Annotated in this window: 45 protein-coding genes and 2 pseudogenes (1 of these 47 running past the window's edge); 8 read left to right on the top strand and 39 right to left on the bottom strand. The window is 47.9% G+C overall.

The genetic code is table 11. The annotated features are described in order from the left end of the window. The 8 genes from ABEW73_RS10575 to ABEW73_RS10540 all read right to left on the bottom strand — a co-directional run. Positions 1 to 290, bottom strand: the start of a protein-coding gene (locus ABEW73_RS10575) for a response regulator transcription factor (RefSeq protein WP_430167387.1). It extends 406 nt beyond the left edge of the window; 290 of the gene's 696 nt are visible here — the first part of the coding sequence; its start codon is at positions 288 to 290; the stop codon falls past the left edge of the window. A gap of 171 nt (positions 291 to 461) precedes the next feature. Next, entirely contained in the window at positions 462 to 3,386 is a 2,925-nt protein-coding gene (locus tag ABEW73_RS10570) for a hypothetical protein (RefSeq protein ID WP_430167384.1), read from the bottom strand. Between the two features lie 89 nt (positions 3,387 to 3,475). Next, entirely contained in the window at positions 3,476 to 4,783 is a 1,308-nt protein-coding gene (locus ABEW73_RS10565) for an ABC transporter substrate-binding protein (protein WP_430167382.1), read from the bottom strand. Between the two features lie 41 nt (positions 4,784 to 4,824). Beyond that, positions 4,825 to 5,982 (bottom strand): efflux RND transporter periplasmic adaptor subunit, encoded by a 1,158-nt coding sequence (locus ABEW73_RS10560; RefSeq protein ID WP_430167379.1) that lies wholly within the window; start codon positions 5,980 to 5,982, stop codon positions 4,825 to 4,827. Positions 5,983 to 6,018: 36 nt separating this feature from the next. Beyond that, positions 6,019 to 6,879 (bottom strand): carbohydrate ABC transporter permease, encoded by an 861-nt coding sequence (locus tag ABEW73_RS10555; protein WP_430167377.1) that lies wholly within the window; start codon positions 6,877 to 6,879, stop codon positions 6,019 to 6,021. Positions 6,880 to 6,914: 35 nt separating this feature from the next. Beyond that, positions 6,915 to 7,781 carry a carbohydrate ABC transporter permease gene (locus ABEW73_RS10550; protein WP_430167375.1) on the bottom strand — a complete coding sequence of 289 codons (867 nt, stop codon included), beginning with the start codon at positions 7,779 to 7,781 and terminating at the stop codon, positions 6,915 to 6,917. 488 nt (positions 7,782 to 8,269) lie between these two features. Continuing rightward, entirely contained in the window at positions 8,270 to 8,614 is a 345-nt protein-coding gene (locus ABEW73_RS10545) for a hypothetical protein (protein WP_430167373.1), read from the bottom strand. A 194-nt stretch (positions 8,615 to 8,808) separates the two neighbouring features. Beyond that, positions 8,809 to 10,173 carry a PLP-dependent aminotransferase family protein gene (locus ABEW73_RS10540; RefSeq protein WP_430167371.1) on the bottom strand — a complete coding sequence of 455 codons (1,365 nt, stop codon included), beginning with the start codon at positions 10,171 to 10,173 and terminating at the stop codon, positions 8,809 to 8,811. 190 nt (positions 10,174 to 10,363) lie between these two features. Here ABEW73_RS10540 and blaOXA point away from each other — a divergent pair, with 190 nt between their 5' ends. Further along, entirely contained in the window at positions 10,364 to 11,164 is an 801-nt protein-coding gene (blaOXA, locus tag ABEW73_RS10535) for a class D beta-lactamase (RefSeq protein ID WP_430167554.1), read from the top strand. A 516-nt stretch (positions 11,165 to 11,680) separates the two neighbouring features. Here the strand turns inward: blaOXA and ABEW73_RS10530 are convergent. Genes ABEW73_RS10530 through ABEW73_RS10520 form a run of 3 tightly spaced genes read right to left on the bottom strand, consistent with a single transcriptional unit; the run spans position 11,681 to position 14,292 of the window. After that, positions 11,681 to 12,466, bottom strand: a complete 786-nt coding sequence (locus tag ABEW73_RS10530; protein WP_430167369.1) for an ABC transporter permease subunit — start codon at positions 12,464 to 12,466, stop codon at positions 11,681 to 11,683. Beyond that, a complete protein-coding gene (locus tag ABEW73_RS10525; RefSeq protein ID WP_430167367.1) occupies positions 12,459 to 13,361 on the bottom strand; it encodes an ABC transporter ATP-binding protein in 903 nt (300 codons plus the stop codon). Before ABEW73_RS10525 ends, ABEW73_RS10530 begins: the two co-directional genes overlap by 8 nt. 4 nt (positions 13,362 to 13,365) lie before the next feature. After that, the gene (locus ABEW73_RS10520; protein ID WP_430167365.1) at positions 13,366 to 14,292 is read right to left on the bottom strand and encodes an ABC transporter ATP-binding protein; all 927 of its coding nucleotides are present in this window, start codon (positions 14,290 to 14,292) and stop codon (positions 13,366 to 13,368) included. 416 nt (positions 14,293 to 14,708) lie between these two features. Here ABEW73_RS10520 and ABEW73_RS10515 point away from each other — a divergent pair, with 416 nt between their 5' ends. Continuing rightward, a complete protein-coding gene (locus tag ABEW73_RS10515; protein ID WP_430167363.1) occupies positions 14,709 to 15,353 on the top strand; it encodes a TetR/AcrR family transcriptional regulator in 645 nt (214 codons plus the stop codon). A gap of 12 nt (positions 15,354 to 15,365) precedes the next feature. Then, positions 15,366 to 16,556, top strand: coding sequence for a YhgE/Pip domain-containing protein (locus ABEW73_RS10510; RefSeq protein ID WP_430167360.1), 1,191 nt, complete (start codon positions 15,366 to 15,368; stop codon positions 16,554 to 16,556). A gap of 224 nt (positions 16,557 to 16,780) precedes the next feature. Here the strand turns inward: ABEW73_RS10510 and ABEW73_RS10505 are convergent, their stop codons facing one another. The 6 genes from ABEW73_RS10505 to ABEW73_RS10480 all read right to left on the bottom strand — a co-directional run bounded on the left by ABEW73_RS10505 (position 16,781) and on the right by ABEW73_RS10480 (position 21,219). Further along, positions 16,781 to 17,302 carry a redoxin domain-containing protein gene (locus ABEW73_RS10505; RefSeq protein WP_430167357.1) on the bottom strand — a complete coding sequence of 174 codons (522 nt, stop codon included), beginning with the start codon at positions 17,300 to 17,302 and terminating at the stop codon, positions 16,781 to 16,783. 82 nt (positions 17,303 to 17,384) lie between these two features. After that, entirely contained in the window at positions 17,385 to 18,131 is a 747-nt protein-coding gene (locus tag ABEW73_RS10500) for an ABC transporter ATP-binding protein (RefSeq protein WP_430167355.1), read from the bottom strand. After that, entirely contained in the window at positions 18,124 to 18,945 is an 822-nt protein-coding gene (locus ABEW73_RS10495) for an ABC transporter permease (RefSeq protein WP_430167352.1), read from the bottom strand. Before ABEW73_RS10495 ends, ABEW73_RS10500 begins: the two co-directional genes overlap by 8 nt. Further along, the gene (locus tag ABEW73_RS10490) at positions 18,942 to 19,526 is read right to left on the bottom strand and encodes a nitrous oxide reductase accessory protein NosL (protein WP_430167351.1); all 585 of its coding nucleotides are present in this window, start codon (positions 19,524 to 19,526) and stop codon (positions 18,942 to 18,944) included. The genes ABEW73_RS10495 and ABEW73_RS10490 overlap by 4 nt, the downstream gene beginning before the upstream one ends. Further along, entirely contained in the window at positions 19,523 to 20,707 is a 1,185-nt protein-coding gene (locus ABEW73_RS10485) for a right-handed parallel beta-helix repeat-containing protein (protein ID WP_430167350.1), read from the bottom strand. The genes ABEW73_RS10490 and ABEW73_RS10485 overlap by 4 nt, the downstream gene beginning before the upstream one ends. A 140-nt stretch (positions 20,708 to 20,847) precedes the next feature. Next, on the bottom strand, positions 20,848 to 21,219 hold the full coding sequence (locus ABEW73_RS10480) for a hypothetical protein (protein WP_430167348.1): 372 nt from the start codon (positions 21,217 to 21,219) through the stop codon (positions 20,848 to 20,850). Positions 21,220 to 21,514: 295 nt separating this feature from the next. On the opposite strand from ABEW73_RS10480, the gene ABEW73_RS10475 reads away from it, so the two are divergent. Continuing rightward, positions 21,515 to 22,144 carry an SCO family protein gene (locus ABEW73_RS10475; protein WP_430167347.1) on the top strand — a complete coding sequence of 210 codons (630 nt, stop codon included), beginning with the start codon at positions 21,515 to 21,517 and terminating at the stop codon, positions 22,142 to 22,144. 271 nt (positions 22,145 to 22,415) lie between these two features. Here ABEW73_RS10475 and ABEW73_RS10470 read toward each other — a convergent pair whose 3' ends face one another. Further along, complete coding sequence (locus ABEW73_RS10470) at positions 22,416 to 22,844, bottom strand: MarR family winged helix-turn-helix transcriptional regulator (protein ID WP_430167345.1); 429 nt, start codon at positions 22,842 to 22,844, stop codon at positions 22,416 to 22,418. A 160-nt stretch (positions 22,845 to 23,004) separates the two neighbouring features. Between ABEW73_RS10470 and ABEW73_RS10465 the strand changes: the two genes are divergently transcribed. Further along, positions 23,005 to 24,315 (top strand): amidohydrolase family protein, encoded by a 1,311-nt coding sequence (locus ABEW73_RS10465; RefSeq protein ID WP_430167344.1) that lies wholly within the window; start codon positions 23,005 to 23,007, stop codon positions 24,313 to 24,315. Between the two features lie 161 nt (positions 24,316 to 24,476). On the opposite strand, the gene ABEW73_RS10460 is transcribed toward ABEW73_RS10465, so the two are convergent. The 17 genes from ABEW73_RS10460 to ABEW73_RS10380 form a co-directional block, all read right to left on the bottom strand. Further along, positions 24,477 to 24,692 carry a hypothetical protein gene (locus ABEW73_RS10460; RefSeq protein WP_430167343.1) on the bottom strand — a complete coding sequence of 72 codons (216 nt, stop codon included), beginning with the start codon at positions 24,690 to 24,692 and terminating at the stop codon, positions 24,477 to 24,479. 538 nt (positions 24,693 to 25,230) lie between these two features. Continuing rightward, entirely contained in the window at positions 25,231 to 26,802 is a 1,572-nt protein-coding gene (locus ABEW73_RS10455) for a response regulator transcription factor (protein ID WP_430167342.1), read from the bottom strand. Positions 26,803 to 26,878: 76 nt separating this feature from the next. Beyond that, a complete protein-coding gene (locus tag ABEW73_RS10450) occupies positions 26,879 to 28,636 on the bottom strand; it encodes a histidine kinase (protein ID WP_430167340.1) in 1,758 nt (585 codons plus the stop codon). Positions 28,637 to 28,802: 166 nt separating this feature from the next. Beyond that, positions 28,803 to 30,437, bottom strand: coding sequence for an extracellular solute-binding protein (locus tag ABEW73_RS10445; RefSeq protein ID WP_430167338.1), 1,635 nt, complete (start codon positions 30,435 to 30,437; stop codon positions 28,803 to 28,805). Positions 30,438 to 30,486: 49 nt separating this feature from the next. Beyond that, on the bottom strand, positions 30,487 to 31,359 hold the full coding sequence (locus tag ABEW73_RS10440; protein ID WP_430167336.1) for a carbohydrate ABC transporter permease: 873 nt from the start codon (positions 31,357 to 31,359) through the stop codon (positions 30,487 to 30,489). 79 nt (positions 31,360 to 31,438) lie between these two features. Then, positions 31,439 to 32,395, bottom strand: a complete 957-nt coding sequence (locus ABEW73_RS10435; RefSeq protein WP_430112132.1) for an ABC transporter permease — start codon at positions 32,393 to 32,395, stop codon at positions 31,439 to 31,441. A gap of 224 nt (positions 32,396 to 32,619) precedes the next feature. Beyond that, positions 32,620 to 36,465, bottom strand: a complete 3,846-nt coding sequence (locus tag ABEW73_RS10430; RefSeq protein WP_430167333.1) for a family 43 glycosylhydrolase — start codon at positions 36,463 to 36,465, stop codon at positions 32,620 to 32,622. A 261-nt stretch (positions 36,466 to 36,726) separates the two neighbouring features. Continuing rightward, positions 36,727 to 38,556, bottom strand: coding sequence for a sensor histidine kinase (locus ABEW73_RS10425; protein WP_430167331.1), 1,830 nt, complete (start codon positions 38,554 to 38,556; stop codon positions 36,727 to 36,729). A gap of 20 nt (positions 38,557 to 38,576) precedes the next feature. Beyond that, the gene (locus tag ABEW73_RS10420; RefSeq protein ID WP_430167329.1) at positions 38,577 to 40,019 is read right to left on the bottom strand and encodes a response regulator transcription factor; all 1,443 of its coding nucleotides are present in this window, start codon (positions 40,017 to 40,019) and stop codon (positions 38,577 to 38,579) included. Between the two features lie 106 nt (positions 40,020 to 40,125). Further along, a complete protein-coding gene (locus ABEW73_RS10415; protein ID WP_430167327.1) occupies positions 40,126 to 41,727 on the bottom strand; it encodes an extracellular solute-binding protein in 1,602 nt (533 codons plus the stop codon). An 86-nt stretch (positions 41,728 to 41,813) separates the two neighbouring features. Continuing rightward, positions 41,814 to 42,710, bottom strand: coding sequence for a carbohydrate ABC transporter permease (locus ABEW73_RS10410; protein WP_145018965.1), 897 nt, complete (start codon positions 42,708 to 42,710; stop codon positions 41,814 to 41,816). Further along, complete coding sequence (locus ABEW73_RS10405; RefSeq protein WP_430167325.1) at positions 42,704 to 43,654, bottom strand: ABC transporter permease; 951 nt, start codon at positions 43,652 to 43,654, stop codon at positions 42,704 to 42,706. The genes ABEW73_RS10410 and ABEW73_RS10405 overlap by 7 nt, the downstream gene beginning before the upstream one ends. A gap of 404 nt (positions 43,655 to 44,058) precedes the next feature. Continuing rightward, the gene (locus ABEW73_RS10400; protein WP_430167323.1) at positions 44,059 to 45,300 is read right to left on the bottom strand and encodes a Gfo/Idh/MocA family protein; all 1,242 of its coding nucleotides are present in this window, start codon (positions 45,298 to 45,300) and stop codon (positions 44,059 to 44,061) included. Between the two features lie 76 nt (positions 45,301 to 45,376). Then, entirely contained in the window at positions 45,377 to 46,198 is an 822-nt protein-coding gene (locus ABEW73_RS10395; protein WP_430167322.1) for a sugar phosphate isomerase/epimerase family protein, read from the bottom strand. A 38-nt stretch (positions 46,199 to 46,236) separates the two neighbouring features. Further along, positions 46,237 to 47,406 (bottom strand): dihydrodipicolinate synthase family protein, encoded by a 1,170-nt coding sequence (locus ABEW73_RS10390; RefSeq protein ID WP_430167320.1) that lies wholly within the window; start codon positions 47,404 to 47,406, stop codon positions 46,237 to 46,239. A gap of 199 nt (positions 47,407 to 47,605) precedes the next feature. Further along, a complete protein-coding gene (locus ABEW73_RS10385) occupies positions 47,606 to 48,757 on the bottom strand; it encodes a Gfo/Idh/MocA family protein (protein WP_430167318.1) in 1,152 nt (383 codons plus the stop codon). A 241-nt stretch (positions 48,758 to 48,998) separates the two neighbouring features. Next, complete coding sequence (locus ABEW73_RS10380; RefSeq protein WP_430167316.1) at positions 48,999 to 49,835, bottom strand: helix-turn-helix domain-containing protein; 837 nt, start codon at positions 49,833 to 49,835, stop codon at positions 48,999 to 49,001. 538 nt (positions 49,836 to 50,373) lie between these two features. Here ABEW73_RS10380 and ABEW73_RS10375 point away from each other — a divergent pair. Then, a pseudogene (locus ABEW73_RS10375) lies at positions 50,374 to 50,549 on the top strand (amidohydrolase family protein); the annotation flags it as partial. 355 nt (positions 50,550 to 50,904) lie between these two features. Beyond that, positions 50,905 to 51,267, top strand: a complete 363-nt coding sequence (locus ABEW73_RS10370; protein WP_430167314.1) for a winged helix-turn-helix transcriptional regulator — start codon at positions 50,905 to 50,907, stop codon at positions 51,265 to 51,267. A gap of 218 nt (positions 51,268 to 51,485) precedes the next feature. Here ABEW73_RS10370 and ABEW73_RS10365 read toward each other — a convergent pair whose 3' ends face one another. The 3 genes from ABEW73_RS10365 to ABEW73_RS10355 form a co-directional block, all read right to left on the bottom strand. Further along, a complete protein-coding gene (locus ABEW73_RS10365; protein ID WP_430167312.1) occupies positions 51,486 to 52,910 on the bottom strand; it encodes a hypothetical protein in 1,425 nt (474 codons plus the stop codon). 456 nt (positions 52,911 to 53,366) lie between these two features. Beyond that, positions 53,367 to 54,713 carry a DJ-1/PfpI family protein gene (locus tag ABEW73_RS10360; RefSeq protein ID WP_430167310.1) on the bottom strand — a complete coding sequence of 449 codons (1,347 nt, stop codon included), beginning with the start codon at positions 54,711 to 54,713 and terminating at the stop codon, positions 53,367 to 53,369. 911 nt (positions 54,714 to 55,624) lie between these two features. Continuing rightward, on the bottom strand, positions 55,625 to 56,311 hold the full coding sequence (locus ABEW73_RS10355; protein WP_430167308.1) for an NAD(P)-dependent oxidoreductase: 687 nt from the start codon (positions 56,309 to 56,311) through the stop codon (positions 55,625 to 55,627). Between the two features lie 207 nt (positions 56,312 to 56,518). Here ABEW73_RS10355 and ABEW73_RS10350 point away from each other — a divergent pair, with 207 nt between their 5' ends. After that, the gene (locus tag ABEW73_RS10350; protein WP_430167306.1) at positions 56,519 to 57,088 is read left to right on the top strand and encodes a TetR/AcrR family transcriptional regulator; all 570 of its coding nucleotides are present in this window, start codon (positions 56,519 to 56,521) and stop codon (positions 57,086 to 57,088) included. Positions 57,089 to 57,386: 298 nt separating this feature from the next. Here the strand turns inward: ABEW73_RS10350 and ABEW73_RS10345 are convergent. Next, a pseudogene (locus ABEW73_RS10345) lies at positions 57,387 to 57,671 on the bottom strand (helicase-related protein); the annotation flags it as partial.

The raw sequence follows: 57,671 nt of genomic DNA, 5'->3' as shown, positions 1-57,671 counted from the left end.
GCGCCTCTCACCAGCCCAGCAATTTTATCAAGATCTGACGTTTTGGCGCTCAAAAAAATGATCGGCATGTGATTTTGTTCCCGAATTTGCCGGATGACTTCATAACCATCCAGCTTGGGCATCATAATATCCAGGATCGCCAGATCGACGGAATGCGCCTGAGCTGCTTGTACCGCCTCCTGCCCGTCCGCCGCTTTAAGGACATCATAGCCTTCTTTTTTTAAGTGCAGCTCAATCAGGTCCGCAATTTCTGCCTCATCGTCTGCAACGAGAATTGTAATCCGCTTCATGGTATCCATCCTCTTCGTTCGCTTTGCAACATTATTGAAACTTGAGACTACAGGCAGGAGGGTTCAGTCATTCAATCCAACAGCCTGTAAGCACCTCCCGACTATACCAGTCTAAGCGGAATATCTCAAGAATCCTTTTAGAGTTCTTAAAGAGTTATGTCTAGATCGTATTTAATCGCTATCCGACTTGTTCGCCTGATTCTCTTCATAAATAATCAGAAATGACTGGCTTCCAAGCAGCATTCTCCGCCCTTGGAACTCATCATACAGATTGATGCGAACTCCCCCTCCACTTACGTTTTTGCTGAAGTTGTTATTCAATGTAATGGTGTATGATTTATTGCTGCCGATGGTCAAATCGGTGCCGAGTGTTAAAGTCTTCTCCGTGGATTGTCCGGTCGGGTCAATCATCTCCATAATGAGTTTATGTTCATATTCACCTGTCTCGTAATCGCCATTCCTGGAGAGGTTATAATGAATAGCGGTATTGAGCGTGTCTTTCCCCTCACTAAGCGCAGCTTCTCCTCTCGTAATGGAGAGTTTATAAGGAAATAATTCCACATTTCCTAGATTCGTTGCTGGTTGGAAAGCTCTAGGGCTAAGTGCTAATCCCACAGTATTGATCGATCCAATAACTTCCGTTGATTCCTCCCGCTGATCTGTCAACTTTTCGCCTGCTATACCTTCGCCGATATACAATACAAGCTGCGAAGTATTCACATTCAGCGGAAGCTTGCTCCAAACGGTAACTAGATTTTTTCCGTTCGGGCCTGTCTTGACGGACGATTGATTGACCTCTGCCTCAAAATACTCGTTGTCCGGTGTTTTGTAATTAGCCACCAGCTGCGCCTGCCTGGATTGACGTGTTTCCTGACTGGTCATCTCCAGTTCCGTGTAGATCAAATTGGAGCTGCTGTCTTGGTAGACGGTACTCATTCGTTCACGGACCTCCGCTTTCTTGCCTGGAGTATCGATACGATAGGATTCGCCTGCAGCAACCTGGTTCACCACATTGTTGACCGCCCGGGTATTTAGTGACAGAAACCTCGTGACGTCCTCTCCTGAAACTTCCTGCAGCTCAATTCGTAATTGATTGAAATTGTAGGAATACGGTACATTGGCAAGTACATACATCTCTACGGTTTCATTAGGCGCCAGAGTCGTCTGATCATTCGGAATCACGATTTGAGCTGTACTGCTGAGGTCTCGCATATCAGCATTAACTTGAGCTTTGAGTTCCGGCAGCTGTACGGTTAACGCTTTGGTGTTACGAATGCTGATACGGGCTGCAATTTGATCCCCATCTCCCCATGGCAGCCGCTGATATGAGTTCAGCTTTACGCCGAATGTCCCATGGTCGTTCTCGATGACATTCTCTGAGCCCAGATGGCTTTTACCTTCCTGAGCATAAGGAATTTTATAGTGGGCAGCCGGGAAGCTGATCTTCCCTTCCACCACAGGCTCCGTTAATTGCAGCTGCAGCATATTTTGTTTCATGTGCAATGGCACATCTGCACGGAGATCAATCAGCTTTTCTTCTAACGGCTTCAGCGTAACATTGGCAAGTGCCTTCGCATTCACCGGGATGCTGTAGCCTTCATTCGTGAGGATGGAAAGCTCATACGCCGGCAGCTTCAATGATTTTTCACCAAGATTTTTAACTCGGAATTGTAGGCTCCATTTCCCGGTTTCGTTCTCAGCATATACGGAAGCACTTTTCAACTGCGTTTCAATCATAAGGTGATTAACGGATATTTTTTTGACGGCATAATCCGCCGCAGGCACATCAGCCGTAACGGAAGGCAGCTTGAAGGTTTTTACTGGCAGCGTCATTTTTAAAGCTTCATCTTCCTGCATGAATTGCATCGTCATATTATCGGTTTTGAGTTTGGACGGAACCTCTGCCAGATAATAAATCGTTCGCTTCTGCCCTGGCTGAATCTTAAAGCTGCCTCCTGTTTCGTCCTCAGGTACTAGGTCGAATACCGAGCTGCCAGCCGACTTTAGTTGTACTTTATATCCAGGGTCACTTAGCACCTTCTTACCTCCGTTTGCAACATTGACCCCGACTCTCAAATACACTTTCCCGTTATGTTTCATACGCTGCATTCTTTCTGCCTTCACCGTAACAGGCTGCTGTTTCATCATAAGCTTTCCGCTTTTACCTTTAGCCACGGCGATATCCGAAGCTGCCGCAGGAAGTTTGAACGATTGCACCGGAAGATGTATTTTCAATGCTTCGTCTTCCTGCGCCAGCTGCAATGTCATACCATTCGTCTTCATCGTGGAAGGAATCTCCGCCCAATAGTAAATGACTCTGCTCTCCTGAGGCTGGAGCTTGTAGCCAGTGCTAACCGATTCGGGCAAGAGTTCAAATATCGAGCCGCCGGCCGATTTTAGATAGGCTTTATATCCGGGATCGCTAAGCATCTTGGTTCCTTCATTCGAGAGCTGCATGCCCAGTTTTATATATACTTTTCCATTGATTTTATACCTCTGTACCGTATCTGCCTTGGCCGTAACTGAAAGATTATTCATCTTTATCTTCTTGCTCTTGCCTACAGGAACTACAGATGAGTACTGGGCCGGAATCGTGAAACCTCCCAGCTTCTTCTCATAAGTGGCGCTGCTAAAATCCCATCCGAATATGGAAACCTTCATTCCGTTTACCTGTGCCGATCGTCCAATGTTCACATAGTACGTCACGGATTGACTGCTGTTCGCAGGCACCGTTCTTTTATCAGCATCACTCGTCACAACTTTTCCTTTTACGATGGCACCACTCGGCGTGGAAACCTTGGAAAAATAATCGATAAGATCTACTCTGCTGCCACTGTTATTACTGTAACGAAGTGTGTACGTGAGGATATTCCCGTCAGGTTGAGCAAAAATATTCATATCCGTCAGCTTCACACTGACGCTCTGCTTCAATGTAACCGAGCCGAGTTTATCCAGTGTGAACATCGACGCGGCTGCAGCAGATTTGGAAACAGACGAATCAGCTGCGGATGCCCCGTATGTGTCAAAGGCAAACGATTGACTCAACACCGCAGCGCATAGCATCACTGCCATGCATGTCTTTTTTGGCCTGTGCATAAATGTACCTCCCGATAAAAAAATCTATATTTCCCTCTTCTGTGAAATAGGAAGCAGCACACGTATGTGGGCTGCTTCCTGCCATCTTCCTATTCGTTTAAATAGGTGGTTACCCGGTTCTGGATCAGCTTAGCCACTTCTTCCGCAGTCTTCTGTCCGCTGAAGAACGCATAGGACTCTTCACGGGCAATGTTTAACACTTTAACATCCAGTTCCACGTATTGATCGGCGGATTGAACCATTTGTTTAAACACGGTGAATTGTTCATCAGATACTTTTGCCTTCTCCCCATTCGCAAGCGTATAATCGCCGCTTTTCACTTTTTCCTGAAGGTCATTGATCATCTTTTCATTCACGGATTTAAGCATCGAGAACCCTGTTCTTTCTTGTATCGATTGTGCTTCTTCCGACAATAAGAAAGTGATGAACTTCCAGGCTTCATCTCTTACCGGCGTTTTGGCATTGATTGCGAACTGAGACAAAGGAACAACTCTCGCGCCTGTACGATCTCCGGCTTCTCCCGCTCGCGGTATTTGCAATAGCTTGGGATTATCAAAAATCGAATAAGGGCCTTCGATAAAATCAGTCGGGGATACGATCCGGCTGGAGTAGAACAATTGATTGCCCGCCTTTGCCACTTCTGATGTGATGATTTTATCGTCCGACATTTTCTTGACTTGCTGGAGAAGAGCCACAAATTCGGGCGAGTCGAACTTTGCCTTTTTGGCGGAAGCCTCAACAAACGCAGAGTAGTTCGTAAATAACATCTCCTGAAAGAGGAATTCCGGCGGATAGTCTGCCAACGCATAAAGTTCATCGGCACCACTATTCTTTTGGATAACTTCCTTCGAAACTTTCTCGAACTCCTTCAAGTTCCAGGTCTGATCATCGAACTTTACATTGGCGTTGCCCAGCATGTCCCCGTCACCTACAAACACACTGAAGGAATAGCCCGAAGGGATCGCGTAAACCCCCTCATTCACCTTCAAACCGTCCAAAATAGTGGTTTGTAAATCGTCTTTGTTCAATGTCTGTTCTTTCTCCAGTAAATCATTCATATCGAGAACAAAACCTTTGCTCACATATTCATTAAGAGGCAAGACGTCAACTTCAATGATATCCATACCTTTTCCCGATAACATGGCTGTATTCGTTGTGTTTGTATAATTCTTGTAGTCTTTTGATTCATGGATCTGCAGATCAATATCCGGATGTTTCTCTTCAAACTTTTTTTCCAGCGTCTTATAGAACGGACTCGACTCCAACAGCGACAGGGTGAGCACCGTTTTTCCCTCTTTCGTTGTGGACTGATCCACCTTTCCACTTTCTCCAGAGCCGCATGCGGTTAAACTTGCGATAATAACACCTATTGAAATGATCGATAGCCATTTTTTCATGATACAAATTCCTCCTGATCTTTTCTTATTGAAACGCCATACTATTCCAATCGAATACGGTTTCCATCTTGCAGAGGCTCACTGCTTTTCAGAATGATCTTATCCTCTTCATAGATGCGATCGGATTGGATCATCGTTTCTTTGTCATTCTTTTCACCGAATTCAATGTTCACTTTACGGGCAACAAATACATTACCGAGTGCACCTGGCTGCTCTTCAACCACAAAAACATACTTCCCTTCCCGGTCCTGATGAACAGCGCCGCTTGAAACAAGCAGCCCTTTTTCGAGTGAGCTTTTCTCGATTTTGATTCGAGCCTGCTCACCTCCCTTCAGTTTGGCATCTATGATCTTAATGCGAATGATCTTTTGAGGGACGGTTGCAGTCACCGCTCCTTCATCCGATCCCCCCTCTATAAGCGGCTCCGCATTGGTTATTTCTTCAATGATGCCGTCCATGATGCTGGCTTGCTGCTCTTTACCCGTATCTACCTCAACCTCGATCCGCTCTCCGATGGATACCCCTATGCTGGACAAGCGCTTGGCATCCGCACCCACTTCAAACCGGTACCCTTGACTGCTGTTTGAGACAATCACATCCGGCTCGCCCGCAGATGCCAGTCCTTCTACTGCATTCAGCTTGGTTACAATCCCGTCGAACGGAGCCGTCAGTACCTGATCTTTTGACAGGCGTTCTCTCATCTGGTTGATCTTGCGTTCCTGCGCAACCATATCAAGTTTACCTTTTTCAATTTCACGTTTTGCGCTGCGCAGCTTAAGTTCATCTTCATCGATGGACGACTGAATAAACTGGTCCTGAAGATTCTGATGCTCGATTCTCTGCTTTTCCAGATTCGTTACTTCAACTTCTATTTCTTGTCTTGCCGATTGACTATCATAGTTGATGAGCTTCTGCCCCTTCTTAACACGTTCCCCTTCTTTCACGAGAATCTGCTGAACCTTCCAGTCCGTTGAACTGGATAGTTTAGCATCAGCAATCGACTGAATGATTCCGCTTCCTTCAATTGCTAACTCGATGCCTCCCATTTTCGGCTGTTCTGTAGTCACCTTCGGCAAGGTGAGTGATTGCAATGTGTTACTGAACAATGTGAAGAACAGCAGCAATCCCATAAAACCCATGAACACGATTTGAATGATTCGCTTTCGTCTATGGTCAGCAACCCCTTTTCCTAACTCCATATCCTTTTTTCTCCTCCTAAAAACCGCCCTGAAAAGTTAACCCTTAACTCCTGACAATTGAATGCCCTCAATAAAATACGACTCCGCGTACAGAAATAACATCACCATCGGGGCCATATAGAGGAAGGATGCAGCAAAGGCAATCCCCCGCTCGCTATCATGGATACTGGATAAAAAAACGGACAGCGGCTGCTTGAATGGGTCGTCCAGAAAAACAAGCGGTTGTTCCACCATGTTCCAATAATCAACGAATAGCAAAATCACGAGAGCGGCCAGTCCTGGCTTAATCATCGGAACGATCATTGTCATAAATATCCGCAAGTGTCCGGCGCCATCCATTTTGGCAGCTTCAATGTAGGCATAGGGAATGTCCAGCATGAACTGTCTGAGCATAAACACGCCAAATGCTGCGAAAATGCCGGGATAGATGATGGCACCTGTAGTATTCAGCATGCCAAGCCTATCGACCATAATATAGTTGGGAACCAGCGTTACTTGGAATGGCATGAGCATCGTCATGACGTATACAAGAAACATAGGATCCCGGCCGCGGAATTTCAGCTTGGAGAATGCATAGGCAGCTAGGGCTGCTACGAGGGTCTGGCCCGCAATGATTGGCACCACCATGAACACGGAATTCCAAAACATGGTCAAATATTTCGGATTGTCGATGAACACCTTCCCATATTGTGCAAAAGACACCTTATCCGGAATCAGTTTCAGGTTTGCAAAGGAGCCGTCTCTACCTGGAGTCGCTTCATTCATTTTCCCGATGATGCCATAATTGATCTCAATTTCCAGTTCTGTCATCAATGAATTTGTGAATGTAATCACAATAGGTGATATTAAGATCACAGCAATAACGCCCATAAGAAACGTTAAAGCACTTTTTTTCATTATGTAGACTACTCGCACAGACTTCGCTCCACCTCCTATTCCATGTACTGTCGATGCCGTCGTTCAATCGCAAACAGCACCAGGACGATCAGCATAATACAGACAAACATCAAGGATGCCGCTGCGGTCAGCTTCTGAATGTCGAGTGATGCAAACATATTGTTCATATAGTGCTGCATCATGTAAATGCTGTCATGAGGATAATCGCCTGCGATCAGATACGTTTCCCGGAACACTTTGAATGAATTGATAATGGACATAATGACAACAAAAAACATGGTGGAAGTCAGATAGACCAGCGTCACGCTTCGGAATTGTCGTAAACGACCAGCCCCTTCAATCCGGGCCGTTTCGTAGTAATCCTTCGGAATTTGCTGCAGCCCCGCCAGGAATAAAATGACGTTGTAACCGATGTTCTTCCATAAATACACAATGATTACGACCCCGCGAGCCGATTCCGTCTTCATCCAGTCCACCCGTTCATATCCGAAGCTGTTCAGCCAGGCGTTCAGGGAGCCGTTCCAATCAAACAGCAGCTGCCAGATCATGATGATGGAGGCGACGGGCACAACAAGCGGCATGACATAAGCTGTTCGAAGCCATTTTTGAATATATATATTTTTATTCAATAGCATCGCTAATCCCAGGGACAGCATGACCATAAGCGGAACACTGACCGCGCTGAAGTAAAACGTGTTGGAGGCCGCCTTGCGGAAGGAACCACTTCCAAGCAGCTCCAGGTAATTATCGAGCCCCACAAAATGACCGTCCACCGATTGGCTCATAAAGGAATAGTACACGCCCATGACAAATGGAATAAGATAAAAGAGTGCAAATCCGATACCGCTTGGCACGAGAAACATCATGGCCGCCGAAGCATCTTTACGGAGCCATTTTTTCATGATTGACCGATCCATCCTTTCTCAGTTAAGTTCAGACCTCCATCCTGGCCTGTTACGCTTCCCAATGCATTAAGAATAGATAAGATTGCTTAAGAAAAAAGTGGGAAAATATTAAAAATACCTAAAATATTGTAGTGATATAGCGCATTTCGTTAAAAACAAAAGTGGGAAAACAAAAAGCACCCAAAAGTATCGGGTGCTTTTTTTCGTATATTCCAACTTATTCTGATGATCCTGCCCGTTAGTTGAACATCAAGCTAAAAGTCGATCCAAGGCTTGGCTGAACAATTGCTGAAACACATGGTGGTGTGTATCTACGAAACCCGGCATGACCATATGCCGGAACCGTCGATAACTTCCATATCTTCAGTCGACTCGATGTTTCGGGCGATTGGTTTAATGATTTTGTTTTCGATCAGAATGTCTCCACCAACGCTTACTGCTCCCCAGAAACCTCTGGAGGAACCGCGAGTCTCTTGGAGAAGACTCTACATAGCCCTTAGTAACAATATGAGCAGAGACACATACACAAGCACGAGAATGAATAACGCGACCCATTTAGCATGCTGTTTCCGGTAGAAGGCAAGGATGGCTTCAATCAGCGTGACTGCGGTCAAGCTCCATAGTACGGCCTCGGTAATCGGAAACAGAAGAACGAACCATAGAAGCGAAGCAGCAGCAGCCTGGATAACCACACTTCCAATCAACAGCCCCAACAAAGGGAGCAGCTTTGCTTTGGTTGGTTTACGGGTCCAGTAAGCCCATACCAGATAACCTCCAATCAGTGCATAAACACCCAACCGCTCGAACCATAAAAAATCTACTGGCGGCACCTCGCTTTCCTTGTCCAACAATAAAATGACAGCACAACGCCTGTTGTATTGTAGAGTATACTTCGATAGCCAAGCTGCAGGAACGTTTGTTTTTCGACTCTGTACCCGTACAGATGGTTGTCCGGATGGCCAAGCAGTATTCCGAGATCTCTGCCCTGAATCCACAACGATGACGATCCAGCTTACCCGTCCTGTTAAATAAATTTGACTTGGGGCGTTGTGTTGGTGAGTTCTTTCATCACGCGAGCTATGGTTTGGACACCCGACTCGATATACGTCTCCTCCACCTGCGATACGCTCAAGCGAATGACCGAATCTTGTACAAAATCGGGCAAATACATTTTTCGGGCGTCATCTACATGTACGTTTTCCTGCTTCAAATGCTCGATGAACGTCTTGGCTTTTAACGGATTCGGCAATCGGATCGTCGAATAGAATCCCGAAAGCGAACCCGAATATGCGGCGCTTGGCGGCAGCAGTTCCTGATAGGCTTTTTGCAGTAAAGCTGCTTTCCTGTTGTAGATCGATCTCATACGCTGAATATGAGCCTTGAACATGCCGCTCTTCAAATAGATTTCCAGTGCCCCTTGCGTCAGAACCGGCGTATGCAAATCCGAAGCGAACTTCGCACTTAAGAACGAATCTCGTATGAAGTCCGGAATGACCGCAAGCCCCAATCTTAAACCGGGCAGCATCACTTTGGAGAAACTCTTGATATAGATGACCCTTCCTGACGGATCGTAAGCGAACATCGGATCCTGCTGCATGTCGGGGTCCAGGTCGCCCAGATAATCGTCTTCGATGATATAAACGTCGTATTTTTGCGCCAGCTCCACGATTTTCCGTCGCTCCTTGTTCGAGTAGCTGTAGCCGGTCGGATTATGATATCGGGTCACGGTGTAGAAAAATTTAATGTCATTCCATTTGAACAGATGCTCCAGCCGTTCCATGTCGAGTCCATTCGCTGTAATCTCAATTCCGTATGCCGTGGCCTGCTGATATTTGATCGATTCGATCATACTCATATGCGTAGGCTGTTCGACGCAGATGTTCTTTTTGTTATTGGGGAACGGGAGTGAAATCAATAGATGAATAGCTTGCTGGGATCCGGATACAACGCAGATTCGTTCGGGTACGGTAAACACTTGCAGTTCCCGCAGATGACGGGCCAGCTCCACTCGCAGTGAAGGCAGCCCCTGGATCTCGGAGTACGTGAACATCTCCTCCTTATACACTTCGATGGCTTGATTGATGCAGTGCTGGTAATCCCTGTAAGGCATGGCTTTCTTGTCGGGACCAGCCGATAGAAAATCAATGACTCCCGTGTTAGCCGAGCCTGAATGGCCGGAGGGAACCTGCTCCACGACATAATAACCGCTCTTCGAGACGGAATAGATTTTATGTTTCTTCTCTAATTCGGAATACGCTTTGATGATGGTATTGACACTGCAATCGAGCCGCTTGGCCAGAGACCGTATGGACGGCAGCTTTTTGCCCGGTTTTAACTCTCCGGTGTCCATTAGCATTTCAATATGCTGCATGACCTCTGCATAGATCATAAGTGTCCCCCTCTTCTCTTCTTTAATCTGTACAGGCACAATCCGTAGATAACAAGATTTACTTGCCGTACCTGTATCCATAGACTAATAGTATCAAAATGCATTTGATGCTGGGGAATGATTCTGTTCGATGGCCATTGAAACCCTTCCCGAAAAATGGATGTGCAGGAGTGATGCAGACGTGTTACAGATGAAAAAGTTAAAACGTTTATCCCATTTGATGATTGTATTCGTTACGCTTATTGGTTTGTTTGCCTATTCGCCGAGTGCTGTTGCCAAGCCTGGTGTCCGCTCGCTTGAATTGCAGCACATATTTCACGACACTCAAGGGACACTCGTCCTCAAGAACTTGAAGACCGATCAAGTCTATCAATTCAATCCAGGGAGAAGCAACCAGCGGTTTACGCCGGAATCGAGCTTCAAAGTGGCCAATGCCCTCATTGGACTGGAAGTAAAGGCGGTTGCCGACGAATATGATGTGAAGAGATGGGACGGTATCGTGAGGGATTTTCCGGTCTGGAACCGGGATCATTCGCTCGCTTCGGCTATGAGGGATTCAGCCATCTGGTATTATCAAGCCATGGCTCGCGATATCGGCCAAGTTCCGATGCAGCACTACCTGAATCGAATCCAATATGGAAACCGTGACATATCGGGAGGAATCGATACATTCTGGCTGGACAGCAGCTTGAAGATTTCTGCCATAGAACAGGTGGATTTTATCGAGCGGCTGGTTGAGGAGGATTTGCCATTTCAGAAGAAAACGATGAAGACGGTCAAACGGATCATGATTGATGACGAACAAGACGAGTATACGATTCATGGAAAAACAGGCTCAAGACTCTCCGATATGGGGCTTGGCTGGTATGTGGGTTATGTCGAGACGGATAAAAACACGTGGGTTTTCGCAACCAATGTGGCCGGGAGCGGTGCAACCGCCAAACAATTGACGCTGGAGACGTTGAAAACAATGAAGATTCTGAAGGATTAAGGAAAAAAAAGACAAACGGTTTTGAGCGCAACGGTAACTGCTTTGGCAGAACTGTATTTGGAGGGGGCGCTACGCCCCTTCAGCGCTCACCTATGTTCAATATTAATATAAGAACGCCTACCCGAGGGTAGGCGTCACTTGACTTTTCACACTTGTGAGCTCAATCTCTTGTGTACATGTTCTGATCTTGCAATCCACCATTTTCTGTAACGCCTCATCCCTGAGTATTCCATCGTTTTTGTTTCCCGGGTTATGAGGGATTCGTAGGCGTAGCCTTTGAGATAGAGCAGATGAAGCAAATACCCCCCATTTCCGTATGTTTTGTTCTGAAGGGCTGTCCGGTGACAAGCGGCCAAATTTCGTTAATCAAACGGAGTTCCGTGGAACCAACCGGCATGCTAATGTAACAATACTGGCTAACACAATCGAGTATCTTCTCCACTCGGTCGAATGTTTACATAGCAAAAAACAAAGAAGCCGCATTTGCAGCGGCCTCTAATTCAGTATAATGTTTTCTTACAGCGGCAAATCCTTTTCCTTGAACACACGCATTCCGTACAGATACAGCACAATCCCGATAAGAGCCAACATAGCGAACGGAACCGCAACATTCCCGCCGTCTATAATCGCGGATGTATCGAATAGCGAATTCATAGATAGGTATTTCAAACCCTCCAGGCTGCTATCAACATCCCCCATCAATTTCAGGAGGAAAAAAGCCATCGGGAGGCCTGCCCCCCAAGCCAGTGAGTTCTTGGAGAGGTTAAATACGCAGGAGAAAAAGAACGAAATCCCGCTGGTTGCAAACATGAGCAGAAACAAGCCCAGGTTTAGCATCAGATAATTTGTCGTATCTACTTGTATGTCAGCCTGAAATACCGAGATGGAAACCAGACCTGCCAGCGTCACGATGAGAATCATCAGGATCAGGGACAGGATCAGGTAAGCAGCTTGAGTCAAGACAACGGTACTTCTCTTGGTCGGCGTCGACAGCAAGTATGCCATGGAACCTCGGTCCACCTGCGAAGCGATGAGACTGTTAGCGGTCATAATGATGAACACAATCGGCAGAAGCACCCCTTGTATGCCATAGAAGGTTTTGGAAAGCATGCCAAGGAATGTAGCTTCTCCAAGCAGATTTGCAAGCGGGGTGTCCTTCACCATGTTCGACATATCCGATAAAGTGCCTGGATTAAATACGGCAATCAGTACGATATGAAGTGCGGTCATGATGAGTGTGAAGATAAACCATAACTTAAAGTTGGCCTTAAGCGTTTGTTTGAAGATCGGTTTGCTAAGCACGGACGCTTTCCTCCTCATATAAGCCATTAAAATAATCCGCAAGCGTAAACTTCTTCTCGGATATAAATTTCACGGAATAACCTCTCAATGTACGAAATAACATTTGGATGTCACGATCATGGATTTCGATAAGCACTTGATTCTGATTCTCCCGTTTCTCCGTGATCTGAAAGGGTTCTGACAAGAAGCGCTTGTAATCCGCCTGCTGAAGGAACTCCAATTTATAGACTTTGTTCTCATTGTGTTTGACCTCGACCGTCGGCTTGACGGCAATCAGCTTTCCTTCCTTAATTAAGGCGACTTTGTCACACGTATGCTCGACTTCCTCGAACATGTGACTCGACATGAATATGGTTTTGCCCCTCTTCTTCTCTTCCTTCAAAATATCTACGAATTCCGCTCGCATGAGCGGATCCAAGCCCGTTGTCGGCTCATCCAAAATCAATATGTCCGGGTCGGCCATGAAAGCGGCGACAATCGCTGTCTTTTGTTTCATCCCCTTGGACATTCTTTTCAAATTGGCTGACGGATCAAGCTGCAGTTTTTTGATCATACGCTCTGCGTACGACATATCTTGCAATCCTAACAGCTCTGCTTGCCGCTTCAAAAACTCACTTCCCGTCGGGGCATCAGGAAACGCAATTTCACCAGGAATATAACCGATCAGCTTTTTGATTTCGGCGGAATCATTCCAGCAGTCCAGCCCCTGGACATTCACGGAACCGCTATCCGGTTTCAAGAATCCCATGATATGGCGGATGGTTGTTGTTTTGCCGGCTCCATTCGTTCCGACGAATCCAAACACCTCGCCTTTTTCAATCTTCAGGTTGAGGTTAAACAAGCCTTTCCCGTCGCCAAAGTCTTTTGTTAGATTGTTTATTTCAATGTATGGCATACGTTTACTCCCCCTCCTTAAGGCTTGTGTTGCGATCATAAAACTTCATGAAATAATCCTCCAAGGTGAACTTAATCTCCGAGAAGAACTTCATGTCATAATCAGCAATGAATGAAATAAAGCGATTGATATCCGCATCCCGAATTCGCAATGTCGTCTGCAACTTGGAAGGTGTCAACGAAAGCACTTCAAGCTCGGGTTGAGCCTTCACTTCAAGTTCAAAACGCCGGAATGCAACTTCGGATTTGAACTCGATTTCATAGGTTTTGGTTTCTTGATGTCGCAAATCATCGGCCACAAACGAAGAGATTAACCGGCCTTCCTTAATGATGGAAATCTTGTCACAGGTCGCATCAATCTCGGAAAAAATATGGCTCGATATCAATATCGTTTTCCCTTTTGCCTTCTGCTCCTTAATGAACTCGATGAATAAAGCCTGCATCATGGGATCCAATCCGCTTGTAGGCTCGTCAAGCACAAGCACGGCCGGGTCATGCATGAACGCCGTGACAATGGCCAGTTTTCGCTTCATGCCAAGCGACATCCGCTTCAGGCTCCCGGAAGGGTCGAGCGCAAATTTTTTCACCAAAGATTGCGTGTATGTCATATCGCTAATCCCGCGTAATTCCGCCATCATTTTGATGAATTGCGTCCCGGTAAGCGACTCAGGCAGCGCGATTTCTCCCGGTAAATAGCCCAGTTCCTTCTGAATATCTGCTGCATGGTCCCAGCTCCTGCGTCCATTGACTAAGGTGTGTCCCTGCTGCGGGCGGGAAAATCCCATAATATGACGGATGGTTGTGGTTTTTCCAGCTCCATTGGGACCTAGAAATCCGTATACATCCCCTTTCTCAACGTTAAAAGAAACATCGAATATGCCTCGATGATGACCATAATCCTTAGTCAGATGCTCAATTTCGATGACAGGCATGATAAACTCCACCTTTCTGCTCATCTTTTAAATAAACAACGTGTTGTTTTTCTATATGAGTTCATTATAATAACTTAAACAAACTTCAACAATGATCAGAATTATCTGATATGCTGGATAACCAACACCTTTTGCTGTTATGTACATTATTTCATAATGTTGTTCATTGATCTGAATCATTGAATCTTATAAGTAGAGGTGGGTCCCTTTCCCTATTCGATGCCAAAACGAGTCTAATCATCATTTGGTTACAGTATACATGATAAGGTGTTCTGCATGATAGATAAAAGTGAGTGAGTACTCACTTTTTTGTTGACAATCGACAACTGCAGTGTTAAAACCATATTAGCAAAGTGAGTGATTACTTACTTTTTGCTGAAGTTATCATCGACATATTGAAAGTGGTGAACCGAATTTTGACCAATCACAACCTGTTTAACGAAATCCTGTCCATACACTCCGCCAAGCGAACCGTGAAGCAGCAACGGATTGTCGAGGCAGCCATTTCATTGTTTGCTGATAAAGGCTATTCCAATACCTCAACGGCTGAAATCGCTAAGGTCGCCGAGGTATCCGAGGCAAGTATCTTTAAGCAATACGGAACAAAGGACCATTTGCTGTTGTCCCTTATCGTTCCGTACATTAAGGAATTTTTCCCATCCATGGCGAACGAGGCGCTGGATCAGATTATAAGCAACGGGGATTCGACATTCGAAGGATTCTTGCGGACCTTGCTTCATAATCGCATCGAATTCATCCGGGGAAACAAGGAAATCTTTCAGGTACTCATCAAGGAGGTCATATACAAGGAGGAATTGAAGCACGAATTCCTGCCTTATGTATCCGAAATGATTGTACCGCGCTTGACGAAATTGATTGAAGCCTTCCAAGAAAGGGGTGAACTCGCCGATATCCCGGTCGACAAAATATTGAAACTGGTTTTTGGCTTCATTGGCGGGTTTATCATTTCGCGTTTTGTATTGTTTAATATGGATTCCATCCCTGACGAGGAAATTGAAGAGGCAATCACTTTCGTCATGGATGGCATTCGAAATCGATAGGAGTGAATATTGATGAAAGTCTTGAATAACAAACTTGTATGGGTAGCGCCCATCCTTGCATTCGTTGTTATTTTTATTTTCTCGCTTACATTATTTCCGTCTGTTCAAGTCAAGCCTAAAAATCTGCCGGTGGCCATTGTCAACGAGGATCAAGGAGTTGAGCTTCCCAATCAACCGAAGCTGAATATTGGGCAAACGTTCGTGGACACGATCCAGCAGACCGCTTCGTCCGCATCTGGAGAGGAACCGGCTGTCAAGTGGGTCGAAGTCGACCATATGGAAGCATTACAAGCCGGCTTGGATAACCAGGATTATTACGCTGCGCTGGTCATACCTGGGGATTTCAGTGCGAAGCAAGTTTCCTTAAGCAGTCCGGCGCCGGAATCGCCTGAAATTGAAATTTTCATCAATCAAGGCATGAATACGGCAGCTTCCACCATGGCAGGACAAATCCTGAACGGAATTGTGGATAACATGAATAACCAAGTCCGCACGCAGATCCTTGAAGGATTCGATGCCCAGGGTGCAACACTATCCGTGAAGCAGGCTTCCAGCCTGGTAAATCCGATTACCAAGAAGGTAACGAATGTTAATGAAATCGGGACCAACAGCGCCAACGGCAATTCCCCGGTTTCGCTGTTCCAGCCGCTGTGGATGGCTAGTATGGCAAGCGCGGCGGTCCTCTTTTTAGCTGTCAGCAAGAGCAAGATAACGTCCCGCACAGAGAACCTGGCAGCCAAATCTATCCAGATTGCCATGGGAGCCGTTGTGGCGTTAGTCGTGGGATTTGGTATAACTTGGCTCGCTGACAGCATGATCGGACTGCATATCCCGCAGTTTACGGATACAGCACTGTTCTTATCGATTACCTTCTTCAGCTTTTTCCTGATGATTTCCGCCGTGATGTCCCTTGTGGGCATCAGAGGGATTGCCATCTTTGCCTTAATTCTGTTCTTTGGTGCACCACTGCTTGCTTTAGCTCCGGAGATGATGTCTCCTTTCTACCGGGACTGGGTACAGCCATGGCTGCCGATGCGTTTTATGGTGGATGGTCTTCGAGATCTGTTCTTCTTCGGCAACGGGCTGCACTGGAATCATGCCGTATCCACGCTTACCTGGATCGGTCTTGGGAGTGCTATCGTCATCCTGGCTTGCGCATGGAAGCCGGGAGCAGCTGAACAACCATATAAACTTGAAGGGTAGTATAAAAAGGCATGCGACTGGGACTCGCATGCCTTTTGGTTACGCCTACTAGCGATTTTTGGAGTTGGATATTCTCATCATCTGGTTTGCTCATGACTAGCATTGCAATTTTCTGAGGGCAAACGAAAACATAGATTGGATTGCTTCAGTAGTTAAATATGTATCTAATCGTAAATCTATACATGTGAGAAGCTCTGCTGGATAATTTACAGGTTTTTATTACTCTACTCCTGTTTAATCCGCTCCATTAAATTCAAAATATCCTCTATTTCGGTCAGTTCCCCCTCGTGTCTATCAATAATAGTACCATCCTCATCGATCAGCAATGTAAGCGGCATGCCGACCACTTGATATGCTTGTTTAATATTGAGTGCGCTGTCCAAAACGATTGGAAATTCGAGTTCATACCGTTCAACAAATTTTTGAACGGCTCCTGTTTTCTCACCTACGTTAATTGCAAGCATGTCAACTCCTGCAATCTTATATGCCTCGTTCAGTAGCGGCAACTCATTAACACAAGGATTACACCAAGATGCCCAGAAATTGATGAAGACACCTTTACCTTTATGATCCGTTAATCGTACCTGTTTCCCCTCAAGATCCATTGTGGAAAACGGCGGTGCGATATCCCCCACACCGGCATGACTTCGGGGAGCATCTTGGAATCGGATGACTGCATACACTCCCCCCAGTAGGATAACAACCAATAACATATAATGAATGATTCTGCGTATTAAAATATTCAATATATACTCCTCGCTCACAGTGTAGTCAAACTTCTTGATCTTTTATCTCTCGAGAGCCATAGAAAAAGAATTGTCACAACGATCATTTATCTTCGTGTCTGGAGAATCCTCCTGCGATCCCGAACAACTCTCTGAATACTTCCTGCATGCCCTCGGTTTCGTTTGTTAGGTGGATGTCATCCCTCTTTCTGTCTAGAACCACGTTCCCATCACGTAAAAAAACGATACGATCCGCCAATGCTTCCGCAATTTCCAATTGATGCGTTGAAAAGAGAAGCGTTTGCCCATTAAATACTGCTTGACGCACAAGCGTTACGAAGGTGTTCATCCAGTAAGGGTCCAGACCATTGGTTGGTTCATCCATTATTACCAGCGGTGGTTCTGCTAACAGTGCTTGTGCAAACAACACCCGCTGCCTCATGCCCTTGGAGAAGGAAGCTACGGGCTTACTACCTGTATCCGATAAGCCGACCATCGAGAGCACCTCTTTGGCACGAGTTTTCCCAAGACCGCGAAGCCTTGCCCAAAACAACATAGTCTCCATTGCTGTTAATCCTGGACTAAATCGGTAATCATCCGGCATATATCCGATTTGACGAGCATAATTTTGTCTGTTTTCCTGCCAATCGTGACCATTTACGGAGATGGATCCCCTCGTCGGACGCAGAATACCAGCCACCATACGAAGCAACGTGCTTTTTCCTGCACCGTTCCCCCCGCACAAAGCAACGGCCTCCCCGCGTCTGATATACAGCTGTATATCCTCAATGACCGTCTTTCCCTTAAACGATTTATGAACCCCATCGAACCGAACCAGATGATTATCCACGACTTCTTCCCCTTTCCCATAATCCAAAAGAGATGGCCAACATGGTGCCGATCCAGACCAACATGACGCCAATAAACACCGGGGTTCCCCAAGTGGAACGAATCCATACCATCCAATTGTAATACTCCGGACCGAGCGTCGAGCCTCCACCTAACTTGACGACGGTAAACAGACGCGTCAATTCTGCAGGATTAAGAAATGTCAATGTAGTTACAGCCGGTTTGATCCAGGGATACGGCATCATCCCGAGCAATGCAATGAGAATAGATGGCCATGCAATGATGGCAAAGAACCAGACACCTACCGCGATCGTAAGTGCTTGCCAACGATTGCGGGCGAGTGTACCGATCAGCATGGCTAATCCGAGGAAAAACAAGGATAAACCTAGCGAAAAGACCAGAAGCTGCTTATAAGTCAAAAAATCAAAACCACTCCCCGAAAGCCAACCGGCTGCTCCCGATAATCCAAATCCGAAGGCAACAATGGATAACAGGACGATGGAAAGCCCGATATACTTGCCAGCCAGAAATGACCAGGTGCCCAGTGGGTAAGTTGAGAGAAGCTCCCAGTTGCCCTCTTCCTTCTCGCCTGTTAAGGAAAAAGAACCCAACATTAGCGACATTAGGGGAAGCAAATATAGCGCCAGGTTTAACATGGTACCGCTAGTGCCGGAATATCCGCTTACATAACCTTGCGAGTTAATGATCAATAAACTTACCATAAACATGGCGAAAAGGGCCATGAATGAATAGGCCCATGGATTTCGAAATCCGATTTTCATCTCTCTTACGGCGACATAACCCATTTCACTCACGAGCCGTGTCCTCCAGTTGCGGGTTGCCCATCGGGGCTGTGGTCAGTCATGTCATCACCATGCTCCTGATCTGGTGCATGATCATGATCGTGACCGTGCTCCCCTCCCATATCCATCATATCCCGATTGACCTCCCACGAGTGATTGGCGAGATCTTCCGCTGTCATGAGTTTACCTTTGCCTTGTTCTTCAATATAAGCTGTGGCATCTGCTTCTTGTTCAAACGACACGATTCCATAAGCCATTGGTGTTTGATATGAAGGATCGTAGGCATAGTATGCTTTTTCATAACGGAGCCATTGTTTGCTGTTGAAATCTCGGACGAATTCAGCGCCGATCGTATCAGTTCCGTTCTCTTTCTTCCACGTGTTTAAACAGCCGATATCATCGAATTTGAGTGATTGACCGTCCTTCGTTATGATTTGAGTCGCGTATTGGTCGTCTTTGACGGCCATCTTGCAGATGACACATACATCTGTATTTTCGTTGATAGCCTGCGGCTCATACTTATCACCTCCGCAAGCAGATAGTACCAGCAACATAGCTGCCATAATTAAGGTTAGTTGAATCCCTTTTCTCATGTATTTCGTCTCCTCATCGATAAGATTAATATGGCCGTGCATCCTAGCAATATGAACCCCATAAGTCCGGTCTGTATTAAACCTCCCTGATCTCCGCCTTGATAATCGTTACCGGGCGGAACCATTAGAGGGGCCTTATCCGTTGTCCAGCGATCTCGATCTGTTTGATAGAGTCCTTCCAGGAATACCATGCCCGGTGATTGAAAAAACAATTGGAATGCGGGTCGCTTTTTTGTGAGTCCCTGGAAAAATGGATTCATTCCATAGGTTATATCGCTGATCCCGTCCCCATCCGCATCAATGCCCCGAAAATTGTCCCAATAATTCTCTCTAATCCGATTTTCCTCACTGCCTCGTGCCTGTGCGTCCGACACATTCCCGATAAATTGGTTGCCTTCGATGGAATTAGCACTTGACTCCAGCAGCTGCATACCGACAAAATTGTAACTCACTCGGTTGTTCTTCAAGAAGTTTCCGGTCGATAGTTCCACATACAGGCCTACCCGATTGCCATCAACCGTATTGTCTGTCACGGTCGTCTCGTGCGTGTCATATAGCAGAATTCCTTGCGAGTTTACGTTCTGACTTTGCTTCGTGAACACATTCCCGATAACAGATACTTGTCGAGCCGTCATCACCATGGCCCCGGTCACGTTCAGATTGCCTTTGTTCCGCTCGATGATGGTCCGATTTGTGTACATGCAGTGAACCCCATAACGAGAGTGTTCGATCACATTACCTGAGACGAGGATATCATCGCTGCTTTCCATATAAATGCCGTCATGTACATCACGAATCGTATTGCCGGTTATTTTCCAACGATGCCCATTGAATACATCCACGCCATTGCCTTTGTCGGCCATTTGCACGCCATCTGCCATCCAATCGATCGTATTATTCGTCAAGGAACCTTCGTTTGCGTCACGCACTGAAATTCCATCTCCACCTGTCTGGATATGCAACCTGTCCATGACAGCGCGATGACCCTTGACGAGCACAGTCGGCGTTTCCTTGACCATTACATCGGTGATACGGAGTCCGGCGATCGTTGTATTGTCAGCTTCGATCGTGATGGCCGGTAGGTGACTCATATTTCTCAGTTCTATTGTGCCGCCTTCTTCCGGCCGTATCGTCAACTGCTTGTTAATGGTAATCGGGCCTTCGTAATTGCCGGATTTCAATATAACCGTATCTCCTGGCTTGGCTTGGTCCAATAAAGCTTGCAAATTAAGCCATTTGTCTTCTGCACTTACTGGACTGCTATGCAATAACGCCAAAAAAAGCCATAGTGAAAAAAGGGGTATCATGCTTCTTCTGACTGTCATTGCACCTCTACCTGTTTCTTCTTAGTAATATGGATATCGTCCTCATACAAGTGTATAAAAACCGTCTGGTTCCCCTTTTCTGAAAAAGCAAACGAACCGCTAAATACACCATCCCCTTCATTCTCAGCTTCAATGAGTATCGGTTTATCCCCAATCCGGAAATCAAAGGTAGCCTGTGCCTTGTCAGATACGTTCATTCCAGTGAACAAAGCCCGTAAATCGACCTGGCTTCCCACTATAACGGTTTCAGGTTTCGTAGACAGCTCTACTTCTACAGCTTCCAAATTGACGGATTCCTCGCCTGAACATGCCGTAATGATACCCAAAAGGATAACCACTGCCATAAATGAAACTAATTTGTGCTTCATGCAATCACCACCCTCCAACCCGGTTGTCAGTCTTTCACATTTTAGCAATTCAGATGTTTCAGTCCTATAACTCTATGGAGCCATTTCAAAGGTTGAAAATCGACAGATTTGTGACTTGCAAAAGAAAACGAGTCAAAAAAAGTAATATACCCTATGATTCGCACAAGATCTAGAAAGCGAAAGATGATGCTATTAAATCGGATGCATGACATAGCTCATTAGAGTCATAGAAACCATCCTTGATATTCGTTACAATAAAAACCGCAATTTACCAATATAGCAAAGGAGAAAAAGTATGATCCCTGTTCGCACAGCTTCAAAGCGTTTGTATATGGTTTTAGCTCTAATCATGATCACCATTGCCATCAGTTATTGGTTGTGTGTATCCTTTTTCAAACCTGCTCTGCCAGTTAAAATGGATTCTCCTGCGTTCTCTTTATCTGATATACATGGAGAAACTGTAACTGAATCGCAATTTGACGGAAAAATACGATTAACGTCATTTATTTTCACCCGATGTCCGGATATTTGCCCTGTTACAACCGCTAATATGGTTGCACTCCAAACCGAGCTTCAGAAACAAGGACAGTTTGGCAATGAAGTCGAGTTCGTTTCCATTACATTTGATCCTGAGAACGATACACCTGAGGTGTTGCAACAATATGCGGAGCGGATGGGAATTGATCAGAGCGGATGGACATTGCTGCGAGGAGATGAAAACAAAGTAAAGGATTTGGCTTCTCAATATAATCTATCGATTGTCCGCCTCGACGATGGCTTGTTTGCGCATTCCATCACCTCGTTACTGCTAATCGATGGTAAGCAGCGTGTGCGCCGGATCTACCGGATGGGTGAAGATATGGAGAACGAACAGATTATGACTGATATAAAGACATTATTAAAAGAACAGCAGCATGACTCCTAAATCTTGTTACTGTTCCTATTTCTCATTTTTTCGATTTCGTCCCCACGAGGACACTGGTTTCTTGACCACTCTCCCCTGCTATACTAACCACGTTAAATGCATATCTAATCGGTAATTGAAGCATGTTCTTATCCTCTTCAGCAATCGGTACAAGTTCTTGGCCTCGACTCAAGACAAGAACTTGTATCGATAAAACAAAAAAGCCGCTATTTTAGCGACTTTCAATAGGACTATTTTCTTGTCCCTCGACAAAAAATTAGCGCCATCCTCTTTATATGCGATCATTGATTTTGATTAACAATTTCTTTAAGACTTGCTTCTCCTCGTCGGTAAGGACTTGAACGATTTCTTCCTCCACCTTTTGGAATGAATCTTGAAAGTCTTCAATCAGTTCAATCGCTTTTGGCAATACATATATATTTTTTTGCCGTTCATTATTGGCCGGGATTTTGCGCTCGATGAACCCTTTTTGCTCTAGACCTTGAAGCATGCTTGTAATGCTGGCCCCACGTAGATGAAACCGATCTGCAAGGTCCTTTTGAATAATATGATTATGTTGGTTCTCGTAAATATAGTCGATTACTTTTCCTTGTTGAGCGTTTAACCCCAGTTCTTTTATACTCTCGTCCGCTCTTTTCTTTAACTTAAGACCGATAATCTGAAACAAATCCAGATAAGGCGTATCTTTTCGGGATGGCATGATCGTCCCCCTCTTTGATTGTTAGAAATCTAATTGTAAGCAACTAAACTATACCGTGATCCAATAGGCTTGTCAAACAAATATTAGTTTGTTGACAGTTAGATATCTAACAGTTATACTTCGAATTGTTGAACCGCACAAACACTTGGGAGGAATTCAAATGGAGAAGGTAACTCAAAATGAAGCGTTAGAACAAGTTACGGCGATTATAAATGTACGTATCTTTGATGGAGATCAAATGATTGCGCCCAGACATGTTGTCATTAAAGGGGAGTCTATTATTTCAGTGGGCGGAGACCTTCCGGCCGATGCAACGATTATCGATGGAGAAAATGGGACTCTAATGCCTGGTCTGATTGATGCACATGTCCACACCTCAATCGGCGGATTACGAGATGCCTTAAAATTCGGGGTTACAACAGAACTCGAAATGAACGGAGATTTTACTAAAAGAGGGCGCGAGATTCAGTTGAAAAATGTGAATGATGTCGCAGACGTCCGCTCTGCTGGCACAGCGATCACCGCTCCGGGCGGACACCCAGATGAATTACTGCCGGATGGAGATGAAATACCGGAATTCGTATTAAAGGAACTAGCGAAGTTATCGGAGGAAGACCGGGAAGCGATGTTGGCCGCATACGCTCACGATCACGAAGAAATCCCGCAAGTGACAACCGTAGAAGAAGCGATTAAACATGTGCATACCCAAGTGGAGAATGGTGCCGACTATATTAAGATCATGATTGAGGAAGGAACGGTCATGGGTGCACCTGGCCTGCCTGTACTAAGTGACGAGATTCTAAAAACAGCCGTGAAAGAAGCCCACAAGTTCGATAAACTGGTCATCGCACACGTCTTGACGGCTCTTTCATCGCAAGAAGCCATCGATTTTGGAGTCGACGGTTTGGGCCACTTGTTTATCGACAGACCCGAGTACACGTCCGAGTTAGTGAAATCCATAGCGAATTCAGGCGCTTTTGTTACACCCTGCTTGGTGTTGAATTCCTCGATTATTGGAAATCCGGCATCGGAATTGGCGAATGATCCGCGTGTTCATTCCAAATTAAGTCCGGATTGGATCGATATTTTGAACTCAAGCTTCAATACGTTCCCGCAAGGCAATATGGAGAACAGCTTTAAGAATGTGATGGACCTTCACCATGCCGGAGTTGATATTCTGGTAGGGACGGATGTCGCGCCGGTTCCCGTTCCGAACCTTGGCGGTCTTGCTCATGGGGCCAGTGTCCACCACGAAATGCAGCTGCTGGTGAAGGCCGGGTTCACTCCGATCGAAGCTCTTCAGTCGGCTACTTCCAAACCGGCCCGTTGCTTTGGTCTTCTCGATCGCGGCCGTATTACCGAAGGTGCGCGCGCTGATCTTATTCTCGTAAACGGTGATCCGACCACTAATATTTCGGATACCTTGTCGATCAAATCCGTATGGTTCAATGGTTCGCAGCAACTAGGTTAATCAGATTCGATCTCACTGTACAATAAAAACCAAAACTCCGTGCTAAAGTAGGGAGTTTTGGTTGATTTAATTGATTATTTTAAGTCGTTGCTCATCGCTCGTCGCCGGGATCGGTTGCACTAGCCTGATTATTTCGCACTGGTAGTATTAGAATGGTAGAGTCATTGCATGGAATCCATTTGATCGAATCGACCATGAAAAATAAGTCCACCGCTCTTTGCAAGCGGCGGGCTTTCTGCTCTTCTAAAGCATGCGTTTACGGTTGAAGCTGCCAGAGTGCGGGCACGCTGCTCGGCCCCCAACCCGGCACTTTCCTGCCCGATTGTTGAGAAAAGAGAGCCAATCAAGAAACTGGATGTCTTCTTGTTTTTATTCAAATATCGTTCCCCGTTAGCGCAATAAACTAGTTTCTCTATATAATACGGTTTTCCGAACTGTCCCTAAAAGTCTGGGTGCCCATAAAACTTTGCAAACGGGCAGCCGTATCCTTTGAAGCGGTATAAATCATGATCTTCAGCTCCGGATTGGTAGGCGGTTGCAAGGTTATATGTTCAAATTCCATCTCTCCGATCCGAAGGTCAGACCAACGTTTGTGGCAATCTGTAATAACCTGAACGTCAAGCCGCGGCATAGCTCACGGAATAGCTCGCTAATCTGCATAAACTCCTCAATAAGCTCCTTAAACCTCGCATCATCAGGAAAGTGTGCGTAATCCTCCCTCATCATTTGAAGTGAACATTCATTCTGATTTTGGCTGAAAAATAGTGCCGCTCCCAAATACTCCCCATGGTTACGCCGGATTCATTCAAAGTCATTGGCATCGAGGTAGCCTGCAAGTCATTCTCCCGGAGAAGTCTGAGTAGCACTTTTTTGTGATTTTTTGTATTTGTCGAATATCGCGCTTCTCCTTTCGCATCAAAATCCATCCGCGACTCCCTGCGGCGGCTTTGCTGTCCGCTTTCGGTATTCCTTGGGCGAGAGCCCTGCTATTTTGTTGAACATATGCGTGAAGTAATTGGAATCGTTAAAACCGATGGCTTGGGCGATTTCAAAAATTTTCATATCGGTGCTTTTGAGCAGGATCTTCGCTTTCTGCACGCGCAGGTTTTGGATATAGCCGGTGACGCTTTCGCCAGTTTCTTTCTTGAACAGGTTGCTGAAGTAGCTGGGGTTGAGATGAACATGCGCCGCCACCTTAGCCAATCCGCATTCGTCCATATATTTCTCTTCGATAAACCGGATGGCTTGCTTGACCGGATTATCTTTTTTGCCGGCAAGCCAGTTGTTATGGGAGAGTAGGAATTCATGGATGTATCCCTGCAGCCAAGCCACAATCTCTTCGGGCGTCTCGCATTTGTAGACGGAACCCCACTCGATGGAACGTGCGGCCATCCGCCATACAGGAAACTGTACTTGCACCAGCCGGAGAAGGGCCGTGGCCAGGAGCAGGGCTTCGATTTTAGCGGTTTGCAGGGGCATACTACTGATCCGCACCTCTTGATCTAGAAGCTCCTTGTTCAAACGGCCATTGTCTCCCGACATAAGCCAAGATACGATTTCCTTCTCCTTTTCGTAAAGTGCCGTCTGGTTAAGTAAAGATTCATAGGCAGTACTGCGCTCAGAGGCCACCTCCCGGCCCAGCCCGCTGCAATACCGCTCGTAAGCCTGACGCAGGTCCTCCGCCATGCGGCATCGTCCTTGTCCGCAGCAGGCAAGCGCCAGTTTCAGATACTGCTGAATCGAATCGGTGAGGATCTGCAACCAGGAAGAAGGCATTTCCGGCCGGGAATCCGTCCTGTCCACCAATAAAGCCCATTCCGATGAACTCAAGGAAAAAAAACGGAAGCCTCCGCCATACCATTTATGCAAATGCTCCCTGACAATGTTGCCGAGAGCAAACTGCAATAGCGGCATATCCTGGGCGGAATAATGTTTTTCTGAGGAAATATAGGTAGGGATGCTAAGAAAGTAAAGCTCGCATTCCTTCATCCGTCCGAGCAAAGCCTCCACCTCTCCGTTGTTGCAGGACATGCCCATAATCGCTGAGCGAAGCTGGCTGTCCTCATGCTGGCGCTTCCAATCCTCCACCAGCCGCCCGGACTGATTCTCTTCGATCAGCCGTACATAGGTCCGATCGAGCATGTTTAATATATCCGCTTCTACGCAAGGTTTCGTGATAAAGTCCAGCACTCCAAACTTGAGGGCGGACTGGGCGTAAGCAAAATCTTTGAATCCCGTGATGATCACAATCTTGGTCCCCCAGCCTCGAGCCTTGATTTCCTCGGCCAGTTCGAGCCCATCCATATGGGGCATGCGAATATCGGTTAACAGCAAATCCGGGATGCATTGCTCCATCGAAGACAGAGCGGCCAGGCCATTTGCCGCTTCTCCCGCCACCACCCACTCGGCGGACCGTTTCCCGGCCAGCTTGAGCAATCCTTTGCGAAAATTCGGTTGATCCTCGGCGATAAACAGCTTGGCTTTCATCCATTTCCCTCCTAAAAGTTTTGTGAACGTTACCTCATGATAAGCTTCGAGCAAAACTCGCTTCGAAAGCATAGGCTTAGTACTCTTGCGGGATCGTCTGAATGGGAAGCTTGATGTGAACGGTCGTTCCTTTTCCCTTGACGCTGGAAATCTCTACTCCGTAAGGAGCCCCATACACCAGTTCAATGCGTCGCAGCACGCTTTTAAAGCCAATTCCCGTTTTGTTGTTCTCAGACAGCGCATCCTCAGCTTCCTTCAAAGCATATAAAGTGCTGTCATCCATGCCGCAGCCGTTGTCAGCCACCTCGATATGCAGCGCTCCATCCCGTAAAGCCGCCTTCACCCTGAGCACCCGGTCTTCATCCATATTTCGGAAGGCATGCACAAAAACATTTTCCACCACCGGCAGCAGCAGGCATCTCATCATCCGCAGACCCAGAAGCGATTCTTCGGCCTGAATGATCGTTTCAATCTGGCCGGTAAACAATTCGGTCTGAATCTTAATGTAATTCCGTATCTGCTGCAGTTCTTCTCCCAGCGTCGTATCGGTCTTGACGGATTTAAGCGAATACTTCAGCATCTCCGAGATGGCGTTGATCAGTAGAGCCGCCTCCGCCTGGTCGTCGTTATACAGCTTCCAATACAGTTCATTGAACAGGTTATGCAGATAATGAGGGTTCAATTGCGCCTGAATGGCTTTTAATTCCGATTCCCGCTGGCTGATCTGGGCCAGATACACTTTGTTGATCAGAGTGCTTACTTGCTCCGCCATGCTGTTGAAGCTCTCACCGATGAACCCGAGCTCATCGCCGGAACGGACGCTAATCCGAGCCGAGAAATCCCCCGAACGCAATTTGCGCAGCCCCCGCAGCAGATCAGCCAGTGGCTTCAGCAAGGTTCTGGTAGAAATCGTAATCAGCAGTGCGCTAAGAAGCACGACGCCAATTCCGGCAAAAACAAAGATATGGATGATGTCTTTGTTTTTGCGTTGAATTTCCTCCAGAGAAACCCCTCCATATAACGTGAAGCCTGCCGGTTCCAGACGATGGCGGACAAATAAATAGGTGACCCCACTCATCTTGACATATTGGGGATCGCCGGCTTCGATCAAGCGCATGAGTTGTTCCGTCTCCTCCTGATTCATATTGGCGTAGAGCAGTCCCTCCAGAGGTTCCAGCAGCAGTACCTTACCGTTGCCGTTCTCCGTAAGATCCCGCAGCACTTTGGACACCAGTCTTTCCTCCATGACCACCACCATGGTTCCGTACGGGATCAGTTTATCATTGAGCATCCGTCTGGCGGCAATTAGCACCGTCCGGCGTCCGCCGGGATCGACACTACTAGGCAGACTGGCCCGTCCCCAGACCAAGTTCCCCCGATGCGATTCCAGCTTGCCCATCAACATGGCCATTTCTTCAGGTCCGGGTTCCCCTGACGCCCCATTTTGGGAGCGAATAGCCAAATCTCCATTTTCATTGAACAGAAAGATGGAACGAATCGACGGCGTATCCACTTGCAGCGTGATCAGCTGCTCCTCCACGTACTTACGGTTCTTGTATTGCGTATAGAGATCCCCTCCGGGATCAAGGCTCTCTGTGACGAATATTTCTATAGAAGGGTTCAGTATAATGGATTGGGATACCCGGCTTACCTCTTGGAAGGTGAGTTCCAATCGGGCCAAAGCCTGTTCATTGGCAATGGAGAACTGCTTGCTGATCTCGTCCTCCATCAATTGGACATTTAAGCGGTAGACCAGCCACCCCGCTAATGCAAAGGCTAATGTGACCATACACGAGAGCAGTACAATCAGCTTCAACTTGAAGCTGCCCTTCATTTCTCCGGCAATTCTCCCCGGCCAACTTATCGGATTCAGTCTGGCTCCCTCCCCGTAACGATGATGTAATCCGATTGTAATCCCTTTCATCCTGAATTAAAACAAAACTTGGCCCGGCTTCTACCGGACCAAGTCCTTATTCTATTCCCAGTGCTCTGTCCGAACTTTACTTTAGTTGGGAGCGGACCATTTCCAGTACATCATCGCCCAGGAAGGCCGTGTCTTTATTTTCTTGATACCACGTATTCATGTATTCCTCAACCTGCTTGCCGCCGCCTTTCTCCCAGGCTGCTTTAGCATCCGCAATAGCTTGCTCGGCCGTATATTTGGACCCGCCTATGATTCCTTTGACAATGATGTCGCTCACTTCTTTGTTCACGTTGGTACTGATAACCACTAAGTCGCTTGGCAGAACCGGCATATGCCCGTAGTGACTCAGAGCGGGATATTTAGCATCCGGATTGAGCAAGAACTGGTCCGCTTGCTTCATCATTTCCAGCCCCGCCTTCTGATCCGGATCCTCCACATTAAATGCCGATACGGAGGTCAAAAATTCGTTCTGCGGGAGGGAATAGAACATCGTGTAGTCCGCGGCCCAATCCACTTCCTTTGTATTCTTGTCGGGATCAATCACGATGGGCGCATCTTCCGCTGACTTGTTCCAATGTTCTCCCTCCAGCCCCTTTCTCAATGTCAGCGCTGTATCCGGCTGGAGCATAAAGTTGATGTATTCCATCACAGCCTTGGGATTTTTGGCTGCGGCGTTAACCACGGTTGTCATCTGAATCGGGTTGGTCACGTGATGGGTAAACTGTCCCATAGGGGACTCAGGCTGCATCATCGGCGCAATTTCCGCATCCGGGACCATCTTTCTGATGGTCTTGATATCGGTGACCGTACTCTCAAACCAGTTGTTGATTTGCGGAGGAAGGAATACGCCTACCTTGCCATTCAAATAATCCTTCTTAGCTTTGGAGCCATTCGTGTCTGCCAGGTAATCCGGGTCGATCAGTCTTTCGTCGAACAATCTCTTCTTGAATTTCGTCGCCTCCAGCGTATTATCCCAGCTGCGGATGATTTTGTCGTCAGCCGAGATGGCCCAACCGCTCGAGCCGAACATGGAATCCACCATGCCTCCGGAGGTATAGCTTATATTCGTTCCGTACGTATCCTTCTTGCCGTTGCCGTCAGGATCTTGCTCTACAAAAGCCTTCAAGACTGTAATCAGCTCTTCGGTCGTCTTCGGCACCTCCAGGTTCAGCTTTTTCAACCAATCCACCCGGATAAACGCCACGCTTTGAAGATGGGGCTCGTTAATTTTGCCGATTTCGTAAAGCTTGCCATCCGGCTTGGTGCCCACCTCGCGCAGCTGGGGATACTTCTCCAGCAATTTTTCATATTCAGGGGCATACTGCAAGTAATCGTCCAGTGGCAGCAGTTGCTTCTGCTGATATAGGGAATCCCGGAAGCCCGTATCATAATCATTGACCATATCCGGTGCGCTGCCGGATGCGAACATCACATTTAACTTCTGAGTCGATTCCGACCGGAGCACGGGCACAAACTTGGCCTCCACCGGAGAATGTTCATTAATCCATTTGGTCCAGCGATTCTCCTCCACGGTTCCCTCCGCGGCCGGGATATTGCCTCTGTCATAGTTTGACACGGTAATGACGGGTTTATCTCCGCTTCCCTCCCCTTCTTTTGGCTGGCTGCAGCCGGCAGCCCCTACCGTCAACACGATAGCCAATACTGCGGATGACCAGACCCTTTTGTTCCACTTGGATGTTTGTTTTAACATTTACAAGCTCCTCTCGACCCATGATCTATAATGAATGGATGTGTTTCCGCTAACCTTTAATGGAACCAAGCATAATCCCTTGAACGAAATACTTTTGCAAAAACGGATATACCACCAGCATCGGCACCACCATCACCATTACACCTACCGCCTTCAGTTTCTCGGAGATCAGCTCCTGCTGCTGCATGATATCCATCGCCATCATGTTGTCCATGCTCTGAATCTGCAGCATGCTCTGGACAATGACCGTGAGATTCTGCAGTTCCGTCCGATTGATGTAAAGAATGACATTCATGAACATGTTCCAGTAACCAACACCGTAGAATAACGTCAATGTGGCCAGCATGGGCAGAGATAAAGGCAAAATAATGCGCAAAAGCAGATGCGTCTCTCCGCAGCCATCAATCTGAGCCGATTCCGTCACTTCACTCGGAATGTTTTCAAAGAAGCTTTTCATGATTAACATGTTATAGGTACTGATCAGCCCAACGAACCATAAGGACCAATACGTGTTCGTCAAATGCAGATTGTTCATCACCAGATAAGTAGGAATCATGCCGCCGCTGAACAACATCGTAAACAGCGCGGCCGTTGTGAGCGGCTTGCGGGCATACAGATAGCGGCGGGACAAAGGATACGCCGTCAGAACCGTAGTCAGGATGCTAAGCGCCGTTCCGCCCAATGTGATGATGACGCTGTTGCCAAACGCCCGCAAGGCTGGCGTGTTCTGAAAAAAATATTTGTAAGCGGTGAAATCTAGGCCCACCGGCCAGAACAAGACTTGTCCCAGATCCACTGCCTGCCCTTCGCTTATGGACAAAGCGATCAAATGCAGGAAAGGCAGGATGCAGGTGAGTGCAATGATAATTAAAACCGTGTGAACGAAGACCGAAAAAACCCTTCCGCTAGCCGACTCTCTCAATGCAGTTCCCCTCCCTAAAAGTTTTGTGAGCCTTGCTTTCCGGATAAGCTTCGTACAAAACTCGCTTCGGAAGCATGGGCTAGAATAATCCCTGGTCGAATTTCCTGGCCAGTGCGTTAGCCGACAACAGCAGCACCAAGCCGACAATGGACTCGAATAGACCCATGGCCGTGGTCAGACTGAATTGGGCCTTCTGCAGCCCCACTTTGTACACATAGGTGCTGATGACCTCGGCTTTTTCCAGGACTGTGGGATTCTGCAAGTTGTAAACCTGATCGAACCCTACCTCCATCAAGCGACCCATGCCCAGGATCAGCAGAAGGATAATCGTAGGACGGAGGCCCGGCAGCGTAATATGCCAGATCTGTCTCAGCTTACCCGCACCGTCCAAGGCGGTGGATTCGTACAAGCTGGGATCAATGGACGAAAGGGCGGCGAGATAGATAATGGCACCGAACCCCATTTCCTTCCACATCCCGGAGCCGATAAAGATCGTAACCCAGGATTCGATGCGGTACAGAAAAGGCACCGGCTCCATTCCCCATTGCTCCAGCAGCTTGTTAACGGTGCCGCCGTCGATCGAAAACAAGGTGAGAACCAGCCCTGCTACGATGACCCATGACAGAAAGTGGGGAAGATAAATAATCGTTTGAATCCAGCGCTTCAGCCATCTTTTTCGAACCTCATTCAGCGCGATGGCGATAATGATCGGCGCGGGAAAACCGAAGATCAGATTCAGAATACTTAATTCGAGGGTATTCCAGATGATCTGCAGCGTAGCGTCGGACTGAAATAAAATCTTGAAATACTTGAGTCCCACCCAAGGGCTGGACAAAATGCCATCGCGGAAATTGTAATCCTTGAAAGCGATCACAAGCCCGCCCATAGGAAAATACCGGAATATCACGTAATACAGGATCCCCGGTACGAGCATGAGGAACAGCGGAATATTCTGCCGAAACCTCTTGGTCTCGTAAAAGGCTTGTTTGGCCATCGGCACACTGTCCGTTTCGGCGGTCGCAGGTGTTGTTGGCATGTTCTAACCTTCTTTCTTGGTTAATTGCTTTTCGATGATGTTTATACTGTATCGCAGTCCCACCTGTGCATACCTTAAGAATCTCTAGGTTTTTCTATAGTTTTTTTGTTTTTCACGTACAGAAAAAAAAAGACGCGAATTCGCTCGCGTCCTTTTTTGGTGCTTCCCTTTCCCGTTTGCGTTAGCTTTTCATTTAAATGCCAGAGCTTAATGTTTCCTTCACATTATTGCCGGGACAACAAGAAGCGTGCGTCCCTAAGTAAATAGTTTGCCGCATCGTTCGATATGTGTTTTCCGCCTTGCGCCCGCACCTCGTTAACAAAACTGTTCAAATTGCCATTCTCCAGTTTTTTCTGCAGGCTACGGGCGATTCCGGCATTATCGATTTCCTTGCTCTCGGCAAAACGCGTCACTAATGCCTTTAATGAATTGATACTTGCCACGGTATGGAAAACAACGGTTTTACTGCCTGAATTGCCGGCTAGATCAACTGAAGACACCTCAAGCGTATGTGTTCCCAGCGGCAATGAAAAGAGTGGGACCGTCGTGCCAACCGGATAAGAATACGTATCCAGCGTCACCATCGTCTTGCTGTTGTCGACTCCCGATGCCGTATCCAGCATAGTCACCAAAGGGGTCAAATCCCCGCTATCTTCATGGATGCTGCCGTCTTCAGGAATGGCAACTTCTATAGTTGGCGCCTTCGTATCCAGCTTAAAGCTGACGGCTTTCGCCATCTCCTCATTCTCTGCTGGATCAACCGAACGATAGGTAACTGTGTAAGTGCCGTCTTGGCTGAATGTGATTGGTGCCGTATAGGTTTGCCAAGTTGTCCCGCCGTCCAGACTGTAGTCGGTTTTTGCAACGCTATCCCGTGGAGCTTTTGCTGACAAACTTACCGTTACCGGATGCGTATACCAGCCATTTTGGCCATTCGGAACTTCTGGCGAAAGAGCCGCGGATGTGATCGGGGCAGTTTTCGATCCTCCCGTAACCATGACTTTGAAATCGTCGAAGTCGATTGAAGCGTTGGCGTAGCCGTCGATGCCGAACAGCTGGCCGGTCAACTTACTGCCGCCTGTATGGCGGAAGAGGAAGTCAGTGGCCGCCGGAACTGGATCATCGTTAATATAAACGGTATAAGTCTTGGCGTCCCAGTTTGCCACCATTTTAATTTTGTACCATGTATTGTATGAAGTGTTCTTGACCGGCTTCTTGGACCCCCCATTCTGTACGATGATTTTACCCGTATCAAAAGCTGTGACCATGGAATAATTGCCGGTGCCGCTGTCATTTCTCACCATGGCACCATTGGCGTACTGAAAGCTGCTGTTTAATCTGGCACGATATTCGATGACGATGCGCTGATCCGCTTCTGCCTTGACCTCGCCTGCAAACGGCAGGAACAAATTTGCCTTGCCCGCAACAGCGGTTGTGGTCAGTCGAAGGAACTTATTCCCGTCCTCTTCTTGCACAGTGGCAGTAGCGCCATTGGTTAGAGATTCGATGGTAATGCCGTAAGGGTACTTGCCCGTCTCATCGCCGGAGAAATCCCGGTAGGCGTTATAGGTCACGCCATCCTCGGTAAGGTTAAGTGAGCCAAGCAGGGCTACTTCCGCTTCAGCAAGGCGATCCAGCGCCTCCTCAAACTGCTCTTCACGCAGATCAGGGTCTACAGACATCTCTTCCGCATGATCCAGCTCAGCCAAGAGAGCATTATACGCATCTTGACTATAGGTTCCCAAGCCTTCGCCCAGCGGAAAAGAGAAACCGACTATCCTGCTGCGCATGTTATCTACAATCTCATCAAGACCCCATCCCGGGATCACTTCTACGGAAACGGCAGCAGGAATCTTCTCGCCATTCAGTGTTAATATGACAGGCACCTGAATCGTGCCAAGTGAGTTGAAGTGTATTCCTTCCAGCTTCCAGCTGACCTCGGCGATGCTTATCTCACCCTTGTAATTGACGTCAACAACGCCGGGCAGCCTCGGTGTCACTCCGGAGGGAGTTTTTACTTGAGAAATAATCTGAGGAACCTGAGACGGATCGGGTGTTACTGTTAAGTTGAATTTTGCTTCCTTGCCGCCGTATACGGCTGTAATCACCGTATCCCCCGGCCCAGTGTCATATACCTGACCGGTGACCGTAACCTTGGCCACGTCTGGTTTGCTGCTGAAGTACGTGGCTTCAGCCGACACATCCTGGACTTCATAGGTGTTGTAGTGAGCTGTTAACTGCAGTTGCCCTGTCAGCCCGCTGGTCAGGATGTTGTTCAATCCGCTGATGGCAATGGACTGCACAGACTTAGGTTCAGCGGCAACGATAACCGTGGCTGTGGCCGTCTTTCCGTTATATGTCGCGGTGATCGTGGCGCTGCCTGCCTTGAGTCCTTTGACCCCCATCCCATCAATATCAGCGACCTCTTTGTTGGAAGAACTGAAGGAAACTCCGCTGTCCACAGGGGAATAGGTAGTGCCTGTTACCGTATACACGGGCAAACTGCGGCTTTCACCTAACCCCAGCGTGTACCCCGGAGAATCGAATAGAATTTCCGACGCAACATCAAGCTTGAATATATCCATGCTGTCAATTTCGGCAAGGTTGGCACCCGTCGAGAAACGGATGGTATTGTTGCCTTGTTTAAGATAGACTTTCACCGTGGAGGCTCCCCAACGATTCCAGCCGGAATAGACGATGTTCAAACGGGCGCCGGAACTGCCGTTAACCGACAAGATATGTGAAGCATCCACCCCATTCGATGAGCCGTTGGCATTGCGCACAGACAGCACATAAAATCCCGCCTCTGGCACGTTGACTGTAAACTGGGCATAATCATTGGCGTTCTTGATATTGGCGATCTTCTTCCCGTCGGAAGCGGTACCTTCCCACCAAACGCCGGGGCCGGTTCCGCCGCTGGGATCTTTCACCAACAGGGCTGCTTCCGCCTCATAGCGCTGACGTGCCGGCTCCCCTGAAGGCTTGGCAATCGGTTTGTTTGGATCGACGGGCTCTCCCAGGTTTGGCGTTCCGTCTGCGTCCCAGATGAATTTCTGCGCTCGGACATTGCGGGTCCACCCTGATCCTGGCCAGCGGGCGGAATGGTAGATAATCCAGTCCTCACTGCCGTCGGGAGAAGTGGTGAGACTGTGGTGACCCGGGCCATAAACGCCGTTGGCGCTGGAGAAAATCGGATTGTCCTGTTTTACCCAGGAGCTGGGGTTCATCAAATCGTCGCCAATCTTGGCCGTGATCAGTCCGAGGCAGTAACTGTCTGTCCAGCTTCCGTTTGCGGAATAGACCAAGTTGATGGTGTTACCGCGTATATTGACTTGGGGACCTTCGTTGATCCTGCCCGGGGACGTTTCCCAATCATGGTCAGGCGTCGAAATCAATACCCGCTGCGAGCTGATGGTCCATGGATCGCTCATTTCCGCTATATATAGATTTTGGAAACTCCCATCCGTTTCCTCCCATCCGGACCAGATGAAATAGTGTTTCTCATTTACAGTCAGCACAGTGCCGTCGATCGCCCAGCGGTCCGTGGAATCGGTTATTTTCCCTTTGAACTCCCAGGTTCCGGTCATCGGACTCTCACTGGCGTTCTCCAGCACATACATGCGGTGGTTTGCGTTGGTTCCGTTGTCAGCCGCGAAGTAAATATACCATTTGTATTTGCCATCGATATCTTTGAGATAGTGCATTTCGGGTGCCCAAACATTGGAACTGTACATTGTACCCTTAACCGGTGTCCAGGCTAGGCTTCTCTCGCCCGCATCAATGCCGGTAATCGTCTTCGCTCTGCGGATCATGATGCCGCTGGCATTGACAAAGACATTGTAGTAGTAGCCGTCCGTATGCTTGTAAACCCAAGGGTCGGCCCCTGTCTGCATGATAACATTGTAGAAATCAGACACCTCCTTTCCCTCCTGCCTGGATGCCAAATCCGCCCTATCTGGCGTTTGCTCTGCCGCCATAGCCGCTCCGTTCCATTGCGGCAGCATCAGCAGCACTGCGAGACAAAACAGCAAATACCTGATTCTTTTCCGATCCCATAAAACCGCTTTCAACCTCATCCATCCCCCTGTCATTGATTTTTTCAGCCATGTCTTCATTCTACTTTCAGAGAAAATTTAAAAAATGTACTATCTTAAATGGTTTTGGTAACCGTTTTAGAAAAAGTGTCTTGACCTTCGGATTATACTTAACCCTCTCAACGTCTGATTGATATTGCCGGGAATTCGAAGAAAAAAAGGACACAATCCCCAATTAAGGGTTGTGTCCTGGTGAAAAAACATTACATTGTAGTGTGTCCGGCTATCGATACAACCTTACTCTTCAGAAGGTTTGCGGTTGTTTAACAGCTTTGGAATCCTCACGGTCACTGTCGTCCCATGGCCGAACTGGCTTTGTATGGCGATCCCGTAACCCTCTCCAAACAATAGCCGGAGCCTGTTATGGATATTGGAAAGTCCGATGCTTGTAGCAGGTTGGCCATCTGGTGCAGGTTCCGGGGATGCCATGCCCAGCTTGGCCTGAAGGGAAGCCAATTGCTCCGGCTCCATGCCCTTCCCGGTATCCATGATCTGGAAGCACACCTCCCCATGCGCATCCACGCTCCCGGTAATCTGGAGCCGGCCCCCTTGATCCATCCGCTCCAGCCCATGATAAACCGCATTCTCCACAATGGGTTGGAGAATCATCTTGGGGGTTTGCATCTCCAGGAGTCCCTCGTTCACATCAATGTCGATGATAAATTTATTCTCGTACCGGATGGCGATAATGTTCATATAAGCCTGAATACAGTCCAGCTCTTCCCTTATCCGTACAAGATCATCTTTTTTTATACTGTAACGGAATATTTTGGACATGCAAGATGCAATTTGCGCGATCTCTCTGCTTCCGTATTCCAATCCGATGCTGCTGATGCAATTGAGCGTATTATAGAGAAAATGGGGGTTGATCTGGCTTTGCAGGGCAGCAAACTCCGCCTGTTTCTGACTCAACTCAGATTCATATAATCTGGCCTGGGTATTGATCATATCTCTTGCCATCTCTTCCCTTTCATTGATTACCCGGTTAATGTCGCAGGCCAGCATGCCTACTTCATTGGTAGACCGGACTTTAATGCGGAAGCCCATGTCCCGGCTCCCCACTCTCTTCATATCCAGAACAAGTCCCATCACCGGACGCATCAGATTGTTCATAAAGAAACTGCCCATGATAAGCATGCTTAGAATCATCCCAATCCCCACGATAATGCTGACTTTCCGTATAGGGTTCATGTCTGCAGTAAGCTCTTGCACTGGAATCATACTCACAACCCGCCACCCGTCTGCCTGCTCCAAACCCTTAACCTGGACAAGAATATCTTCCCCATCGATCGTTGTTTTGACCCCGTTAAGCAGGATGCCCTTATCCATAGACAGAACTTCCCTGAATAACGCACCTCGGGCATTGGAATTGGTGGAAGCAATCACCTCATCTCGGCTATTCAGAATGTACAAGATAGAGTTGGGCGTTAATTCCGTATTTTCCACAAGCCCCTGCATTTTGTCCATATTGACCAAAACGGTACAGTAACCCGTAATTTGGGAGAAATAGATTCCCCCGATGGCCTCCACAATCGGCGCTATATAAAAGAACTGTTCCGTTCCTGTTCTATCGTCTTTTAGAATCGAGGTGAACATCCCCTTGTCCCGCAGCGAAGGATCTTCCTTATACTTCTGGATAAAGGTATCGTAACGATTGAGAAAAAAAATATCTCCGCTTGCTGATGCCAAACTGTAAAGCCGTCTTCCCCGAATATCATTAATTACAATTCCGTCCACATACGAATTAAAGGATCTCATATATTCCATGAGATCCAATGCATTGGGACCGCTATTAAACGCCCTTTTGTAATCATCATCCACTACAGAAAATTCCTGAACCCGTCTGCTATTGACCGCAATACTGGTGCTGACCCTGATATCACTAAATGCAGAATCAATTTTGCGGCGTGTTTGTTCTATCATCTGGTTACTGTAATGGGCGGCTCTCTTCTGGGTTAAATTAGAGAAACTATAATAATAATAAAATTCCATGACAGTAAATATGATGATTGAGAAAAAAAAGATAAGCCATATCTGATGCTTCAATTTCAGTTTACTGAGCTTCATGGCCCGCCGCTCCGTTCATATCAACTTTTTCTGAATTTGGTGGGGGTCATCCCGCAATGCTTCTTGAACACTTTATTGAAATAATAATAATCGACATACCCGGCCTTAATGGCCACTTCTTCAATGGATAGATCCGTCCGCTTCAGGAGCTCACGGGCTTTCTTGATTCTCAGCTCCGACACATATTCAGAGAAGGTTTTGCCCAGATTTTTTCTGAATAATTGACAGCAATACACCTGGTTAATGAAGAATTGGGCAGATAAATCCTTCAAATACAATTTCTGCTCAAAATGATGGTTGATATAATTTATCATCCTGTTGAAGCAGGACTGGATGTCCCCTTCCTGCACAGAGCGACTGTTTCCTATCCTGATGGAGTCGAGAACCTCATGTAAAAAGCTGCATAGCGACTCAAAGTGTTCAAATCGTTCCTTGATCTCGGAATAATTCAGGAATTCCAGTTCCATATCCTTCAATTCCTCAGAATATGCTTTTATAATAATCCCGACGGCTTGATTCCACAGGTAGACAACCTCAGACATGCCCAGATGATGATCCCTGAAATATGCCTGCAGCCCTTTAATGTACGCTTCCACATCGTCAAATTGATTTCCCTGAAGGATGTGGTGGATTTCATCGATACATGGCTTCACCAGATGTAGTTTCGGCTCGTAGTGAACGACGCCCCCAGCTTCTTCAAGAAAAACCTGGGAAGCGGACAGGTCTGCTTCTTTTATGAGCTTGCTCATATGCTTTAGTTGATTAGAGATGCTGCTGACGCCCATAACATGGATGCCCGTCTTATTCAGAACCCACTTATCCGAATGTCCTTCCAGACAAGCCCTATGCTCCGTCATCAGGACAACTAGCATTTTTCGGGCTCCAGCTTCAACTTCCACAACATGAACAGGCTTTCCCTCCAAAGAAAGCAGGTTCCTAATATTTTTATTTTCTCCCTCGAAATAGATGGTCAACACCTGATAATAGTACACAGCTGCATCATCGGGAAGCGGTAGGAAGCTCTTTATCTCGTCCTCATTCGCCGAGGTCAGCGCATCCAGAAGGAGTTGGTTGCGTGCTGTGCTTCTTCGGGAGAAGTGCATGGCCAGTTTCGCGATGAAGGGGTCAGCCTTATCGATATCCAGGGGTTTCAGGAAATAATCCAGCGCGCCATAGCGCAGCGCTTCCTGGGCATATTCAAATTCCGCATATCCGCTTACGATGACAAACTCAATGTCCAGCCCTTCTACTTTGGCTCTCTTCATCAGATCCAGTCCGGATATCTCTGGCATACGGATATCCGTAAATACCAAATCGGGTTCATTCGCTTTTATGGCATCCCATGCTGTGTAAGCGCTTTTAAATTGTCCGATAATTTCAAATCCATATTTATCCCAATCGAAGGCGTTGCGGATTCCTTTAATTGCCCACGGCTCATCATCTACAATCATGACCTTGTACATGGGTATCCTCCTGAACATATGGATTCCCCCGAATAATAGCAAAATTATTCGGGAACAGCAACGAAATAAGGATAAACCACAGACAGGTTTATCCTTATGCCATGGATTACTTGCTCTGTGCTTTGATATCTTTATAATTCTTTATATTTTCATCCTGAACAGCCTGACCGCCGGCGTCCATATATTCTTTCACCAGCTTGTCATACAAGGCGTCGAACTCTGCCGGCTTGGCAACGACCAGCCTGTCACTCATTTGCTTGTTCATGTCACCCAACGTTTTGCCGTACTTGATACTAGCTTCGTTCGAGACGCCGTAATAGAAGCCTGTATAACCATCCGTCGTATTGATCTTGTATGAATCGACAGCCAGTTTTTCATAGCTCTGATCTCCGGCTGCTAAGGCTGCTGCGTACGTTCGGACATTCTTTTCGGTATCGCCCAGCTCTGCACCGTTTACAATTAGAGTATAATCCATATTCAGATTGCTCGTTTGCATATTTTCGCCGGTTTGCGCAATCCCTTGCGGGATGCCGTTTACAAGCTTATGGTTGACGCCTTCTTCACCAAACTGAAGGAAGAACAACACCTCCGGATCAGCCATCCAGTTCAGATACTTTATGGCCAGCTCCGCATTCTTGCTGCTTTTCGGGATGAATGAGAAAATCCCGTTTTCATTGTATATCTCTTTCAGGTATTTCCCCTCGTCGTTTTTGAAGGTATCTACAGCAACATAGTTGGCATCAGGAGCATTTTGCTTCAGTGGTTCACGAATTTTTTGTGAAAGTGGATAATCCCAGTTGGCAGCGTAGAAGCCTACCTTGCCATTGGTCACATCGGCATCCGCTTGTTTGGTTGTTTTATCCAGCGCAAAGTCGGGGCTGATCAGCTTTTCATTGTACAGTTTGTTCAGCCATTTATAAGCATCCTTGGTGCCAGGCTTCAGCCAATTGGTGGTGGTAACGAATTCCTCCTCCGACATCGGACCCCAGAACGAAGGAATCAGGTTGCCAAAGGTGTAGTTCATGCCGGAAGCCGCTGTTGCCCACGGAATGACACCATCCACATTACCCGGGTTCTTGTCACGGAAAGCAACGAGGGTATTATATAATTCATCCCGATTCGTTGGAACAGGCATTCCCAGCTTATCCAGCCAATCCTTGCGGATAAACATGCCGTTCCAAGCAATCAGAGTCCGCTTGCCTGGGATCGAGATTTGTTTGCCCTCATATTTCCCGTAGGAAAGAACTTTCTCGCCCAGATAAGACTTTAATTGCTGGCCATGCTTCTCCAACAATTCATCCAGTGTATAGAGGCCACCGCTTTTTGCGAAACGGGTTACGGTATTCCCGTCATAAGTGAAGGAAATATCAGGAGCCTCGTTGGCAGCCATCAACACATTCAGCTTATCGACTTCTTGGGAACGGGGGACAGGAACAAATTTTACAATGGCGTTATTAGGCTTCCCGAATTTTTCGTTGACATATTTGGTCCACGTGTTGTTGTTCAAGTCCGGTTGTCCCTGAATACCTCTGTCAAACACTTCCACTGTCAAGGTTGCCGGGGAACCGGAGCCCGTTTCCGATGCGTTGGACCCTTTTGATACCGTCTCCCCATTGTTATTGCCTGCGCCACCACAGCCAGCCACTCCTACGGCTAGAAGCACTGTGCTAAATAGAATTGCTGCTTTCTTCTTTATGCCCTTATACACTTTAACCACCCTTTCGTTCTTGTAATTGATTCTCTTAAATCATCCGCAAGGCCGGGATCCCCCCTTCATCATAATCTGTTTCCTCATCAACCCTTGATAGCCCCAGTCATCACACCATCCACGAAATACTTCTGCAGTTTAGGATAGATCAGCAAAATTGGAATCGTTGTAAACATGACACTGGCCGCTTTCAAAGACTCAGGGACAATATAGGAGCCGACACTTCCTTCTCCTCCTTGTTGGCTATCCAGCTGCTGATTGGCCGAAATGATCTGGTATAGCTTCATCTGCATCGGGTACAGCTCTTTTTTCGTAATGTAGAACAGCGCATCCTGGAATCCATTCCATCTGTCCACCGCATAGAAAAGGCTTAATGTGGCGATCGATGGCAACGAAAGGGGGAGCACAATCTTGATGAGAATGCCCAGATCCGAACATCCGTCAATGGCTGCCGATTCCTCCAGACTCTCCGGAAGATTGCTGAAGAAGGTTTTCAGGATGATCATATTAAACACGCTCATGGCACCCGGCAAAACCAGGCTCCAAACTGAATTCATCATGCCCAGGTTTTTAACCAGAATATAGGAGGGAATTAGACCGCCGCTGAAATACATGGTGAAGACCAACGCCGTCAAAATAAAGTTTCTTCCCTTCAGCCGCTTCTTCGTTAACGGATACGCTGCACATATGGTCAGGAACATGCATACCAAAGTGTAAAATATCGTAAGCACAATACTGTATCCAAGCGTATAAAGCATATCCATATCGCTCAATATGGTTTTGTACGTTTCTGCTGTGAAGTCTACTGGCCACAGTCCTACCTTTTGAGAAATAATCGCTTCGTTGGAACTAAAAGAAAGCGCAATCATGTACAGAAACGGTACGATACATGTGAAGGACAATGCCACGATAAATACAATGATGGCAATATCCGCTACAGTCATTTTTTTCATCTTGCCCCTATTGCTCGCCACCCTCACCATATCCCATCCTCGCCTAATTTTTTCGCAACAAAGTTTGCAGATAACAGCAGGATCAGGCCGACCACGGATTGGAACAATCCTACCGCCGTTGCCTGGGAGAAATCACCCGAACTAATACCAACTCTATACACGAAAGTACTGATAACATCAGAGTAATCGCTAACCAGTGAATTCCCCATCACAAAGGGACGGTCAAACCCGATCGAAACCATTCTGCCAATTTGGAGAATCAACAAAATATTGATGGTTGATTTAATGCCAGGCAGTGTAATATGCCACATTTTGCGAAGCCTGCTGCAGCCATCAATATCGGAGGCCTCATACAACTCCCTATTGATTCCGGTAATGGCCGCCAAATAAATGATGGTGCCCCATCCGATATTTTGCCATACGCCAACGGCAATATAAGTAATCAGCCAAGGTATTTTCCGCGACAGAAACTCGATTCTTTCAAGACCAAAGCTCGACAGGAAATTGTTGATCATGCCGCCGTTGGAAAACATCAGATAGACCATACCGCCAATAATAACCCAGGACAAAAAGTGGGGCAGATACAACACGGTCTGGGTCATTTTCTTTAATTTTGCTTGTCTTACTTCATTGAGCAAAATCGCCAGAAGAATGGGCGCCGGAAAACCTGCGATCAAGTCCAGAACATTCAGGACCAGCGTATTCTTCAATGCACGGTAGAAGCTGTCCTGCTCAAAAATAAACCGGAACACATCCAGTCCTACCCATTCACTCCCTTTAATTCCTTCAAAAATGTTGTAATCTTGGAATGCCATCACAAGGCCATAGATGGGTGCATACTTGAAAATCAGGATATACGCCATAGGCAGCAGCAAAAGAAAATATAACAGACCGTCTCTTTTGATGTAGTACAGAAAGTTATTTTTCCTTTTTGTTGTGCCGTACTTTCGGGAGCTGTCTAAAACCGCTTTCATTTTTCCCATCCCTCCGACTGTAATAAGGAGCTCTCATGTTTATCATTTTACCTTCAGGATCAAATAAAAAAATGTACTCCCTTAAATCAATTTGGTAATAACTTAAAAAGGTAGTTGTATGTAAACTGAAGAGTGAGGAATTAGTCAGGTAAAAAAATAAAGAACCAGAGACCATTTGGTCCTGATTCATTTAAATAGGTAGCATGCCTCCAAAATTACATGAAATGAAAATTTAAACCATGTAACATGGTCGGCTTCCTCTTGCAACAAGAACCCCCATCTTTAACTGTGTTGGAATCCAAAAAACAGTGAAATGTGGAGTTGCCTCGGCAAACTATTGATTTATGGTTTATCTTTAGATTAAACCACGACATTGTAAAAAGAAAAGCCCTGAAGGAACGCCTCTAATTGGTCGGTCTACCGTTATTTGAGCGCATATTGGCAGGCAGCTCGAATCGGTTGTAGCCCTCCATCCGGAACAGCCGGGTCGGCGCCGCCCAAGGAAGCGGATATTCACTGTACAGTTGCCGCTTCGCTGCCGCGTCTCTCATCTTCTCGGACAAGCTGGGCAGCAAGCGCACCGTGGAATCTCCATCCTCCCGCTCGGTCACGAATCGGCCGGGAATGGCACGAACGGCGCGAGCCGACTCATAGGCGCCGTTGGATACCAGCACGAAGCATCGGCTTGCCTTGAGCGGCGAGAAGAGTGGTTTCCCTGGGGTTTCAATCGCTTCCATCAGGTTCAGATACATGCTGCACATCAAATCGGTCGGACCAAACGCCAAATCCTCTTCGGCGTCCTGTGCGCGAATTGTCAGCTTGTTCTGGTAATTCCAATGCGCTTCCCCTCGCGTTCCGTACACGGCAATTGAAGGCACTTCGCTTACTTCGTGACAAAGCATGGCGTAAAAATGAACGCTCACACCGTTTGCCATAACGGCGCGAATACAGGAGACATCGTCCCCCTCGATGTCATTGACGTGGTAAAGCTCGGCCTGCACCGATTCCGGGTACAAGCCTGCAGCGCCCCCTCCGGCCGCCAGCAAGCTATGGTGCAGCAAGTGGGCGAACGGATTGTTGAACGTCCCGTCCAGCACATACTGGCCGTCGCTGACCAGTTTGCCAGCCCAGTGGGTTCGATCGTAGTAAGAGCGAAGCCGTTTCCACATGCCAATGCCGACCACATGCTCCACCTGCCCGAGCACACCGGAGCCGATCCTTTCCAGCAGCGTTCGGAACGCCTGACCCGACGTATTCTGGAAGTTCACCTGGCATAAGCGTCCGGTCTCCAGCTGCACCGCGATCATCTCGTCCAAGTCCTGAATCGTTACCGCCGGGGGCTTCTCCACCAGCACGTGAAAGCCCATCCGCATCACCTGGATGCACATCGGCTTGTGGGAGGAGATCGGCGTGACGATTACGACGAAATCGATATCCGGATGCAGCGTGAGCATCTGCACGTAGTCCATATAATGGACGGCCCCAAGCGCGGTCAGCTTGCCGTAAGACTCCTGATGAGCGCCGACATTCGGCTCCGCAAAAGCAGCAACCTGCAGGCTACCCTCTTTGACCAGCTTCTGCATGATATTCACATGTTCAGCGCCGAATCCCCCGATCCCGATCAGCGCGGTGCGACAAATCTTCACATTCCTTCCCTCCAAAGCTATGCCTTGACGAGCCGGGAACGATTCTCCCGGCCTGCCAAAGCTGCAAATTTATAATTCATACATGCTGCAAATAACGTTCCTTGATGCGCGTGAGCGCCTCGTCTCCCGGCATATCCCATACCTGCCGGTTGAAGATTTCTACCTCGATCGCCCCCACGTAACCGGCCGCTTCAACGGCATGACGCATCCGGCGCAGCTCGATAACGCCGTCCCCCATCATCCCTCTTCCCATCAGCAGGTCGGGTACCGGCACGATCCAATCGGAGACGTGGAAGCCGAGTATTCGCCCCCTGGCCCGCTCAATTTGCGCGTACAGCTCGGGGTCCCACCAGACGTGGAACGCATCGACGACGACGCCGACGTCTTGCGGGTCGTGCTGCTCCGCGAGCGTGTTGGCTTGCGCCAGCGTATTGATGACGGAGCGTTCAGCGGCGTACATCGGATGCAAAGGCTCGATGCCGAGCTTGACTCCGTGCGAGCGGGCGAAGGGCACAAGTTCCGCGATCGCTTCTTCGACCGTCTTGCGGGCGAAATCGATATCCCGGTCTGGCGCCGGTCCGCAAACGAGTACGAGCACATCGGTGCCGAGCTCGGCCGCTTCCTCGACAGCGCGGCGATTGTCGTCCAGCCGCTCTTTGCGCGCAGGCGCGGTGGCTGCCGGAAAATAACCCCCACGGCACAGGCTGGAGACGCGCAGGCCCGCGTCCCGCACAAGCCGCTTGCTCTCGGCGAGGCCGGTCTCGGCCACTTTATGCCGCCACAGCGCGATCCAAGGCACTTCGGCGCGAACGCATGCTTCCACGGCCTCACGCATATTCAGCCGATCGGTCGTAATCTGGTTCAAGCTGAGTCTGTCTATGGAACGAAGCGGTTCCATACTGATCCCTCCCGGATTTCAAACATCTCTATAAATGATTACGGCCGAATACCCGCTAGCGCCAAGACAGGCTTCATCCGTTCGGCGGCAAGCTCCGGATCGGCCAATAGCCCGGCCCTGTCGGCAAGCACGAACAGCTCAGCCAAATGGACAATCGAGCGCGATCCCTCCGCTCCCCCGATCATGCGGAAATGCGGTTGGCGGCCGTTCAAGTAGGCCATGAACACAATTCCCGTCTTGTAGGCGTACGTCGGCTTCTGGAAAATATGACGCGACAAGGCAACGGTAGGCTCCATAATCGCCTCATAACTGACCAGATCGCCTGCGTCTAGCGCATGAAGCGCCTGGGCGGCGGCCGGCGCGATCGCGTCGAATATGCCGAGCAGCGCATGGCTGTAGCCCTGCTCATCACCCTTGATCAGTTCTGGGTAGTTGAAGTCGTCGCCGGTGTACATCTTGACGCCTTCCGGCAATAGCCGGCGCATCTTGATTTCTTTACCGGCATCGAGCAGCGAGATTTTAATCCCGTCGACCTTGTCCGCGTTTGCCCGAATGACGCGCAAACAAACGTCCATCGCCTCGTCCAGTTCGTCCTTGCATCCCCAATAGCCGGCCAGAGCGGGATCGAACATGTCGCCGAGCCAATGCAGAATGACCGGCTGTTTCACCTGTCCCAAAATGCGCCCATACACCCGCTGGTAATCCTCGGGCCCTTTGGCGCAGGCGGCAAGCGCGCGGCTCGCCATCAGAATGACTTGACCGCCCTCGCCTTCGATGAAGCCGACTTGCTCTTCATAGGCGGCTTCCACGTCGGCGATCGTGACCGACGGTCCCGGAAACAGATGGTCGGTTCCTGCTCCGCAGGCGATTTTGCCGCCGACTGAGCGCGCTTCCGCGATCGAAGCGCGGATAAGCTCCTTCGAGCGGTTCCAGTCGAGGCCCATGCCGCGCTGCGCGGTATCCATCGCTTCCGCCACGGCCAGACCGAGCGACCACAAATGGTGCCGGTAGGCGAGCGTCGAGTTCCAATCAATCTGCGAATGATGCAGCGGATCTGCGTCCGCAAACGGATCGCAGACGACATGGGCGGCCGAGAAGGCGATGCGGCCCGTAAACGGCTTGGCCGGCACGGAGAACGAGCCTGCTTTGCCCGGAGTATATTCATACAACGCTCCCCCTGCGCGGGGGAGGAGCAGCGATTGGGTCATCTGTAGTCCCCTCCTTAAGAGGTAATTAAAAAATCGGCTTTTGATCACGAAGTATAGCTATGAAGCTTACTCAACGTCGAATCTTGAATTCAGCCGGGCCTTCCGCTACTCACGTAGGCTCACCTACGCTGCGTTGCTCAGTCCCTAGCTTCATCCAACCTTCTCGGTGCTGAAAAGCCGATTTTTTTAGTATTTATTTTTACAGGCTCAGCTTCGGCACGTCGATCCAGCGGCGTTCCTGCCACGACTGCAAGCTGAGATCGGCAAGCTGGGTGCCCTTCGCGCCTTCGAGCAGATCCCACGGAAACGGCGTGCCGATGACGACATGCTTCAAGAACATTTCCCATTGCACCTTGAACGCGTTGTCGAACGACGCGTTGTCCGGCACCTGCACCCATTGGTCGCGGAACTGGAACGGATTCGGAATGTCCGGATTCCATACCGGCTTCGGCGTGTTGACCCGATGCTGCGTCTTGCAGTCCCGCAAACCCGCCACGGCGCTGCCTTCGGTGCCGTCGACCGTAACCGTGAGCAGATCGTCGCGGTCTACGCGCACCGCCCAGGACGAGTTGGCCTGCACGATAATGCCGCCTTCCAGCTCAAATATGGCGTACGCCGCATCGTCCGCCGTGCATTCGTACGGAACGCCCTGCTCATCCAGACGTTTCGGAATATGTGTAGCGGCAAGACAGGAGACAGCCTTCACTTCCCCGAACAAATTCTCGAGAACATAGCGCCAGTGTGCGAACATGTCGACGATAATGCCGCCGCCGTCTTCCTTGCGGTAGTTCCACGATGGCCGCTGACCCTGCTGCCAGTCGCCCTCGAACACCCAATAGCCAAACTCCATCCGCACGGACAGGATACGCCCGAAGAAGCCAGAGTCGTTTAAGCGCTTCAGTTTGAGCAATCCTGGTAAAAATAGCTTGTCTTGCACGACACCGTTTCTCACCCCCGCCTCGGCGGCGATGTGGGCCAGTTCGAGCGACCCTTCGAGATCGACGGCCGTCGGCTTCTCGCAATAAATATGCTTGCCCGCGGCAATCGCCTGCTTGATGCTTTCCGCGCGGCGCACCGTCGTCTGGCTGTCGAAATAAATTTCATTGTACGGATCGGCCAGGCATGCTTCAAGATCGGTGCTCCAACGCCCGACGCCGTGGGCGGCGGCCAGCGCCTGCAGCTTGTTCTCCTGCCGGCCGACCAGAATCGGGTCGGGCATGATGACGTCACCGCCCGGTAGCGCGACGCCCCCCTGCTTGCGAATCGCAAGAATCGAACGGATCAAATGCTGGTTGGTTCCCATCCGTCCGGTAACGCCGTTCATAATAATGCCGATGTTGCGAACTGCCATCGTTCATTGCTCCCTTCGCTTCGTATAACCGTATTGTAGTCGATGCGAAACCGCTTTTCTTACGATTCTGGGAACACGATTCTCAATTTCGGAAGCGAATTATTCGAGCGAAAAACAATATCCCCCGCCGGTGCTTAGCCGATGGGGGATGAAGGGGAAATTACGTTTCTATCAATCGGCCGGTCGTCCGCTGATCGCACGTTTGTGTGCTCGTTTGTTCGTTTGACGGAAGGCTCCCTGCCTACTCGGCTTGAGCGGGCGCATTCAGCTCCCGGTACGCTTTCGGCGACAGCTTGGCGACAGCTTTGAACGACCGGTAAAACGTGGACACGGAGTCGTAACCGACCTCGAAGCAGATCGAAATAATGTCCTTGCCCGTTTCCGCCAGCAGCTTCTGGGCGACGCGGATGCGCACCTCGGTCAAATATTGCATTGGCGTCAAGTCGTACCGTTCCTTGAAGATGTTGTTCACGTGCCGCGTGCTGATGCCCAGCTTGGAGGCGATGTCCCCCGCGGTCAGCGGATCAAAATACTTCGAATCGATATAGCTGCGAATTTTCTCGGCACGCAGCTTGTTGGAGCTGGTGCCCACTCCGGTGGCCTCCGTTCCGGCCGAGCGAACCAGCAAGAGCAGCAGCTGAGACAGCTGTACTTTGAGCGAAAGCCGAACGAGCGGCGACAGCTCCCTGGACTGCTCGAACAGCATTTTCCTCAGCAACTGACGCAGCTCGCTCGCGGCAAACAATCCCGGCTTCATCAGACAGGAGGCCGGGAAATGGGCGTGCAGCAGTTGCCCCCTCATATCCGGATCGAGCACCGCCTCGTCAAACGCCAACACTAGCAAGGTAAGTCTGGAGTCGGACATGACCGAGTGGACGGAATACGGCACGATCAGCGCCGTTTCGTCGACCGCCAGCTTCCGTAATTCCCCCCCCAGCCGGATAGCGCCTTCGCCCTCCAGCACAAACAGCAGCTGGTGCGTCTGGTGATAGTGCTCGGACACGAGATGTCCCCCCGTATGCTTCTGCTCGTATAAGTCTATCGCATTCCTGGACAAGTCGATCCATTTAATCGTCACGGCGAAGCCTCCGTTTTTTAAAGCGTTTCATTTAAAGCCATTTTAGCGCGATCGGCGGCTTCGGTACAACATTTTAGAATAAACGCAGCCCGGACACCGCAAGTACCCCCAAGCTTCAGCTTTATTGCGGTCTTCAGGTCCATCTGTCCATGCTGTTCGCTCCTTTTTTCGCGGCAAAAGAATAAAGGGCGATCAGTAACGTCACATTCCTGCCTGTTAGCTTAATGAAACTGCATGGAAACATAGTTAGATATACTTATCTAATCGGTAATCGGTAGGCTCATGTTCTTGTCCTCGACTCGGGATAAGAACTTGTACCGATAAAACAAAAAAGCCGCTAATTAGCGACTTCGTAAGGGACCATGTTGTTGCCCTTCGACACCTGCGTAAAAGGAATTCCTGTTCCAATACAATCCTTGATGAAAAACGGTAGTCCCTTACTCTCTCTGGCTTGCAGAAAGTTCACAAGCGGTTAACAAAATACCTTTGAAGCAGCCTGTGAAAGGGGGGGTCTCCCTTTTCAGACTCTGCAATACACGCTCTTCAGTCGGCTACTTCCAAACCTGCCCGTTGCTTTGCTCTTCTCGATCGCGGCCGTATTACCGAAGGTGCCGCGCTGATCTTATTCTCGTAAACGGTGATCCGACCACTAATATTTCGGATACCTTGTCGATCAAATCCGTGTGGTTCAATGGTTCGCAGCAACTAGGTTAATCAGATTCGATCTCACTGTACAATGAAAACTAAAACTGCGTGCCAAAGCAAGGAGTTTTAGACCATGTTCTTGTCCCTCGACACCTTATTCATACGTCCTCTTGATTACGTATTGGCAATATTAATCACTTTGCATCATCTTCTCCTTCATTCTCTCTGCAGGCCAGCATTTCATTTTTAGCCCCCTGGTGCTATACATATAGCTGTGACTAAAAACGGCCCTAATAATGGGTCCATAAGGTTCTTGACAAACGAGCAGGGTTATAATTAATATGTGGAATGATCGATTCGAAATTCATCATAAGTAGGAAACGAACTATTCTTCGTTATTTTACCGAAAGGGATGTGTTGAAAGATGATAACGTTTAGAGACAAAACATATCGCTGTGCTTCCGAAATTGTACTCAGCTTAGTCAGTGGGAAGTGGAAAATAGCTATTTTAAACCAGTTGGCAAAAGGTCCGATCCGATTTAATGAGCTGCAGCGACTCCTTCCGGACACGACACAACGCATGCTTACGATGCAGCTAAGAACGCTTGAAAATGACGGACTCATTAGTCGCAAAGTTTATCCGGTTTCACCGCCAAAAGTGGAATACGCTTTGTCTAAGTTGGGCGAACAGTTGGCCCCCATGCTCCTGATGTTATGTGATTTTGGTTCCACCTATATCGAGAGCTTTCCCGATGAAGTATCGCACACCAATCAAAAGCATGCCTGAGAAAAAATTAGTTCAACCCGACTCGCTGTCCGTTTGCCGGTATACAACTTACTTGGAACTTTAAGAGGTACCCAATAAGGGTACCTCTTAACTTTATACTCTGAACTCACATGCTTCCTTCGTATTGGCTGGCAGCTAATACGGCCACTATCCCCCCGATCCAGGAAAGATCAATGAGCTCCATGTTCGTCGTGACAAATACACCCAATTTTTTCCACTTACAGCAATAAAAATTGCGTACCGAAGCCTTTGCCGGAAACATAAGCGGCTTCCAGCTCCTCCGGATCCCCGTTGTCCAATAAAACCACATTTTCGGGATATAGTTTCCCTAACAAAGCCCATAACACCAGTTCATTTCCGCCCGTTGCGATGAAATGGATCCCGTCCATATTCGTCACCAATCCGGAGCGGGAAAGGATGTCTGCCGCAAGGTGCCAGCTGATGGTATTCCGCTTTGCAGATGCGGTGCTGGCATCGCCGTTTCTTTGCGGCCGATACAAAAAGCGAAGCCCCCTAAAAAGTTGACCGAGATCTACTGAAAATTCGCGTTCATCCATTTCCAGGCTGAATCGCAGCGTCGTTCGAGCGGTATCGGAATATGGCAGCAACCGGGCGATGGATGGTTCATCGTAATTCTCCCCAGAAAACGAAAACGCGTCCTCTTTTACCGGTGTACCCATTCCTGCCTCGATACGAGGCGCAGCATAATAGTCGCCATATTCATAATCGAAGGAGACCGCAATTAAATCTTGCGTTGCATCTGCAGCTATCGTTTGTACCGGATGCCACTTCAGCAGATAAAGCGGGGCCGTTCGGGCCGATTCTCCCAAGCCGGCCGGCAAGACGGTCCCGAGACGGTATTGGAAGCCATAACCGGCTTGGCTTAACCCGGAGCTGAGCACACCTTGCGCATACTGAACAATCGATTTGTGCGTAAGCTTTTTTCCGAGCAATTGCGTTAAAAAGACCTCACGAACCGGCTCCAGAAAACGCAGCCCTTTAAACTCCGTATATTCCTTGACTTCAAACGGAACTTCCTCCCAATTAGAGAACGGAATCAAAGCATCTCGCAGCAAAACGAATTGGTGCAGGTATTCATTATAAATTTGCATGATCCTCGGGCCGCCATAGGGTCCCCATACTTGAGCGATGGCTTCCGGGATCAGGGAATGCCCATAACAATGGCTTCGAAATTCCAGCTTGCCAAGCGCTTCCGGACCATACTGTGCAAGCGCCCGCTTTTCTGAATTAATATCCCTGGCCCAGCTTACCAATTGTTCTCCTATGCGCACCGCTTGAGCTGTGAGCTCGACGCCAGCTTTATCTTCTAGCGCTAGAGGGCCTAGCGGCAGGGATGACACCCGTCCGGAAATCGCCAAGTTGGCCTGAAGACTGTCCAAGAGCACCGTCGGATCGTCGTTTACCGGTTCCCCAAGCTGCACCAGCATCGCCTGAAGCATCTTGTCCAGCTCCATAACGATATCCTTAGCCCGATAAATACCGGCAGGCATATTCCAATCCAATGCCTCGTTCGCACCCGTTCTGAATGAGTCGTTAGGATACTTGACAATAAGAGGCTCAATATCGATAGCCTTCCCCCATACGATTTGCTTATCTTTCAAGGTAAGTTGATATTCTTGCATGTTTTCACACCTCATCCTACAAGTTTTTAAACGATCGTACCGCTCAACGAAATCTGGATTGATCGTTCTATATGTAGGTTATCAGGTTCTCTTATGCTTGAGTAGTACGCACTTTTTTGTATGATCCGATCATTTTTGTAAGGTAGGATACATTTTGATCCTGGGATTATGAGGAGTCATCCATGATCATCAGCGGAAATATAAAAGGTCCACGACGTTTAACGCCATGTACTTATAATTTTAAATAACTAATTATCACTTCGCCGTTAGTTTAGTGAATTATTGTCGATTTTCCCGGTCCAATGGTGAGTGCGTTGGTGTATGATAGATCGCAGGCAGATTACACCAATATAATTGAAAAAACGAAAACATGATCGAGGACTGGTACATACCCAATACCTATAGCTGAGTCTCGCAAACTCATTCATCCCTCGATGCTTCATTTGCAGACGATTCCTATTTCCTGCGGATGAAGCGCCGATCGATGAAAAAAGCGATGAGCAAGGACAAGATACCGAGTAAAACAGGTACGCCAAACGATTCAAAAGAGAAGGAGTTGCCTTTCAGCTTCAGGTGGTCGGTGGCGCGATATTCGAGCCGTTTGGCGGCAAATTTCGCCGTCTGGATATCCTCTTGCTCGGCCAAATCCTCGAATGCGGGATCCATTGCAAACCGATCCGCCGCGTTGCGGTGCAGGAACAGCAGTTTCGCGCTGTGGCCGCTGTTCTTCCATTGGTTGATGTCTTCGGCGGCTGCAGATTCGGCATCGGCACCAACGACAATCATTTTCTCTAGTTTCGGCACGTTTTTTATCTGATAACGTGCGACTAGGTTTAGGCCGTGCTTCGTTACAATTGGTTTGCTCCCGCTGGAAACGGTCAACGTCGTTGTCGTACCGGAAGCGGCGTACGTATCGAATGCGGCGGACAAATCCAGTTCATCGACGCCGTTATATACCAGCACGCCCGCCTTTACTTTGTTCCATTGATAAGCGTTGTTCATTACGTATGTTATATCGCTCAATCCGGCAACGAACGGTTTCATTTGCGGGTTTATCACATACTCGTAAGAGGGATAGTTCATCTCTTTCGCCACTTTCTTCGCCGCCGCCTCGCCCAGTTGCTTGGAGATGACATATAGCGTAGCGTCGATCCCCGATGTCAGACCGGCAGAAGATATGATATTGCCTTGTGGGACGTAGCGCTGATCATTCACCCACTGGATTTCCGGATATTTTTTAATGAGTCTGCTCATGTCTCCCCAGTGCGTCGCGGCCGATTTACCGTTCAGCAAGCCAGTATCCGCCAGGTTTTCAGCCCCGTTGCAAATGGAGATCAATGTCGTCTTGGCACCCGAGTGCTTCCGAATCCACTCACGGACAGGCGTATATTTATTCTCGTCCAAAATCGGCATAAACGGAATGACGATAATGTCCGGGCTTTTGCCGAGCATCTCATCCATTTCATCAAACGAATAGTGCGGGACGACATCGAGTCCACCGGTTAGTGATTTAATTTCGCGATCGGGGGAAACGCCGTATACATTGTAAGCTTCAGTCATCGCAAACATCTCGTACGGGACGAGAAAATCGAACACTTCCGTCACTTCGTTCGCCAGAAGTACAGCCACCGTCGGTTTGTTAGAGTCATATATCGGTACCTGCAAATCCGTCATTGCAGGGGGGGCTTTATCGTAAACCGACATTCCGGCATTCATCGTATTGACGGACCCGACCGCGCCTATCCCCCCTACGACGACGACAAAAACGATGAGATAGATAATAATGCGTAATACAGTTTTCACTTGCTTCGCTCCTTCAAATTAGATTGCTTACCCATAAAATTTAACAAATCAAGATGAACAAGGCATCGGTCTGTAGTTCGGTCGAAAGGCCCGCCTAACGTTGGAGCTTCTGCTGGACCCTAGTCTGTATTCTTTTTTTAGCATGACTAAATAGGGCTATAATTTTAACAAAACGGTGACAACGCGCTGTTCGGTAATGGGCCACCGAATGACTAACGCTTCCCATTCTAGCTGAACCTTTAAAACTCAAAAAGGCATCTGCCATTGAAATTTCGAGTAGATGTCTTCATTGTATCCCTTTGTCACGATCCCAGCTAATGTAGAAGATTATGAACGCCAGGCAGATGAGTTAGCGGACGATGATGTTTTGTAGTTGCACATACCTTACACTGCCTTATTTAATACCAAAGAGAGCCTATCCCTTTATTAATTGGAAATTATTAATCTCCAAATAAAAGTGATAGGCTTACTTTATTTCTCCTAATGACTACACTACATTAGACTAGATTTGTTGAATCTACACGTATTTCTTAACCTCTGTCATCCCCTTCACCAATGAATGAATAAGCGAAAGACCCACATGCACACAATTGATGATGGATGCAATCGCGTAACGTTTTGCGTTGCTCGCTATGTTCCCGCGATATCCTGCCCGTTAGATTTATTTGGATAACGATGAAGAAAAACCAGCTTCCGAATTAATTAATTCAGAAGCTGGTTCTTACATGACTCGTTTCTGGATCAAAACTCCAATTACAATACTATGCAGTACAATCGCAGCATTGAGTCAGATTTTTGTGCTAGTTCGCTCAATCTGAGATTCTAATACGTCATATAGAGCAAGTTTAGAGTTTGTTTTATCCAAGTTGCCCTGCTGAGCGTTTGGCTGGGAAGACTTCTTCCATATATGATTATCGTCCAACATTAACGAACTTCCTTACCCAGGTTGGCTCACTCGTCGCTGCCCGTACGAGGCAATCAGCACAGTCTGAGAAGGTAATCGGCAGGAATGGAGTGATGCGAGCTGATGGACCTGCCGTATATTTCAAAGTGGCAGAAACGTCACGAAGTCCGACCGGTCGTACAATAACCCAATCCAGATCGCTCCGTTGCACCGCACGCTCGGCCATGGCTTTGTCCTTGATCGCCTTCGAGAAAATGCGCTGGTGAATGCGCATTGCCCACCGATTGACTGCGGAAAGTTCTTTCCCGTCGGTCAGACCAATGCCGCTCTGCATGACTAGGCGCTTAACTCCAGCACGCTTACAGGCCGCAAGGATATTCGGAATTCCCTCCGACATGACGGTACCCGGCGAGAAGTTTGCCGCAAGCATATTCGGGATTCCCTTCGACATGAAAGTCCCCGGCGGGAAGTTTTTGGTTGGACCTATGCAACTGATTACCACATCTGTACCGGCAATGGCTTTGGCCATACTCGATGCGTCGAGTACATCCCCCTGCCGAGTGCTAAGCCGCTCTGCGGGGGGAATGACTTCAGGCCGGCGAGCCACGGCTACAACCTCATGCCCCAATTCAAGTGCCCGCTCCATCACTTTCCTTCCAGTTCCCCCTGTTGCTCCAATAATTGCAATTTTCATTGAAAAGTTCCCCTTCGATTGGTGATCATGATTAAATCCATCCCTTTATATACACATAAAATGCACATTAGTATATTAAGAAACAGCTATGTATAATTGTAAACAGAAATAGAAATTCAACAATTATTAAAATGGCAGATTCCGTGTATTAGTTCACAAATCCCTTATCATTGTGTATTTATTTTCAGGAAAGCTGGTGATTCTCAAGTGTCAAAGATAGATCGAAGGATACGCAAATCCCAAGAAGCCATAAAAATGGCTGTTATTGAACTGATGATTGAAAAAAAATTTGATCAGATTACGATACAAGATATTTCCGACCGGGCAGATGTTAGCCGAAGAACCATCTATCTTCATTACATGGACAAATTTGATCTTCTGGATAAGCTCATCAAAGAACATATTGACGAGATGCGGGACATTTGCGATACAACAGTCGATGATGTCGATTATACAGATATGGGGTTGTTATGGTTCGAGTATTTTGAGAGTCATTATTTATTCTTCTCCGCGGTGCTGGCGAGTAAAGGAGGCTCTTTTTTCCGCGATCGATTTCTTAAGTTTTTCCTCCAAGAGCTAGAGAAAAAAGAACCCGAAGGGGGCAATCAAGGGATAACTGACGGTGAGCATGTTGATATTCAATTTTTAGGAGCGGCTATCGTAGGGGTAGTGGAATGGTGGTTCAAGAATGGAAAACCTCACCCTCCTTCCTTCATGGCGGGGCGGTTGGGGTCATTGCTTGAACGGAATCTTGAAGCTGATTTACCGCTTGCATGATGGAAACTTCCAAGCAATAATACGGAAATTTCTATATTTATTTCATATGATTTCTACACGTTTCACTTTAGGACTTATTTTCGCCGTAATCGCAATTGTTGTATCACTTTTCATTAAACGTTCCAAACAAAAACGGCTGGATAAACAACAAACACAAACCGCAGGATAATTAACCACAAAAAAAGCAATGGATCTCTCCACCGCTTTTTTTGTCGCATTTATGGTAGCAAAACACCAATCGAATCAGGAAAAACGGCTATCTTAGACCTCGGCCATCGTAAATTAAATTAAATTATCAATGGACTTGTACAAAGTTTTCTTGACCTATGCGGTGTACACGGTCGGTGGCTTGATTTTCAACTGCTGGGTTCCACCAACGATCAAAATGTATAACATGGTTAGCTGCTGTTAGGTTCAAACCGGCTCCTCCAGCTTTCAAGGAAAGAATAAAAATAGGTGTTTTTTTGTTTTGGAAATCATCCACCATCTTCGTCCGTTCTTGTTGTAAGGTACTACCGTTCAAGAATAGAACGTTGACATCAAATCTTTCAATTAAATGTTGTTTTGAGACTCCCACGGCTAA

This window comes from Paenibacillus lautus, from assembly GCF_050482385.1.
Taxonomy (GTDB): Bacteria; Bacillota; Bacilli; order Paenibacillales; family Paenibacillaceae; genus Paenibacillus_AQ; species Paenibacillus_AQ lautus_B.
The sequence above is the reverse complement of the archived record's forward strand: the minus strand, read 5'-3'. Positions and strand labels throughout refer to the sequence as shown.

Excerpts from the sequence above, each read along its gene's own strand:
- ABEW73_RS10355 (WP_430167308.1), bottom strand. The coding sequence starts at position 56,311 with ATGAAAATTGCAATTATTGGAGCAACAGGGGGAACTGGAAGGAAAGTG.
- ABEW73_RS10470 (WP_430167345.1), bottom strand. The coding sequence starts at position 22,844 with ATGCCATCCCGAAAAGATACGCCTTATCTGGATTTGTTTCAGATTATC.
- ABEW73_RS10405 (WP_430167325.1), bottom strand. The coding sequence starts at position 43,654 with ATGAAAGCGGTTTTAGACAGCTCCCGAAAGTACGGCACAACAAAAAGG.
- ABEW73_RS10525 (WP_430167367.1), bottom strand. The coding sequence starts at position 13,361 with ATGCCATACATTGAAATAAACAATCTAACAAAAGACTTTGGCGACGGG.
- ABEW73_RS10565 (WP_430167382.1), bottom strand. The coding sequence starts at position 4,783 with ATGAAAAAATGGCTATCGATCATTTCAATAGGTGTTATTATCGCAAGT.
- ABEW73_RS10510 (WP_430167360.1), top strand. The coding sequence starts at position 15,366 with ATGAAAGTCTTGAATAACAAACTTGTATGGGTAGCGCCCATCCTTGCA.
- ABEW73_RS10395 (WP_430167322.1), bottom strand. The coding sequence starts at position 46,198 with ATGGAACCGCTTCGTTCCATAGACAGACTCAGCTTGAACCAGATTACG.
- ABEW73_RS10480 (WP_430167348.1), bottom strand. The coding sequence starts at position 21,219 with ATGAAGCACAAATTAGTTTCATTTATGGCAGTGGTTATCCTTTTGGGT.
- ABEW73_RS10420 (WP_430167329.1), bottom strand. The coding sequence starts at position 40,019 with ATGTACAAGGTCATGATTGTAGATGATGAGCCGTGGGCAATTAAAGGA.
- ABEW73_RS10555 (WP_430167377.1), bottom strand. The coding sequence starts at position 6,879 with ATGAAAAAAAGTGCTTTAACGTTTCTTATGGGCGTTATTGCTGTGATC.
- ABEW73_RS10490 (WP_430167351.1), bottom strand. The coding sequence starts at position 19,526 with ATGAGAAAAGGGATTCAACTAACCTTAATTATGGCAGCTATGTTGCTG.
- ABEW73_RS10560 (WP_430167379.1), bottom strand. The coding sequence starts at position 5,982 with ATGGAGTTAGGAAAAGGGGTTGCTGACCATAGACGAAAGCGAATCATT.
- ABEW73_RS10385 (WP_430167318.1), bottom strand. The coding sequence starts at position 48,757 with ATGGCAGTTCGCAACATCGGCATTATTATGAACGGCGTTACCGGACGG.
- ABEW73_RS10365 (WP_430167312.1), bottom strand. The coding sequence starts at position 52,910 with ATGCAAGAATATCAACTTACCTTGAAAGATAAGCAAATCGTATGGGGG.
- ABEW73_RS10435 (WP_430112132.1), bottom strand. The coding sequence starts at position 32,395 with ATGCCAACAACACCTGCGACCGCCGAAACGGACAGTGTGCCGATGGCC.
- ABEW73_RS10550 (WP_430167375.1), bottom strand. The coding sequence starts at position 7,781 with ATGAAAAAATGGCTCCGTAAAGATGCTTCGGCGGCCATGATGTTTCTC.
- blaOXA (WP_430167554.1), top strand. The coding sequence starts at position 10,364 with ATGAAAAAGTTAAAACGTTTATCCCATTTGATGATTGTATTCGTTACG.
- ABEW73_RS10390 (WP_430167320.1), bottom strand. The coding sequence starts at position 47,406 with ATGACCCAATCGCTGCTCCTCCCCCGCGCAGGGGGAGCGTTGTATGAA.
- ABEW73_RS10410 (WP_145018965.1), bottom strand. The coding sequence starts at position 42,710 with ATGGTGAGGGTGGCGAGCAATAGGGGCAAGATGAAAAAAATGACTGTA.
- ABEW73_RS10450 (WP_430167340.1), bottom strand. The coding sequence starts at position 28,636 with ATGAAGGGCAGCTTCAAGTTGAAGCTGATTGTACTGCTCTCGTGTATG.
- ABEW73_RS10570 (WP_430167384.1), bottom strand. The coding sequence starts at position 3,386 with ATGCACAGGCCAAAAAAGACATGCATGGCAGTGATGCTATGCGCTGCG.
- ABEW73_RS10445 (WP_430167338.1), bottom strand. The coding sequence starts at position 30,437 with ATGTTAAAACAAACATCCAAGTGGAACAAAAGGGTCTGGTCATCCGCA.
- ABEW73_RS10455 (WP_430167342.1), bottom strand. The coding sequence starts at position 26,802 with ATGAAAGCCAAGCTGTTTATCGCCGAGGATCAACCGAATTTTCGCAAA.
- ABEW73_RS10465 (WP_430167344.1), top strand. The coding sequence starts at position 23,005 with ATGGAGAAGGTAACTCAAAATGAAGCGTTAGAACAAGTTACGGCGATT.
- ABEW73_RS10520 (WP_430167365.1), bottom strand. The coding sequence starts at position 14,292 with ATGCCTGTCATCGAAATTGAGCATCTGACTAAGGATTATGGTCATCAT.
- ABEW73_RS10370 (WP_430167314.1), top strand. The coding sequence starts at position 50,905 with ATGATAACGTTTAGAGACAAAACATATCGCTGTGCTTCCGAAATTGTA.
- ABEW73_RS10475 (WP_430167347.1), top strand. The coding sequence starts at position 21,515 with ATGATCCCTGTTCGCACAGCTTCAAAGCGTTTGTATATGGTTTTAGCT.
- ABEW73_RS10540 (WP_430167371.1), bottom strand. The coding sequence starts at position 10,173 with ATGATCTATGCAGAGGTCATGCAGCATATTGAAATGCTAATGGACACC.
- ABEW73_RS10425 (WP_430167331.1), bottom strand. The coding sequence starts at position 38,556 with ATGAAGCTCAGTAAACTGAAATTGAAGCATCAGATATGGCTTATCTTT.